The sequence below is a fragment of the Rheinheimera sp. A13L genome (assembly GCF_000217935.1).
Taxonomy (GTDB): Bacteria; Pseudomonadota; Gammaproteobacteria; order Enterobacterales; family Alteromonadaceae; genus Pararheinheimera.
This window is the reverse complement of the sequence record NZ_AFHI01000071.1, coordinates 1-57,671: the sequence shown is the minus strand read 5'-3', so window position 1 is coordinate 57,671 and position 57,671 is coordinate 1. Positions and strand designations below refer to the sequence as shown.

52 protein-coding genes and 1 other RNA gene (1 of these 53 running past the window's edge) are annotated in these 57,671 nt (G+C 46.1%); 35 read left to right on the top strand and 18 right to left on the bottom strand.

Translation table 11 applies throughout. From position 1 onward, the window contains the following. From fabZ to tilS, 7 genes are all read left to right on the top strand, one after another. Positions 1-154: the 3' portion of a 3-hydroxyacyl-ACP dehydratase FabZ gene (fabZ, locus tag RHEIN_RS19070; protein ID WP_008900620.1), read on the top strand. The gene continues 299 nt to the left of window position 1, outside the view; the window shows 154 of its 453 coding nt (coding positions 300-453); its start codon lies off the left edge, out of view; it ends in the stop codon at positions 152-154. Position 155: 1 nt separating this feature from the next. After that, positions 156-926, top strand: a complete 771-nt coding sequence (lpxA, locus tag RHEIN_RS19065; protein WP_008900619.1) for an acyl-ACP--UDP-N-acetylglucosamine O-acyltransferase — start codon at positions 156-158, stop codon at positions 924-926. Beyond that, positions 926-2,086, top strand: a complete 1,161-nt coding sequence (gene lpxB / locus RHEIN_RS19060) for a lipid-A-disaccharide synthase (protein WP_008900618.1) — start codon at positions 926-928, stop codon at positions 2,084-2,086. The genes lpxA and lpxB overlap by 1 nt, the downstream gene beginning before the upstream one ends. Then, the gene (gene rnhB / locus RHEIN_RS19055; RefSeq protein WP_008900617.1) at positions 2,083-2,718 is read left to right on the top strand and encodes a ribonuclease HII; all 636 of its coding nucleotides are present in this window, start codon (positions 2,083-2,085) and stop codon (positions 2,716-2,718) included. The genes lpxB and rnhB overlap by 4 nt, the downstream gene beginning before the upstream one ends. Continuing rightward, a complete protein-coding gene (gene dnaE, locus RHEIN_RS19050; RefSeq protein ID WP_008900616.1) occupies positions 2,711-6,181 on the top strand; it encodes a DNA polymerase III subunit alpha in 3,471 nt (1,156 codons plus the stop codon). Before rnhB ends, dnaE begins: the two co-directional genes overlap by 8 nt. Positions 6,182-6,198: 17 nt before the next feature. Then, positions 6,199-7,155: an acetyl-CoA carboxylase carboxyl transferase subunit alpha gene (gene accA / locus RHEIN_RS19045; protein ID WP_008900615.1), complete on the top strand. Its 957-nt coding sequence runs from the start codon at positions 6,199-6,201 to the stop codon at positions 7,153-7,155. A 111-nt stretch (positions 7,156-7,266) separates the two neighbouring features. Further along, on the top strand, positions 7,267-8,568 hold the full coding sequence (gene tilS / locus RHEIN_RS19040) for a tRNA lysidine(34) synthetase TilS (protein ID WP_008900614.1): 1,302 nt from the start codon (positions 7,267-7,269) through the stop codon (positions 8,566-8,568). 87 nt (positions 8,569-8,655) lie between these two features. On the opposite strand, the gene RHEIN_RS19035 is transcribed toward tilS, so the two are convergent. Beyond that, on the bottom strand, positions 8,656-9,564 hold the full coding sequence (locus RHEIN_RS19035; RefSeq protein ID WP_008900613.1) for a GGDEF domain-containing protein: 909 nt from the start codon (positions 9,562-9,564) through the stop codon (positions 8,656-8,658). A gap of 145 nt (positions 9,565-9,709) precedes the next feature. Beyond that, positions 9,710-10,858 (bottom strand): patatin-like phospholipase family protein, encoded by a 1,149-nt coding sequence (locus RHEIN_RS19030; protein ID WP_008900612.1) that lies wholly within the window; start codon positions 10,856-10,858, stop codon positions 9,710-9,712. 130 nt (positions 10,859-10,988) lie between these two features. Between RHEIN_RS19030 and RHEIN_RS19025 the strand changes: the two genes are divergently transcribed. The 4 genes from RHEIN_RS19025 (at position 10,989) to RHEIN_RS19015 (ending at position 14,696) form a co-directional block, all read left to right on the top strand. After that, a complete protein-coding gene (locus tag RHEIN_RS19025) occupies positions 10,989-11,861 on the top strand; it encodes a DUF3014 domain-containing protein (protein WP_008900611.1) in 873 nt (290 codons plus the stop codon). After that, complete coding sequence (locus RHEIN_RS19020) at positions 11,861-12,451, top strand: 1-acyl-sn-glycerol-3-phosphate acyltransferase (RefSeq protein WP_008900610.1); 591 nt, start codon at positions 11,861-11,863, stop codon at positions 12,449-12,451. Before RHEIN_RS19025 ends, RHEIN_RS19020 begins: the two co-directional genes overlap by 1 nt. A gap of 71 nt (positions 12,452-12,522) precedes the next feature. Further along, positions 12,523-12,620, top strand: an RNA gene (gene ffs, locus RHEIN_RS20570) — signal recognition particle sRNA small type. A 96-nt stretch (positions 12,621-12,716) separates the two neighbouring features. After that, entirely contained in the window at positions 12,717-14,696 is a 1,980-nt protein-coding gene (locus tag RHEIN_RS19015) for an alpha/beta hydrolase family protein (protein WP_008900609.1), read from the top strand. Between the two features lie 46 nt (positions 14,697-14,742). Here the strand turns inward: RHEIN_RS19015 and RHEIN_RS19010 are convergent, their stop codons facing one another. The 10 genes from RHEIN_RS19010 to hisG form a co-directional block, all read right to left on the bottom strand. Continuing rightward, a complete protein-coding gene (locus RHEIN_RS19010) occupies positions 14,743-15,243 on the bottom strand; it encodes an LURP-one-related/scramblase family protein (RefSeq protein ID WP_008900608.1) in 501 nt (166 codons plus the stop codon). A gap of 111 nt (positions 15,244-15,354) precedes the next feature. Next, positions 15,355-16,131: a substrate-binding periplasmic protein gene (locus tag RHEIN_RS19005; protein ID WP_008900607.1), complete on the bottom strand. Its 777-nt coding sequence runs from the start codon at positions 16,129-16,131 to the stop codon at positions 15,355-15,357. Positions 16,132-16,265: 134 nt separating this feature from the next. Further along, on the bottom strand, positions 16,266-16,898 hold the full coding sequence (gene hisIE, locus RHEIN_RS19000; RefSeq protein WP_008900606.1) for a bifunctional phosphoribosyl-AMP cyclohydrolase/phosphoribosyl-ATP diphosphatase HisIE: 633 nt from the start codon (positions 16,896-16,898) through the stop codon (positions 16,266-16,268). Next, positions 16,895-17,668 (bottom strand): imidazole glycerol phosphate synthase subunit HisF, encoded by a 774-nt coding sequence (hisF, locus tag RHEIN_RS18995; protein WP_008900605.1) that lies wholly within the window; start codon positions 17,666-17,668, stop codon positions 16,895-16,897. Before hisF ends, hisIE begins: the two co-directional genes overlap by 4 nt. Further along, positions 17,650-18,387, bottom strand: a complete 738-nt coding sequence (hisA, locus tag RHEIN_RS18990; RefSeq protein ID WP_008900604.1) for a 1-(5-phosphoribosyl)-5-[(5-phosphoribosylamino)methylideneamino]imidazole-4-carboxamide isomerase — start codon at positions 18,385-18,387, stop codon at positions 17,650-17,652. Before hisA ends, hisF begins: the two co-directional genes overlap by 19 nt. 36 nt (positions 18,388-18,423) lie before the next feature. Then, positions 18,424-19,026 carry an imidazole glycerol phosphate synthase subunit HisH gene (hisH, locus tag RHEIN_RS18985; protein ID WP_008900603.1) on the bottom strand — a complete coding sequence of 201 codons (603 nt, stop codon included), beginning with the start codon at positions 19,024-19,026 and terminating at the stop codon, positions 18,424-18,426. After that, positions 19,026-20,096, bottom strand: coding sequence for a bifunctional histidinol-phosphatase/imidazoleglycerol-phosphate dehydratase HisB (gene hisB, locus RHEIN_RS18980; RefSeq protein WP_008900602.1), 1,071 nt, complete (start codon positions 20,094-20,096; stop codon positions 19,026-19,028). The genes hisH and hisB overlap by 1 nt, the downstream gene beginning before the upstream one ends. After that, positions 20,093-21,184: a histidinol-phosphate transaminase gene (hisC, locus tag RHEIN_RS18975; RefSeq protein ID WP_008900601.1), complete on the bottom strand. Its 1,092-nt coding sequence runs from the start codon at positions 21,182-21,184 to the stop codon at positions 20,093-20,095. The genes hisB and hisC overlap by 4 nt, the downstream gene beginning before the upstream one ends. Further along, positions 21,181-22,524 carry a histidinol dehydrogenase gene (hisD, locus tag RHEIN_RS18970; RefSeq protein ID WP_008900600.1) on the bottom strand — a complete coding sequence of 448 codons (1,344 nt, stop codon included), beginning with the start codon at positions 22,522-22,524 and terminating at the stop codon, positions 21,181-21,183. Before hisD ends, hisC begins: the two co-directional genes overlap by 4 nt. Positions 22,525-22,527: 3 nt before the next feature. Beyond that, positions 22,528-23,430: an ATP phosphoribosyltransferase gene (gene hisG, locus RHEIN_RS18965; protein WP_008900599.1), complete on the bottom strand. Its 903-nt coding sequence runs from the start codon at positions 23,428-23,430 to the stop codon at positions 22,528-22,530. Positions 23,431-23,880: 450 nt separating this feature from the next. Between hisG and RHEIN_RS18960 the strand changes: the two genes are divergently transcribed. From RHEIN_RS18960 to RHEIN_RS18920, 9 genes are all read left to right on the top strand, one after another. Beyond that, positions 23,881-24,141 carry a hypothetical protein gene (locus RHEIN_RS18960; protein ID WP_008900598.1) on the top strand — a complete coding sequence of 87 codons (261 nt, stop codon included), beginning with the start codon at positions 23,881-23,883 and terminating at the stop codon, positions 24,139-24,141. A gap of 89 nt (positions 24,142-24,230) precedes the next feature. Further along, on the top strand, positions 24,231-26,150 hold the full coding sequence (locus RHEIN_RS18955; RefSeq protein WP_008900597.1) for an ATP-dependent DNA helicase: 1,920 nt from the start codon (positions 24,231-24,233) through the stop codon (positions 26,148-26,150). Positions 26,151-26,307: 157 nt separating this feature from the next. Further along, the gene (gene tsaB, locus RHEIN_RS18950) at positions 26,308-27,027 is read left to right on the top strand and encodes a tRNA (adenosine(37)-N6)-threonylcarbamoyltransferase complex dimerization subunit type 1 TsaB (protein WP_008900596.1); all 720 of its coding nucleotides are present in this window, start codon (positions 26,308-26,310) and stop codon (positions 27,025-27,027) included. A gap of 154 nt (positions 27,028-27,181) precedes the next feature. Next, complete coding sequence (locus tag RHEIN_RS18945) at positions 27,182-27,487, top strand: hypothetical protein (protein WP_008900595.1); 306 nt, start codon at positions 27,182-27,184, stop codon at positions 27,485-27,487. Positions 27,488-27,588: 101 nt separating this feature from the next. Next, complete coding sequence (locus RHEIN_RS18940; RefSeq protein ID WP_202797844.1) at positions 27,589-28,590, top strand: sulfite exporter TauE/SafE family protein; 1,002 nt, start codon at positions 27,589-27,591, stop codon at positions 28,588-28,590. 59 nt (positions 28,591-28,649) lie between these two features. After that, entirely contained in the window at positions 28,650-29,393 is a 744-nt protein-coding gene (locus RHEIN_RS18935; RefSeq protein WP_008900593.1) for an SDR family NAD(P)-dependent oxidoreductase, read from the top strand. 5 nt (positions 29,394-29,398) lie between these two features. Next, on the top strand, positions 29,399-29,869 hold the full coding sequence (locus tag RHEIN_RS18930) for a DUF2878 domain-containing protein (protein WP_158005500.1): 471 nt from the start codon (positions 29,399-29,401) through the stop codon (positions 29,867-29,869). Then, positions 29,862-30,359 (top strand): chalcone isomerase family protein, encoded by a 498-nt coding sequence (locus RHEIN_RS18925; RefSeq protein ID WP_008900591.1) that lies wholly within the window; start codon positions 29,862-29,864, stop codon positions 30,357-30,359. Before RHEIN_RS18930 ends, RHEIN_RS18925 begins: the two co-directional genes overlap by 8 nt. Before the next feature lie 556 nt (positions 30,360-30,915). Next, a complete protein-coding gene (locus RHEIN_RS18920; RefSeq protein WP_008900590.1) occupies positions 30,916-33,729 on the top strand; it encodes a TonB-dependent receptor in 2,814 nt (937 codons plus the stop codon). A gap of 122 nt (positions 33,730-33,851) precedes the next feature. Here the strand turns inward: RHEIN_RS18920 and RHEIN_RS18915 are convergent, their stop codons facing one another. Continuing rightward, the gene (locus tag RHEIN_RS18915; RefSeq protein ID WP_008900589.1) at positions 33,852-35,159 is read right to left on the bottom strand and encodes an alkaline phosphatase; all 1,308 of its coding nucleotides are present in this window, start codon (positions 35,157-35,159) and stop codon (positions 33,852-33,854) included. Between the two features lie 260 nt (positions 35,160-35,419). On the opposite strand from RHEIN_RS18915, the gene RHEIN_RS18910 reads away from it, so the two are divergent. From RHEIN_RS18910 to RHEIN_RS18885, 6 genes are all read left to right on the top strand, one after another. Then, entirely contained in the window at positions 35,420-36,016 is a 597-nt protein-coding gene (locus RHEIN_RS18910; protein WP_008900588.1) for a Slp family lipoprotein, read from the top strand. After that, complete coding sequence (locus RHEIN_RS18905; protein ID WP_008900587.1) at positions 35,979-36,839, top strand: class I SAM-dependent methyltransferase; 861 nt, start codon at positions 35,979-35,981, stop codon at positions 36,837-36,839. Before RHEIN_RS18910 ends, RHEIN_RS18905 begins: the two co-directional genes overlap by 38 nt. Then, a complete protein-coding gene (locus RHEIN_RS18900; RefSeq protein ID WP_008900586.1) occupies positions 36,839-37,678 on the top strand; it encodes an alpha/beta fold hydrolase in 840 nt (279 codons plus the stop codon). The genes RHEIN_RS18905 and RHEIN_RS18900 overlap by 1 nt, the downstream gene beginning before the upstream one ends. A gap of 419 nt (positions 37,679-38,097) precedes the next feature. Next, a complete protein-coding gene (gene fadD / locus RHEIN_RS18895) occupies positions 38,098-39,756 on the top strand; it encodes a long-chain-fatty-acid--CoA ligase FadD (protein WP_008900585.1) in 1,659 nt (552 codons plus the stop codon). Positions 39,757-39,833: 77 nt separating this feature from the next. Beyond that, positions 39,834-40,979: a ribonuclease D gene (gene rnd, locus RHEIN_RS18890; RefSeq protein WP_008900584.1), complete on the top strand. Its 1,146-nt coding sequence runs from the start codon at positions 39,834-39,836 to the stop codon at positions 40,977-40,979. Between the two features lie 156 nt (positions 40,980-41,135). Then, a complete protein-coding gene (locus tag RHEIN_RS18885; RefSeq protein WP_008900583.1) occupies positions 41,136-42,506 on the top strand; it encodes a DUF4397 domain-containing protein in 1,371 nt (456 codons plus the stop codon). A gap of 44 nt (positions 42,507-42,550) precedes the next feature. On the opposite strand, the gene minE is transcribed toward RHEIN_RS18885, so the two are convergent. Genes minE through minC form a run of 3 tightly spaced genes read right to left on the bottom strand, consistent with a single transcriptional unit; the run spans position 42,551 to position 44,339 of the window. Then, a complete protein-coding gene (gene minE / locus RHEIN_RS18880) occupies positions 42,551-42,811 on the bottom strand; it encodes a cell division topological specificity factor MinE (RefSeq protein WP_008900582.1) in 261 nt (86 codons plus the stop codon). 4 nt (positions 42,812-42,815) lie between these two features. Next, complete coding sequence (gene minD / locus RHEIN_RS18875) at positions 42,816-43,625, bottom strand: septum site-determining protein MinD (protein WP_008900581.1); 810 nt, start codon at positions 43,623-43,625, stop codon at positions 42,816-42,818. Between the two features lie 12 nt (positions 43,626-43,637). Further along, positions 43,638-44,339 (bottom strand): septum site-determining protein MinC, encoded by a 702-nt coding sequence (minC, locus tag RHEIN_RS18870; RefSeq protein WP_008900580.1) that lies wholly within the window; start codon positions 44,337-44,339, stop codon positions 43,638-43,640. Between the two features lie 141 nt (positions 44,340-44,480). Here minC and RHEIN_RS18865 point away from each other — a divergent pair, with 141 nt between their 5' ends. The 5 genes from RHEIN_RS18865 to RHEIN_RS18845 all read left to right on the top strand — a co-directional run bounded on the left by RHEIN_RS18865 (position 44,481) and on the right by RHEIN_RS18845 (position 47,757). Then, a complete protein-coding gene (locus tag RHEIN_RS18865) occupies positions 44,481-44,759 on the top strand; it encodes a YcgL domain-containing protein (RefSeq protein ID WP_008900579.1) in 279 nt (92 codons plus the stop codon). Between the two features lie 3 nt (positions 44,760-44,762). Continuing rightward, the gene (locus tag RHEIN_RS18860; RefSeq protein WP_008900578.1) at positions 44,763-45,911 is read left to right on the top strand and encodes a lytic murein transglycosylase; all 1,149 of its coding nucleotides are present in this window, start codon (positions 44,763-44,765) and stop codon (positions 45,909-45,911) included. A 2-nt stretch (positions 45,912-45,913) separates the two neighbouring features. Further along, a complete protein-coding gene (locus RHEIN_RS18855) occupies positions 45,914-46,576 on the top strand; it encodes a fumarylacetoacetate hydrolase family protein (RefSeq protein WP_008900577.1) in 663 nt (220 codons plus the stop codon). A 13-nt stretch (positions 46,577-46,589) separates the two neighbouring features. Next, entirely contained in the window at positions 46,590-47,087 is a 498-nt protein-coding gene (locus tag RHEIN_RS18850) for a YcgN family cysteine cluster protein (protein ID WP_008900576.1), read from the top strand. 64 nt (positions 47,088-47,151) lie between these two features. Then, positions 47,152-47,757 (top strand): mechanosensitive ion channel domain-containing protein, encoded by a 606-nt coding sequence (locus RHEIN_RS18845; RefSeq protein ID WP_237704464.1) that lies wholly within the window; start codon positions 47,152-47,154, stop codon positions 47,755-47,757. A 183-nt stretch (positions 47,758-47,940) separates the two neighbouring features. Here RHEIN_RS18845 and cysZ read toward each other — a convergent pair whose 3' ends face one another. After that, on the bottom strand, positions 47,941-48,657 hold the full coding sequence (gene cysZ, locus RHEIN_RS18840; protein WP_008900574.1) for a sulfate transporter CysZ: 717 nt from the start codon (positions 48,655-48,657) through the stop codon (positions 47,941-47,943). Between the two features lie 178 nt (positions 48,658-48,835). Between cysZ and RHEIN_RS18835 the strand changes: the two genes are divergently transcribed. The 4 genes from RHEIN_RS18835 to RHEIN_RS18820 all read left to right on the top strand — a co-directional run bounded on the left by RHEIN_RS18835 (position 48,836) and on the right by RHEIN_RS18820 (position 55,691). Next, the gene (locus RHEIN_RS18835) at positions 48,836-52,237 is read left to right on the top strand and encodes a chromosome segregation SMC family protein (protein ID WP_008900573.1); all 3,402 of its coding nucleotides are present in this window, start codon (positions 48,836-48,838) and stop codon (positions 52,235-52,237) included. Positions 52,238-52,256: 19 nt separating this feature from the next. Then, entirely contained in the window at positions 52,257-53,096 is an 840-nt protein-coding gene (gene zipA / locus RHEIN_RS18830) for a cell division protein ZipA (RefSeq protein ID WP_008900572.1), read from the top strand. A gap of 89 nt (positions 53,097-53,185) precedes the next feature. Further along, positions 53,186-55,216, top strand: a complete 2,031-nt coding sequence (gene ligA / locus RHEIN_RS18825) for an NAD-dependent DNA ligase LigA (protein ID WP_008900571.1) — start codon at positions 53,186-53,188, stop codon at positions 55,214-55,216. A gap of 1 nt (position 55,217) precedes the next feature. Further along, complete coding sequence (locus RHEIN_RS18820) at positions 55,218-55,691, top strand: DUF2919 family protein (RefSeq protein WP_008900570.1); 474 nt, start codon at positions 55,218-55,220, stop codon at positions 55,689-55,691. Here RHEIN_RS18820 and RHEIN_RS18815 read toward each other — a convergent pair. Beyond that, positions 55,684-57,300 (bottom strand): response regulator, encoded by a 1,617-nt coding sequence (locus RHEIN_RS18815; RefSeq protein ID WP_008900569.1) that lies wholly within the window; start codon positions 57,298-57,300, stop codon positions 55,684-55,686. The genes RHEIN_RS18820 and RHEIN_RS18815 overlap by 8 nt on opposite strands. Positions 57,301-57,671 lie beyond the last annotated feature (371 nt).

The following is a 57,671-nucleotide window of genomic DNA, read 5'->3' as shown; positions in this document are numbered from 1 at the left end:
TTTTAAAAAACCAGTGGTACCAGGTGATCAATTGGTGCTGGAAGTGAAGTTTTTAAAAGAACGTCGTAATTTGTGGAAGTTTTATGGTGAAGCCAAAGTGGATGGCCAGGTTGTGTGTTGTGCTGAACTGATGTGTGCCAGAAGAGAGCTCTAATATGATCCATGCTTCCGCTGTGATAGAAACAGGTGCCGTACTTGGCCAGAACGTAAAAGTTGGGCCATTTTGTTACATCGCCGCTAATGTGGTGATAGGGGACAATACGGTGTTGGAATCTCATGTGGTGCTCAAAGGCCCCACAGTCATTGGGAAAGGCAATCATTTTTACCAGTTCACCAGCATAGGCGAAGACTGTCAGGACAAAAAATACAATGGCGAGCCGACTGAACTGATCATCGGCGACAACAATGTGTTCCGTGAAAACTGCACAGTGCATCGTGGCACAGTGCAGGATAAAGGCATTACCCGTATTGGTTCAAACAACCTCTTTATGAATAATACCCATGTCGCACATGACTGCGTCATTGGTGACAATGTGATATTTGCCAGTGGCGCTCAATCCGCTGGTCACGTCCATATTGGTGACTGGGCTATCTTAGGTGGTATGAGTGGTATCCACCAATTCTGCCATATAGGTGCTCACGCCTTTATTGGTGGTGGTTCTATAGTGGTGAAAGACGTACCTCCTTATCTGATGGCTCACGGCTCTCATGCTGTACCTGCAGGTTTAAATGTAGAAGGCTTAAAGCGTCGTGGTTTTAGCAGCGATGCCATTTTAGAAGTGCGCCGCGCTTATAAAGAAGTCTATCGTAAAGGTTTAACAGTGCAGGAAGCGCTGGACGTTCTGGCCGATAAATCTGCCGAATTCCCGGAAGTGAAAGCCTTCACTGACTTTATCGCTAACTCAAGCCGGGGCATTATCCGCTGATGGCAGAATTGCAATCTAAAGTGAAAATCGCCTTAGTCGCCGGAGAACACTCCGGCGATATTTTAGGTGCTGATTTAATCCGTGCTTTAAAGCAGCTTTACCCACATGCTGAATTTTACGGCATAGGGGGCGAACGCATGAAAGCGCAAGGACTTAACGCTTTGTTTGATATGGAAGAGCTGGCGGTGATGGGTATAGTGGAAGTGTTAGGCCGCTTGCCACGTTTGCTGCAAGTTCGTAAAGAGCTTCTGCAGCATCTTACTGCCAATCAGCCTGATGTTTTTATTGGGATAGATGCCCCGGATTTTAATATTCCGGTGGAGTTAAAACTCAAAGCTGCTGGTATTAAAACTGTGCATTATGTCAGCCCATCCGTTTGGGCCTGGCGACAAAAACGTATTTTTAAAATAGCCAAAGCCACCAACATGGTGCTGGCGTTATTGCCTTTTGAAAAAGCCTTTTACGACACATTTGCTGTGCCTTGCAGTTTTGTCGGCCATACGCTGGCAGACCAAATGCCACTACAACCTAATAAAGCCGCTGCTAAAATTGAACTTGGTTTAAAACCACAAGCACCAGTGCTGGCGATAATGCCGGGTAGCAGAACCAATGAAATCAAATTATTAGCGGCAGATTACCTGCTTGCCGCACAGGAACTACAACGTCAGCAGCCTGATTTACAGCTGATTTGTAATATGGTGACAGAGCAAAAAGCAGAGTTGTTTCGCCAGATTAAGCAGCAAGTCGCGCCAGATTTAGCCGTGCAGCTGGAAATCGGCAAAGCCCGTACTACCTTAACTGCGGCTGATGCGGTGTTTATTGCCTCAGGTACTGCCACCTTAGAAGCCATGCTGGCCAAAACTGCCATGGTGGTGGGCTATAAGATGAACTGGCTGACGCATCAGATTGCCAAACGTTTAGTGAAACTGAAGTTTTTCAGCCTGCCGAATTTATTGGCGGATCAAGCTTTAGTCACTGAACTGCTGCAAGAGCAGGTCACAGTAGATAATTTAGTCAAAGCTATGGCGCCTTTGCTGCAAAACCCGGTGGCGCAAGAAGCTTGTATCAGGCGATTCACTGAACTGCATCAGTTAATCCGCTGTAATGCCAGTGAACAAGCTGCTGCAGCTATAGCAAAAGTGATGGATGCACCCGTATGAGTTCTCAAGTCCTTAATGCACAGACGTATCAAAGGCCAGCAGTAGCATTGATTTGTGGCGTGGACGAAGTAGGGCGTGGCCCTTTAGTTGGCGCTGTGGTCACGGCTGCTGTGATCCTTGACCCAAATAATCCTATTGTTGGCTTAAATGATTCTAAAAAACTGTCGGAAAAAAAGCGTTTGCAGCTTGCTGAAGAAATTAAAGCCAAAGCATTGAGCTGGAGCTTAGGCCGTGCTGAAGTGCACGAAATTGATAGTTTAAATATTTTACACGCCACTATGCTGGCCATGACCCGTGCTGTGCAGGGGCTACATATTCAACCAGAATGGGCCTTAATAGACGGCAATCGTGTACCTAAAGATATTGGTGTTCAGGCCAGTGCTGTGGTGAAAGGTGATGCCCTGGTGCCGGAAATCAGTGCAGCTTCTATTCTTGCCAAAGTGGCGCGGGATGAAGAGATGCAGCAACTGGCAGAGTTATATCCGCACTACGGTTTTGCTGGTCACAAAGGGTATCCAACGGCCGAGCACTTAGCCGCTATTAAAACTCATGGTGTGATTAACGAGCACAGACGCAGTTTTAAACCTGTCCGGGATGTGTTGGAATCTGTTGCAGGGGCAGCTCATGGCTGATCCGGGTTTTATTCATTTAAGGGTGCACAGCGATTTTTCGATGATCGATGGCATCAAAAAAATAAAGCCTATAGTCAAAGCGGCGAAAGAGCTGAATATGCCTGCGCTTGCTTTAACAGATCAAATGAATATGTGTGGTCTGGTGCGTTTTTACAGCACTGCACATGACGCAGGTATTAAGCCGATAGTAGGCGCTGATTTGTGGGTGCAACATCCACTGTTTCCGGGCGATGCCTGTCGTTTATTGATTTTGGCAGCCGACAATGTGGGTTACCAGAACCTGACGATGTTGCTCTCTAAGGCTTATTTACGCGGCCATGTGCAGCATAAACCTCAGATTGACCACGACTGGCTGGTTGAATACAAAGAAGGCCTGATTGTATTGTCAGGTGCTAAAGACGGCCCTTTAGGCAAAGCCTTAATTAAAGGCAATGTGCCCAGTGCTTTGGCTTTGGTGGAATTTTATCAGCAACATTTCCCTGGCCGGTTTTTTATTGAATTGACCCGCACTGGCCGTCCTGACGAAGAAACTTATATTCAGGCTGCAATAGAGCTGGCAGAACGTGAACAGTTGCCTGTGGTTGCGACCAACGAAGTGGTGATGTTAAGCCCGGACGATTTTCCGGCCCATGAAATCCGCGTAGCTATTCATGATGGTTTCACCTTAGAAGATAAAAGACGGCCAAAAAACTACAGCGAACAACAGTATCTGCGTTCTGCAGAAGAGATGATCGAACTGTTTTCCGATATTCCGGAAGCGCTGCAAAACTCAGTTGAAATCGCCAAACGTTGTAATGTCACCATACGTTTAGGTGAATACTTCCTGCCGGCTTTTCCGACTGGTGGTTTGTCCGACGCAGACTTTTTAGTCTTAAAATCCAAAGAAGGTCTGGAAAAACGCTTGCTGCAGTTATTTCCTGATCCAGAAGTACGCAAAGTAAAACGGGTTGAATACGACGAACGTTTAGATATTGAACTGGGTGTAATCAACCAGATGGGTTTCCCGGGCTACTTCCTGGTGGTTATGGAGTTTATCCAGTGGAGTAAAGACAACGATATTCCGGTCGGCCCTGGCCGGGGTTCGGGTGCTGGTTCTTTAGTGGCCTATGCGCTGAGTATTACCGACCTCGACCCCTTAGAATTTGACTTACTGTTCGAACGTTTCTTAAACCCTGAGCGGGTCTCCATGCCTGACTTTGACGTCGATTTCTGTATGGACAGACGCGACGAGGTGATAGAACACGTATCTGACATGTATGGTCGCGAAGCTGTATCGCAAATTATTACCTTCGGTACTATGGCAGCTAAGGCTGTGATCCGCGACGTAGGACGGGTGCTGGGCCATCCTTACGGTTTTGTTGACCGTATATCCAAACTGATCCCGCCCACACCTGGTATGACGCTGGAGCAGGCTTTTAAAGAAGAGCCACGTTTACCTGAATTGTATGCCGCTGATCAGGAAGTAAAAGATCTGATCGACATGGCGCGTCAACTGGAAGGTGTAACCCGAAACGCAGGTAAACATGCCGGTGGTGTGGTGATAGCACCGACTAAAATTACCGATTTCGCACCTGTGTATTGTGACGCTGAAGGCAATAACCCCGTCACCCAGTTTGATAAAAACGACGTGGAATACGCAGGTCTGGTGAAGTTCGACTTCCTGGGGTTACGCACACTGACTATATTGCAGTGGGCTGTGAATATGACCAATGAGCGTCTGGCCCGTGAAGGCAAGCCGCTGGTAGACATCAATACTATTCCGCTGACCGACCGCAAGAGTTTTGACGTGCTGATGAAGGCCGATACCACAGCGGTATTCCAGCTTGAATCCCGCGGTATGAAAGACTTAATCCGTCGTCTGCAACCTGACTGCTTCGAAGATATGATAGCCCTGGTGGCGCTGTTCCGGCCTGGTCCTTTGCAGTCAGGCATGGTAGATAACTTTATCGACCGTAAACGCGGTCGTGAAGAAATATCCTATCCGGATTCTACCTGGCAACATGACTCGTTAATCCCTATTCTGGAGCCTACTTACGGCATTATCCTGTACCAGGAACAGGTGATGCAAATCGCCCAGGTCTTGTCTGGTTATTCACTGGGCGGTGCTGACTTATTACGCCGTGCTATGGGTAAAAAGAAACCAGAAGAGATGGCCAAACAGCGCGATACTTTCCGTGATGGCGCTGTCGAAAACGGGGTTGACGCCGAATTGTCGATGAAAATCTTCGATTTGGTAGAGAAGTTCGCAGGCTACGGTTTTAACAAATCTCACTCCGCCGCTTATGCGCTGGTGTCGTACCAGACCTTGTGGATGAAAGCACATTATCCGGCTGAATTTATGGCGGCAGTTATGTCTGCCGATATGGATAACACCGACAAAATAGTGATTTTGGTGGATGAATGTGAGCATATGAAGCTCAAACTTATTCCGCCTGATGTCAATTCTGGTGAATATAAATTTACGGTGAACCGTCAAGGCCATATTGTTTATGGCATAGGTGCGATTAAAGGCGTGGGTGAAGGCCCGGTTGAAGCGATTTTAGCGGCGCGTGCTAAACACGGAACATTCACAGACTTGTTCGACTTCTGTAATAAAGTTGATTTAAAACAGCTGAACCGCCGCGTTATTGAAAAGCTGATTCTATCCGGTGCTATGGACCAGTTAGGCCCGCACCGTGCTGCAATGATGGCAACTTTAGAAGAAGCGATGAAAGGCGCAGAGCAGCAAGCCAAAGCCGAAGCTATGGGCCAGTCTGATTTATTTGGTTTAATGGCACCAGAGCCTGAACACGCCGCCAGTGCCTTTAAACAAGTGCCGATTTGGCCGGATGAAGTGTGGTTGGAAGGCGAAAGGGAAACCTTAGGTTTATACCTGACAGGCCATCCAATTAACCGATATCTGGTGGAGTTACCGCATTACAGTTCGGGCCGTTTAGTGGATATGCAACCTGGCCGTCGTGATCAGGTGGTGCATGCTGCAGGTTTAGTCTTAGCAGTGCGCACTATGATCAATAAAAAGGGCAGACGTTGGGCTATTGTCACTTTAGATGACAAATCTGCGCGCTTAGATGTTCGTTTTTTCCCCGAACAGTTCGAAAACTTCGAGCATTTGCTGCAAAAAGACAAAATATTGGTGGTGTCGGGACAGGTCAGCTTTGATGATTTCAGTGGTGGCCTTACAATGTCCGGCCGCGAAGTGGTAGACATTATAGCTGCGCGGGAAAAATGCTTAAAATCCTTGACCTTAACTGTACATCAGCAGCAAATGGGGCTGGATTATCTGCAAAAACTGCAGCAAGCTATGCACGAATTTAAATTAGGCACAGTGCCTGTGAAGCTGGTGTACCAGCGCGACGAAGGTCAAATCACAGTGGCATTGGGCACCGAGTGGTGGGTAACACCTACCGATGCTTTGTTGCATCAACTGCGACAATTAGCAACAATACAACTGGATTTTCATTAATTAGGTAGTGACAGTCGATGATGCTGAATTATTTAGAGTTTGAGCAACCGATTGCGGAACTTGAAGCCAAAATAGAAGAACTTCGCAAAGTAAGCCGCAATGGCGAGTTTGATCTCGGCCTTGAAGAAGAAGTAAACAAGCTGAAGGAAAAAAGCTTAACTCTGACAAAAAAGATCTTTGCAGAATTAGGTGCCTGGCAGGTTGCTCAGTTAGCCCGTCATCCGCTGCGTCCTTACACGCTGGATTACATCAACCATATTTTCACTGACTTTGACGAGTTTGCCGGTGACCGTACTTTTGCCAACGATCCTGCTATTGTCTGCGGTACAGCCCGTTTAGGTGACAAAACTGTGATGGTGATTGGTCATCAGAAAGGCCGTGACACTTCAGAAAAAATTAAACGTAACTTTGGTATGCCAAAACCTGAAGGCTACCGCAAAGCTTTACGTATGATGGAAATGGCTGAACGTTTTAATTTGCCTATTATCACCTTTATCGACACGCCTGGTGCTTATCCTGGTGTTGGCGCTGAAGAACGTGGTCAAAGTGAAGCTATTGCCCGTAACCTCAAAGTGATGGCTGGTCTGAAAGTGCCAGTGCTTTGTACTGTGATAGGCGAGGGTGGTTCTGGTGGTGCTTTAGCCATAGGTGTGGGCGACCAGGTCAACATGCTGCAATACAGCACCTATTCGGTGATTTCACCTGAAGGTTGTGCTTCTATATTGTGGAAAAGTGCTGATAAAGCGCCTATAGCTGCTGATGCTATGGGTATTACAGCGCCACGTTTAAAAGAGCTGAACCTGATTGACGACATAGTCAGCGAGCCTTTAGGTGGCGCACACCGCAATCATGAACAAATGGCACAAAGCTTAAAGCAAGCCTTGTTACGTGATTTAACCAAGCTGGAAAAACTCAGCATTGAAGAGTTGCTGGACAGACGCTATAAACGCTTAATGTCTTTTGGCTACTGCTAACAGAAAAGTCCTGTGTAAAGCTGTATAAAATCAGCGTGCATATTGGGTAACGGGCGGGGATAAACCCCGCCCCTACAAGCCGCCGCAAGGCGGCTTTGTTATTGAGGAACTATGGTTTTTAAGCGTTCAGAGTTCACAGCTTCCCTGCGTCAGCATATCCAACAGCTTGGTTTAAACCAACTGGTGCTGGGGTTATCCGGTGGGCTGGATTCTATGGTGTTGCTGGAGTTATGCCATCAGCATGCCCAGGACACAGGCATCAAGCTTAAAGCCGTTTATATCCATCATGGCTTAAGTGCCAATGCCGATCTGTGGGCTGATTTTTGTCAGCAGCAGTGCCTTAAACGCCACATTGCTTTTGAAGTGCAAAAAGTACAATTGAACCCTGCAGCAAATATTGAAGCCCAAGCCAGGGCTGCCCGTTATTCGGCTTTAGCTGCTTTTGTGACCACACCTCAGACTGCGTTATTAACAGCTCATCATGCAGACGATCAGCTGGAAACTTTACTGCTGGCGTTAAAACGTGGTGCAGGTCCTGCCGGTTTATCCGGTATTGCAGCTTTGCAGTCTTTTGCTGCGGGTTGGTTGTTACGACCTTTGCTGGATTTTAGCCGCGAGCAGATGGAAGCTTTTGCCAAAGAGCAACAGTTAGAGTGGATTGAAGATGAAAGTAATAGCGACAGCAGGTTTGACCGTAATTTTTTACGACTGCAGATCATGCCGTTGTTGCAGCAGCGCTGGCCGGCATTCCGGCAAAATGCGCTCAGGTCTGTCACTCATATCCAGCAACAACAGCAGTTTGTCGAAAAACAGTTGCAGCAGTTATTACCTGCTGTAATGCACGGAGCTGAATTAGATTTAAAACTATTGGCAGAGCAAGACTTCACTACTCAAAAGCTGCTGGTGCGCAGCTGGCTGGCTTTAAGCACGCTTAATCCATCGACGGACTGGCTGGAACGATTTTTTGCCGAGCTGATTGGCGCCAAAGCCGATGCTCAGCCTTTATTGGAACTCGATGGCAAACAGATCCGTCGTTTTGCCGACAAAGCTTATATCACCCACAGTACTGAGATCCCTGCAGCCGGAGTTTTTGTTGAACTAAAACCAGGACAGGCAGTGAATACCGCTTCAGGTCTGTTTTGTTTGAACCAGCAAAATAAAGGGATGGCACTGCTGGTTACAAACGAACCTCTGTATCTGGTATTTGGGCTTTTTAGTTTGCCTTTTAAACCGGCTGGTCAGAAGCAAAGCAAAGCGCTGAAACAATGGCTGAAGTTATGGGCTGTACCGCCATGGCAACGTCTGCAGTTACCCCTGCTGGTGCAAAATAATCAGGTGGTGGCGGTGCTTGGTTTAGCGTCAAATGCCGGATCAGAACAGGCGAATGCCTTTGTCGACTGGCAAAAAAGTTAAACTGCAATTGCAGGCAAAAAAAAGGGCTTTTGGATCTTCTGTCCTTTAGCCCCAATGTACGACGACTAAAACCTGTGCCTGTTTACGTCAGGCCTGATTAAGCAGCGCCACTTTCACCGCGTTTTTACCTGCCTGTTTAGCTTGTGATAAAGCTTCATCAGCACGGCTGAATAACAAAGCAGATTTTTGGTTAGGTGCCAGATGAGCCAGACCAGCGCTTGCGGTTACGCCAAACTGGCTGCAGATATGATGCTGGTTAATAGCTTTAACCAGACGATGAGCGACCAGCTCAGCTGCCAGCGCATCTTCTGCCGTCAGCAATACAGCAAATTCATCACCACCGAAACGGAATAAACAATCGCTTGCTCTTAAAGTCTGGCGCATAGCATCAGCCACAGCAATCAACACATCATCACCGGCTGGATGGCCAAAGTTATCGTTGGTGTGTTTAAAATTATCCAAATCCAACAAAATTAAAGCGCAGGCTTCCTGACGTCTGTTGGCAAGCTGCACGGCCCGTTCAAACTGATCGTCAAAATTCCGTCTGTTGCCAAGGTCTGTCAGGCTGTCTTTTAACGCTAATTGCTGTAAACGAACCACCACCAGCGTATTACGCAGCGGATACAACCATTGCCGTTCCAATTGCCACAGCTGATGCTGGATCATAGGAGTAAAGGCTTGTTCTGACTGATAACTTAACTCAGCCAAACATTGATCGTTCAGCATCAACACACTGCGATGCTCAAAACTGCCATCTTCCGAACCCGGCGCCAGGTATTTACCTACTGCGGTTTGTAACTGAATGGAACGCAGAGGCAAAACTTTGCCAGCGGCCATTGAATAAATTTGTAGTTGGGAAGCCAAATCCAGACTGGTTTGTAGCTGTTCGGGCAGAGTTGCCGGATCTGCAGACAAACCAGACCAATGTGGCTGACTGGTGATACCAGCGTAACTGGTCCCACTTAATGCCATATCTTGTAAGCCAAATAATTCCACTGCCGATACTCCAGACAAGATCTAAGATGACTGGAATTTGCAGGTATTGTGCCAGTTTAATAAGTGGATGATCTTATTGATTTTTTCAATTATTCAGTTTGAACTGACGCTTTTTTGACGGCAATAGCTGGCTAAAAATTGCCTTTCACTCAGAACGCAGAAAATCCAAAAGCTCCGGCATCTGTTGCATCGCATCCTGATAGCCAATGTCTATCAGACGTTTGGTGTAGGATTTTTCAAACAACAGGTAGCTGGTTAAGCTGGATTCCGAATGTTGAGTAATGCCAATTAACCGCAATAAACTGCGAACAGCCATGGGCAGTTTTAAAAAGTGCTGGCTGGCAATTTCGTTAAAATTAACGCTGGGGTTGATTAAAAAGCTGTCAACTTTTTTCAGATCCGTAGGAATATTGTTAGCTTTTAAGGTATCAATGGTTTTATTGATCCTGGTCATGCGCTCTAAATCAGCATTTAAAGTGTCCGAAAAAATGGTGTCCAGCAAGTGGCCAGCCACAGTGGCTAAACCCGGATGATGCGGCATCGAATGACTTAAATCATGAGAGCGGGGTTGTTCTAAACCTATGATCAGTATTTTATCCGCACCTAAATGAATAGGCGCACTGAGCGGTGACAACTGATTGACGGAACCATCACCGTAATAATGCTGGTGAATGCGAACTGAGGGAAATACCAGGGGTATAGAAGCTGAAGCCAATAAATGGTGAATACCCAATAAAGTTTTTTGACCACAACGTTTTGCTCTGCGCCATTCTTTGGCGTCATTACCCTGGAAAAAGGTGATTGAGTCACCTGTGTTATAACTGGACGCTGTGACAGATACACTGGATAAATAGCCGCCCTGAATATTGCGGTCTATGCGCTGCAAATCAAGAATGTTGTGCAGCAGTAAACGCAGAGGTTTATTGTCCAGTAAGCTGACAGGTTTTTTATTGGCGTAGTCAGCCTGAAAGGCAGTTAAAAAACCACGTAATAAATGCCAGCCTAAACGCAGATAATCCGAATAATACACATGATGGGTATGGAAATTGCGCCAGACCCACTCGATTTTTCTGACTCCTAAGTGAAAACATGAAGCATAGCAGGCAATACCTGTGGCATTGATGGCTCCTGCTGAAGTGCCACAAATGATTTCAAATGGAATTTTACTGTTGCGTGGGTAATGTAAAGCCAAAGCTTTGAGTACGCCAACCTGATAAGCGGCTCTGGCGCCACCCCCTGTTAGCAGCAAGGCAACTTTTTTAGTGGTGTTTTCATCTTTTTTACTATCAGTCACTGAAACTTCTTAACTCTTTACAGACTCTCTGTTTATATATTGCTGAAAAGCAAAATAAATGCAACGCTATAGCCAGTTTTTCAACGGCTTAAATATCAGTTATCCGAATTAGTGAAAGGAAAAAACAGAAATGACCGAGAAGGCTCCTGGCACAGGCCAGCAACAGTATTACATAGGTTTAGCTGTAGTGGCGGTGACCCTGATTGCTATTGTCTGGTTTTTCTTCCGATCCGATGATGCAGTAGTGCCGGAAGCTGAACCAACTCCGGTACCGACATTACAGCAACCAGCTCCTGCTGATGTATTAACAGCGGATCAGGAACCTGTAGACAGTTTAACAGTGCAGGCCCAGGATGAAACTCCTTTGCAGGAAACGTCACTGGATGATGCGGTGGCTGTTGAGCCTACAGTCAAATTACCCAGTCTGGATGAATCAGATACAGAAGTGAAAACCGGTTTGTTGGGATTACGCTGGAAGGCTGGTTTGGCATCACTTTTTGTGACTGAAGATATGATCCGCCGTTTTGTGGTGAATGTAGACAATATAGCCCAGGGCACTTTGCCAAAAGGTCAGCCACTGTTTCAGCCCATCACAGTCAAATTTGCCACTTTAGCTGCACAAGATGGAGCAGTGCAGCTTGATCCTGCTAATTTCGAACGTTATGAGCCCTATCTGCAATTGCTGGAAAGTGTCTCTGTGACTGAAGTGAAACGTTTATTTGAATACTATTATCCGTTGATGCAAGAAGCTTATGCAGAGTTAGGTTACACCGATGCTCAGTTCCGTGTGCGTTTGCAGGATGCGATTAAAGTGCTGTTGGCCACACCAGAAATTGCGCCTCCTTTGACACTGGCCCGGCCTAACGTCTATTACACTTATGCCGATCCGGAACTTGAAGCTTTACCATTGGCGCAACGCCAGATGATCCGCTTAGGTCCTGACAATCAAAAACGCCTGAAACGGGTATTAGAAGCCCATCAATTGGTACTGGCTCAGCCTTAATGTCAGCTTTACCCGCTGTTCCTGCTACTTTGCCACGGCGTCACAGTAACCTGGGCCAAAAACTTGGCCTCTGGTTGCTGAAACTACTTGGAGGCTGGAGCATTCAGGGTGAGCTGCCCGCACATAAAAAGATGGTGATAGCTGTAGCCCCTCATACCTCAAATCAGGATTTTTTTGTTGGCATAGCCGCAGCTCTGGCGCTGGATCTTAAAATTCGGTTTTTAGGTAAACACAGTATTTTTGTCTGGCCCTTCAAAGGGCTTTTGTTGTCTTTAGGCGGAATAGCTGTAGACCGCAGCCATCCCCATGGGGTAGTGGGGCAAGTAGTGGCAGAGTTTGAGCAAAGTGATTCGTTGTTATTAGGTTTATCACCTGAAGGTAGTCGTAAAAAGGTGGAACACTGGCGCTCAGGTTTTTGGTTTATAGCCAGGCAAGCCAAGGTGCCAGTGTGTTTAGTCGGACTGGATTACCAGCACAAGCAACTGGTGTTTGGCCCATGCTTTACTACGGGCGAAAATTTCGCCGACGATCTACAACAAATGTGCATGTTTTTTCAGCAAATGACCGCAAAGTATCCGGAAAACGCTTAAGTTCTTGCACAGAGAAAAGCTTTTCAGCATAATGCGCGCACCAGTTCTGCTGGTACCTTCAATGGTGGCCTCATCGGTCCTCCCGCAATACTAATTCGTTCACCTGGTCAGATCCGGAAGGAAGCAGCCAAAGCGGATAACGTATGTGCCGGGATGTCGGCTGGTGAGGTCGCCACCCAATTTTCCTGTCTGGATTGTCACCCGCTTTGTATTTAGTTACATTGCTGCATAACGCTAATTTTTTGTGTCATGGAATGGATTCTGTATGAATAACTTTCTTTCCGGTTTAATACTGGCCTGTTGTGTTTTACCTTTTTCTTTTGCTGTTGCCGCAGAGAGTCAGTCCGCTGTTTTACCGCTGAAAATGTTTTATCAGGGTGAACGTCTGAAAATGTTTTATCAGGGTGAACGTATTGAACAGTTGCGTTTATCGCCTAATGGCAAACGTCTGGTCGCGTTAAAAAACATTGAAGAAAATACACTAATCCAACTGATTGATTTAACCTCAGGTGAGTCCTTTTATCTGGGTAAAACAGACAATAAGAAATTTAAATTTTCCTGGGTGCGTTGGGCTAACGATACCCATTTGTTGGCTAGCTTCCGCTATGGCGATGTTCGTGGCATGGGGACTAAAACTACTGAAACCCGTTTGTTTTCCATTGAAGCCAAGGCGGGTTCCGAGTTGGTTCCTATGGTGAAAGCTGCAAGGGAAGATGAGTATCAAAGTCAGTTTCAGGACGATGTTATTAAATTACGTTATCCGGATGACGATCATTTTTTACTTGGACTGGACAGAGAAATGCCAGGTCATGACAGTTTATTTCAGGTGAATGTAAAAACCGGCAAAGCCACACTGATCCAAAGACACAGATCCAATGTTGGTTCCTGGCTGGTGGACAGGCAAGGCCAGATCAGAGCCAGCAGAGACTATAACGAAAAAACGACGGAAACCTCTGTGCGTGTATTACGCCCCGGTCAGACAGAGTGGATTGAAGCATGGCGTTGGCAGGCATTTTCTGAAGAAGCCATTGCTATTCTTGGCTTTGGTAAAGATCCTAAAGATTTATATATATCAGCCAATCACGAAGGACGTTCTGCTGTATTTAAAGTGGATTTGAGTCAGGCTGATTTACCCCGCCAGTTGATCATCAGCCATCCGGTTTACGACATCGAGGGTTCATTGATTTATTCGGCGGCCCGTGATGAACCTGTGGGTATTTATTTCAGTGACGAAGCCTCTGGCAGTTTATTCTGGGACGAGGAATTTAAAGCCTTTCAGGCAGGTTTGGATAAAGTGTTGCCTGATACAGTGAACTACATCACGAATTTAAGCTCGGACGACAGAACCTATCTGGTGTATGCAACCAATACCACAACGCCGGGTACTTATCTGCTTGGCGACCGGAATGAGAAGTCTCTGTTGCCGCTGGCCGAAACCTATCCGGGTTTAAACGAAGATCATCTGGTACAAAAGAAAAAAGTCAGCTACAAAGCCCGGGACGGTCTGGTTATTGAAGGTTATGTCTCAATACCCAAAGGCAAAGATGGACCAGGTGCTATGGTGGTATTGCCGCATGGAGGTCCTTTTTCTCAGGATTCCAATAGCTTTGATATCTTCTCAGCTTATCTGGTCAACAAAGGTTATGTGGTATTTCAACCCAACTTTCGGGGTTCAACTGGCTATGGCCACCAATTTCTGACTCAGGCCGTTGGTCAGTATGGAATGGCGATGCAGGATGACATTACCGACGGTACAGAATATCTGATCGAACAAAAAATCGCCGACCCTAAGCGTATTTGTATTATGGGGGCCAGTTATGGTGGATATGCAGCATTGTTAGGAGCAGCCCGCACGCCGGATTTGTATCAGTGTTCAGTTAGTTTTGCTGGCGTTTCCGATTTACCTGAGCAACGTTACAGCTACCGAAATTACACCAGTTACAATCTGGCGAAAAAACAGATGGGCAAAGACAATGATTTGCTGGAGCAGAATTCGCCTTTAAATATGGTCGAAAACATTAAGATCCCTGTTTTGCTGTTGCATGGTACTGAAGATCGCAGCGTCAATGTAAAACAAAGCCGCATGATGGCGGACGAGCTGGCAGATGAAAAGAAAGTCTTTACCTATGTCGAAATTGAGGATGGTACCCATCACCTGGATTATCTGCCACACCGAAAACAGACTTTTGAAGCTATAGATAAGTTTTTGAATCAGTATTTGCCACTGACATCTTCCTCTGACTAGCCAAGAATTCAACACAGTAGTGCGCCTTCCAGAGCGCGCTGCTGCGTTAATCAGTATCTAGTGTCGAATTGGTACCTGAATGCTGCATGCGGTCTATTACAATCACAGCTGCGAGCAATTGAGCTGTCAGCTTAGGTTCAAAAATGTCCACACCATAAGTATCTGACCAACTGAACCATGACTTCGACACTTCAGCCACTACTTTGCCTTTTTGGCTAATTTTGTATTCGTGTTGCCATAAATTACCCTGCATTTCCAGTTCACCTGCAGGGCCTGTCACAGTAAAACGGCTAGTCCAGAAGGGCCAAAATCTTTTTTGAACAAGCCATTCACTGCCATCAGCACAAAGCAGTCGACAGGCTGGCAAAATGGTCAGGTATTTACGTTTAATTTTTAAAAGCTCAACATCATTGCTGTCAAACAGGCTTTGGCTGCTGGATATACTGAAAAACTTCCCTTTAACGCTAAAAGCCGCCTTGCCGTTTTCATCTTCAATAATAAAGCTGTCGGTCAGGCTGAATATTTTTTGTTTAATTTTATATTTCATCAGAAAAACTCAGAGCAGAAGTGTTCATAACATACTGTATTTTTGGATGATTTTTCCTGGTTTCGTTAGTTAAACCCAGACGTGACCGCATGTATTCAGATCGGACTGTATTTACTCCAGTTGCAAAGACCAGCCATATTTAGCCAATATAGCCATATGGGCTTCGCTGCCATAGACTTTGGCCCAACTTTGACGTAAATGATCGCGCTGCTGTTGCGTCATGCCACTGCGACTGGCGGCAAAATACACCGGATTGCGGTTGACCACTAAATGCTCGCTGTACAACCTGGCTATATCCGGATGCTTTTTCGCCCATTCCTGATACTGAGCTCTGTCTTCAATCACGCCCAGCACTCTGTTGCGCTCCAGAAAACCCAGTTTATGTGAAATGGTTTTGGCATCCAGCAGCTTCTTGGCGAAATCAGGGTTTTGTTGTAGTCGTTGATACTCTTCACCATAAAAGGCTTCCCGCAACACCCCAATTTGGCCCGGCAGCCACATGACGTCGGCGAGCGTCTGGGTTCTGGTTTGATAATCTTTGTGCAGCACTAATACGGCGTCTTCCACATAATGACTGCCAATAAAATCTGCAAACAGCTCCCGTTCCGGGCTTTTTGACATAGTCATCATTAAATCGAGCTGGCCTTCCTGCAACATACTCAGTCCTCTGGACCAGGGCACTTTTACTAACTGCAGTTTGCAGTCGGCTGTGTTGGCTAACAACTCCAACAGCTCCAGATGCAAAAAATGCCATAAACCTGGTTCTTTGCTGTTTTGATAATGTTGTTCGGTAATTTGCGCTGATAAAAAGCAGTCTGTGGCTTTTTCTGTAGCGAAGATGGCCGAACTGAAAAGGCTACAAAAAACAATAAGACAACTGAATTTCATGCCCGAACGGCTCCAACAAAAATTTGTCTCCAGAGCATAGCTGTAAATGACGGTAAATTGCGAGCAGGAAAAAGGGCATTGTCAAAATGCCCTTGTATAGATGCCCTTGTAAAAAACTGATCTGAGACTTAGCTTCAGCTTTTTTTCTGATGCCGTTGTTTTAATACCTCGAGTACATCATGCAAAGCCAAATCCTGGCTTTTTAGTAAGACTAACAAGTGATAGATCAGATCTGCAGCTTCGTTTTTCAGCTCTTCTCTGTCGCCTACAGTAGCGGCCAGGGCTGTTTCTACCCCTTCTTCACCTACTTTTTGCGCTATACGTTTGACGCCTTTGGCAAATAAAGAGGCGGTGTAGCTGCTGCTTGGGTCAGCGCCGTATCTGCTGTGGATCACTTGTTCTAATTGATCTAAAAAGGCTAAATCGGGTTGGTTGGCATCTTCAGCGTGCCAGCAACTTTCGGTACCAACATGACAAGTGGGGCCTATCGGCAATACCAAAGCCAGAATACTGTCCTGGTCGCAATCCGCTGCCATGCTTTGTAATTTCAGCGTATGGCCTGAGCTTTCGCCTTTGGTCCATAAGCGGCTTTTACTGCGGCTAAAAAAAGTGACATCGCCCGTTTCCAGGCTTTTTTGCAGCGCTTCTTTAGTAGCAAAACCCTGCATCAGTACTTTGCCAGAGCGGGCGTGCTGCACTATGACGGGTAACAAGCCATCGCCTTTGCTGAAATCCAGCTGGTCCAGGTTGGTTAAATTCAGTTTCATGGCCTGATCTCCAGCTTACGTTCTAATAAAAATGCTTTTAGCTCTGGTATAGGAATAATGCCTTTGTGGAACACCGAAGCGGCTAAAGCGCCATCTACATCGGCTTGTTCAAATACATCTGCAAAATGCTGCATAGCCCCTGCGCCACCACTGGCTATCAGTGGCACTTTGCACGCATTTCGCATCAGTTGTAACTGAGTTAAATCATAACCCTGGCGCACACCGTCCTGATTCATACAGTTCAGCACTATTTCACCAGCACCCAGCTCTTGCACCCGCTTTAACCAGTCCAGCGTCAACCAGCGGGTTTTTTGGGTACGGCTTTCATCACCAGTGAACTGGTAGACCTGATATAGACCTGTTTCTTTATCAAAAAAGCTGTCGATGCCGATGACGACACATTGCTGACCAAAGCTGTGCTCCAGCTCGCTAATCAGTTCTGGTCGCGCCAGGGCAGGGCTATTCACTGAAATTTTATCTGCACCCATTTCCAGAATTAATCCTGCGTCAGCGACAGATTTAATACCACCAGCCACACAAAACGGAATATCTATCACCTCAGCAATACGGCGCACCCAGCTTTTATCGACCACACGGCCATCGCTGGAGGCGGTGATATCGTAAAACACCAGCTCGTCTGCGCCTTGTTCGGCATAGGCTTTGGCCAGCGGCACTATATCGCCAATAATTTCGTGGTTACGAAACTGCACACCTTTAACCACTTTGCCATCGCGCACGTCTAAACAAGGAATTATGCGTCTTGCCAGCATTGGATTGCCTCCTGTGCCGTGAACTTACCTTCCAGCAAGGCCCGGCCTAAAATAACTCCAGCCACGCCAGTGGGTTTTAAAGCTTTGATATCAGCCAGAGAGCCAACACCACCAGAGGCTTGCCACTGAATTTGTGGGTAGTTCTGTACCAGCTCAGCGTACAAAGCGACATTAGGGCCCTGCAAAGTGCCGTCTTTACTGATGTCTGTGCAAAGCACATGCTTAGCGCCAGCTGCAATAAAACCATCCAGCACCTGTTCAAGCGTAATAGTCGACTCTTCAATCCAGCCGTGGCTTGGCAGAGTTTTGTCGCCTTTGGCATTAATAGATACATCAAGCGCCAGAACTATCTTGTCGCCGCCATAAGTGCGTAACCAGCCTTGCACTGTTTCGGGCTCACGAATAGCCACACTGCCCACAACAACACGGCTGGCACCAGCTGCCAGTAACTGTTCAACATCTGCTGCAGTACGCACACCACCGCCCACTTGTACTGGCAAAGGCGCGTTTTTCATTAAGCTGGTTAACAGCTCAAGCTGGCGGTCAGCGGCATTTTTTGCCCCTGTTAAATCCACCAGATGCAAAATGCCTGCGCCCGCTTCAGCGTATAAGTCGCGCAGCTGCAGTGGCGTTTGTTGATATTCAGTGGTTTTATCGTAGCTGCCCTGATAAAGCCGCACTGTTTTACCTTGTATCAAATCTATAGCTGGAATAATCACGTTTAATCCTGTAACGGCAGAGCCGGATGAGAAAAATTAACCATTAAAAGCCAGAAAATTCTGTAATAAACGAGCACCGACAGCACCAGAACGTTCAGGGTGGAACTGTGCGCCCAGCTTATTGCCTTTGCCAATGACTGCGGCAAAATCACTGCCGTAGTTACAGCGGGCTAAGGTGCTGTCAGACGGTGCTACCGCAAAACTATGGACAAAATACAGATAATCTTTTTCACCTATGCCTTTAAGCAGAGGGTGATTTTGTGCACTCTCTTCCACTTGCAAAGTATTCCAGCCCATATGAGGCAAACGTAAATCACCGACTTGCATGCGTTTGACCTGACCTGGTATTAAACCTAAGCAGTCGACATCCCCTTCTTCACTGCGGTCGGTCAGCAACTGCATACCCAAGCAAATGCCCAAAAGCGGCTGCTCTGCCTGTTGTAAGGTGGCAATTAAATCGCGATCCCGTAAGTTCGCCATCGCCTGACGGGCAGCGCCCACACCCGGCACTAACAAACGGCTGGCGTTTTTAATCACGCTTAGATCGCGGCTGACTTTGGCATCCACACCCAGGCGCTGAAAGGCACAATACACAGAGCTGATATTGGCGCAGCCAGTATCTACAATCACTAGCGACATTAAAGCACTCCTTTACTGCTCGGCAGTGCTTCACCTGATACTTTAATGGCCTGACCTAAAGCTCTGCCAAAGGCTTTAAATAAACCTTCCACCATATGGTGTTTATTGCCAGGGCTGACCGATAAGTGCAGCGTCATCAGCATGGCATCACTTAAAGAGCGGAAGAAGTGGTGCACCATCTCAAGGTTCATGGTGCCAACAGCACCCTGGCCTAAATCGGCATCAAACTTCAGCAGCGGCCGGCCGGATAAATCCAGCACACATTCAGCGCGGCATTCATCCATAGGCAAGACAAAACCAAAGCGGGTAATACCTTTTTTATTGCCCAGCGCTTGTTTTAACGCCTGCCCTAAAGCCAGGGCTGTATCTTCCACGCTGTGGTGATCGTCAATGTGTAAGTCGCCTTTCACTTTTAACTGCAGGCTAAAACCACCGTGGGTGGCAATTTGATCCAGCATATGGTCAAAAAAGCCGACGCCGGTTTCAATGACATTGCCGCCTTGCTGGTCTAAATCGACGTTCACCTGAATATCAGTTTCGCGGGTCACACGATTGACGCTGCCTTTACGACCTTTGCTTAACAGCTGTTTAGTGATTTCTTTCCAGCCTAAGGTATCGCGGTCGTAACGGAAGGACGGCAGGCCCATATTTTCAGCCAGTTGCACGTCTGTTAAACGGTCGCCAATGACAAAAGAGTTGGTGAAATCCACTTTACCTTGTTGTAGATAATCCTTCACTAAACCCAGCTTTGGCTTGCGGCAGCTACAGTTGTCTTGATCAAAATGTGGACAAATTAAAATATCGTCAAAACGAATGCCCTGTGAATTCAGCAGTTGCATCATTTTTTCCTGCGGCGCATCAAAAGTATCACGCGGGAAACTGTTGGTGCCCAGGCCATCCTGATTGGTGACCATCACCAATGAATAACCAGCGGCCTGCAGCTTTAATAATGAAGGCACCAGATCAGGCTCGTACGCCAGTTTTTCCAGTGAATCCAGTTGTTTATCTACCGGAGGTTCTTCCACCATAGTGCCGTCACGGTCAATAAATAAAATAGCTTTGGCACTCATAAAGACTCCTGTTTTTCTGTAGTTGTTGTGGTGGAATAAGACGACATAATCTGTTGTAACTGCGCCATTTCATCTGGCGAACCTATCGATACCCGCACCACCTGACCTAAACCCAACTGACTGGATTGGTTACGGATAAGTACACCTTGCTCTGCAATAAAATTCACCAGTGCAGCTGCATCAGGCACGGCCAAGAGCACATAGTTGGCCTTCGATGGATAGACACGGCTTACATAACTCAGAGTCCTGGCAAAAGCGCTGAAGTTGTCGCGTAAGCTATTGATTTGCTCAACAGTGGTGCGCATTTTTTGCTGGCCTTGGCTTGATAACGCCAACACTGCAATTTCAGCCACAGGAGCTGGCACAGGGTAGGGCGCAATCATCTGGCGCAGTGCTGCAATGATTGAGGGTTCAGCCAAAGTAAAACCACAACGCAAACCTGCCAACGCAAAAGCTTTAGATAAAGTACGCAGCACCACTAAGTTGCTGTATTGATTTAATAAACCAGCCACAGAGGCTTCTGGCGCAAACTCAATATAAGCTTCGTCAACCACTACTAAGGCTTTGTCTTTATAAAACTCCAGCACATCGACAATTTGCTGGCGAGGTATTAAATCGCCTGTTGGGTTATTAGGGCTACAAATAAACACCAGTTTTACATTGGCTTTTTGCGCAAATAAGGTCGGCAGATCCAAGGTCAACTCTTGGGTTAAAGGCACTATATTGACATCCACCAGCTGGCTTTCAGCGCTGATTTTGTACATGCCATAAGTTGGCGGGCAAATGCTGATGGCATCCTGACCTGGTTCACAGAAGCTACGAATAAGAAGCTCAATGCCTTCGTCCGCACCACGGCTGGTCAGTACCTGATTGGTTTCTACGCCAGCATAAGCTGCATAAGCGCTGATTAAATCTTTTGGCTGACAATCCGGGTATCTGTTGTATTGGCCTGACAGTGTATAGTCTGTTGCCATAGAGTTTTCGTTGGCATTCAGCCAGACCGAACCGCCACTCATACTTAAGCGGGCTGAAGCATAAGGCACCAGTTGTTGCACTTTTTGCCTGGCTAAAGAACTGATACGGCTCATTGACGATTTTCCTCTGAAATTTGTGCTGAAAGCTCTAACTCTGCTAAACGAAATGAAACCGCATTGGCGTGTGCATCCAAACCTTCGGCTTTAGCCAGCTTGACAATAGTGGGGCCTAAATCCCGCATGCCAGCTGCTGTTAAGGTTTGCACTGTGTAACGGCGATAAAAATCGGCCAGGCTTAAACTGCTGTGATTACGGCTGTAGCCATAAGTGGGCAGTACGTGGTTAGTACCACTGGCATAATCCCCTGCCGATTCAGGCGTGTAAGGGCCAACAAAAATACTGGCAGCGTTAGTCAGTTTGCCAAGCAAAGCCTGATCATCAGCCGTCTGAATAATTAAGTGTTCAGGCGCGTATTGATTGCTCACTTGTGCCGCTGTCGCTAAATCCGGCGTTAAAATCAGTCTGCTGTTGGCAAGCGCCTTTTTAGCAATTTCAGCTCGTGGTAATAAAGCAGTCTGACGTTTTAACTCACTAATAGTATTAACCAGTAAAGCTTCAGAAGGGCTTACCAACACCACTTGTGAGTCTGGGCCGTGTTCGGCCTGGGATAATAAATCTGCTGCCACAAAGACTGGATTGGCGTTGTCGTCGGCAATCACCAGCACTTCAGAAGGGCCTGCAGGCATATCAATAGCGGCACCTCGGGCATCCTGACTGACTTGCTGTTTAGCTTCGGTGACAAATCGGTTGCCTGGGCCAAAAATTTTATCCACTTTGCCGATGCTTTCAGTGCCATAGGCCAAAGCAGCCACAGCTTGAGCGCCACCTAAGGTATAAATTTCAGTGATGCCACAGAGTGATGCTGCATACACAATTTCAGCAGCAATATCACCTGCTTCAGGCTGACCCGGAGGTGTGACTAACACCACTCGGCGACAACCGGCCAGTTGAGCAGGTACACCTAACATCAATACAGTCGAAGGCAAAGGTGCGCTGCCGCCAGGTACATACAAACCCACCTGATCCAAAGCGCTGTAATTAAGCTCACAGATCACACCGGGCTGAGTTTCAATGCGGATATTTTGTGGCAACTGAGCCGCATGAAAGGTGCGGATATTACGATACGCAATCTGAATGGCGGTTTTTAGCTCATCGGATAAAGAGGCGATTAAGTTTTGTTGCAGATCCTCTGCCAAGCGCAAAGGGTTGCTTTGCAGCTTGTCGAATTCGCGGCTAAAACGCAGTAAAGCGGCATCGCCTTCAGTGCGCACAGCACGGATAATGTCCCGCACTTTTTGTTTTAAGCTGTCGGATTCCTGCTGCAGCGGGCGCTCTAGTAAAGCCTGCTGCGCAGTTTTATCCAGTTGTTGCCAGTTGCTGATCTGAAACTGCATGCCTTACTCCATCATCTTTTCAATGGGTAATACAAGAATAGAGCTGGCACCTAAGCCTTTGAGTTGCTCCATGGTTTCCCAGAACAAAGTTTCGCTGCTGACCACATGCAAAGCCACTAAATCGTCATTGCCAGCCAGTGGCAATAAAGTTGGATTTTCGGCACCTGGCAGCAGAGCTATCACTTCCTGTAAACGAGCTCGTGGCGCGTGCAACATAATGTATTTGCTTTCATTGGCCTGCATCACGCCCTGAATTCGTGGCATCAGTTTTTTAATCAGTTTCAGCTGTTTCTCATCTGCTAAATCACGACGCTGAATAAGTACTGCTTTGGATCGGTAGATCACTTCCACTTCTTTTAAACCATTGGCTTCCAGGGTGGCACCAGTGGAGACTAAATCACAAATGGCGTCGGCTAAACCGGCGCGTGGTGCCACTTCGACTGAGCCTTTTAAATTGACGATACGGCAATTGACACCCTTTTGTTTTAAATAGCGATTCAGTAAACGTGGGTAAGTGGTGGCAATAGTGCGGCCTTCTAAATCTTTGATGGATTTATAGTCTTCTTCTTGCGGCACAGCGATAGATAAGCGGCAGCCACCAAAGTCCAGACGGGCCAACACAGTGTAATCGTAAGTTTCGTTGTCCATTTGGCGCTGCAGTGATACTTCTTCCAGTACGTTTTCGCCAACAAAACCTAAATCACAAACACCGTCCATCACTAAACCCGGAATATCGTCATCACGTACCCGCAGCAAATCGACATCCATATTTTCTACATGGGCGATCAGGCGCTGTTCACGTAAGTTGATCTTTAAACCGCAGCTGGTTAACAGGGCCTGAGAGTCTTGCGACAAGCGGCCTGATTTCTGAATGGCGATACGTAATCTGTCTGTATTTACTGTCATGTTATTTATTACCTTGTAAAATCGTAAAACAAAAACCCCGGGATTTTAGCCCCGGGGTTCAGTTGGAATTTGTTTTCACTTTTCCACCAGAGGCTGGTTATAACCTAGCCTCCAATGTCAACACGGACCGGCTAGTCGGATAAATGATGGTGATGATGCCAGTGGATGTTGATAATCATGGAAAGTGACTCCTCGTTAAGATGTATACAAGCTAACGGCTTTTTGTCATTCAGGCAACTGAAATTTTTGTTTCTCTGCTCTTTTATTAAATGCGTGGAGTGTTGTTAAGTTGTTGTATTTAGTTGCTTATTTGTTTTTATGTACAGTTTTTAACGATAAAAAATGAATAAATTATAAGAATAAGACTCTAACCGTTGGGTTGAAAATTAATCAGGTTGTATAGATAAAGTTATTTGTTTCACTGCCGATAACAGGGCAGAGGAGGGGTTTATGGACGTATTGTTTCCCTATTTGTACCGACCACCAGGCACGCCGGCTGAACAAGCCAGGCCTATGATCGCGCCTGTGTTTAAAGATGCCAAAATCAGTGCTTATGAAAAAGAAGAAAAACGTTTTCTGATTTTACTCAAAGATCAGCAAAAAAAACGTCAGGACAGACGCCGCTCTGACGATTATCCGGCTGCACCTGAAACCACACCTGAAGAAGAGCAGCATGTGGATGATGAAGGACACTTAGATATTTTTGTCTAGCCAAGGCATAATAGCGCAAATTCTTGCCAGGTCTTGTTTATGCTTTTGTCTGCTGTTTCATCTTTCATCTCTTTCTTGTTTTTTTGCTTATGTTAAAACAAGTGCAGCAGGCTTTTGCCGAACAAGGCGCTTTATCTAAAGCTATTGACGGTTTTAAGGCCCGTGAACCACAAAAGCTGATGGCAGCTTCTGTGACTAAGTCTATTGAAAACGGCAATGCGTTATTGGTAGAGGCTGGTACTGGTACAGGTAAAACTTACGCCTATTTAGTACCGGCTTTGTTATCAGGTAAAAAAGTTATTTTATCCACTGGTACTAAAAACCTGCAGGAACAGCTGTATTTCCGTGATTTACCTACAGTACTCAAAGCCCTCGCCTTGCCGGTCGATACGTCTTTACTCAAAGGCCGTTCCAACTATTTATGTTTATTTCGTTTAGATCAGCATTACCAGCATGTGCCAACCGCAGATGCGGCTGTGATTAACGATTTAAGCCTGATCAAAAAGTGGTCCAACGAAACCCAAAGTGGCGATATAGGCGAGCTGACTTATATAGCGGAAGACTCCAAAGCTTTACCTCTGGTTACCAGCACCACAGATAACTGTCTCGGCAAAGACTGTCCTTCTTACGAAGACTGTTATCTGCTAAAAGCCCGTAAAAAGGCGATGCAGGCCGATTTAGTGGTAGTGAACCACCATCTGTTTTTTGCCGATATGGCGCTGAAAGACACAGGTTTTGGTGAGCTGCTGCCCAATATGGATGTGGTGATCTTTGATGAAGCCCACCAAATTCCGGATATCGCCAGTGAATATTTTGGCGAAACCTTATCCAGCCGCACTTTGCTGGAACTCTGTAAAGAGCTGGAACTGATTTGTAAAACTGAACTGCGTGATCATCCGCAGCTAAGCAAAACAGCAGACAAGCTGGCGACTTTGGTGCGGGACTGGCGACTGTTATGGTCAGACGAACCTGAACGGGGTAACTGGCGTGACAGCAGCAAAAGGCCTGATGTACAACTGGCGTTAACCCGGGTGTCTGAAGCTATGGGCATGTTGTATCAGGTGCTTAAAGGCAGTTTAGGCCGCAACGAAGTGGTAGATCACTGTTTTGAGCGGCTGGCTTTAGCTAAAACTCAGCTGGAGAAGCTACAGGATGTCAGTAAAACCGGTGTCAGTTTTTGGTATGAAACCACCAGGCAACATATCAGTCTGCATTTAACACCTTTAAGTATCGCTGATAAATTCCGTGAACTGGTATTTGCAGAAAAACGCAGCTGGATTTTTACCTCAGCGACTTTGTCAGTGGATCAGGGCTTTGCCCACTATATTGAGCAAATGGGTTTGCAACAGGCTGACACCTTGTTACTCGACAGCCCTTTTGATTATGAACAACAGGCCATGTTGCTGGTGCCTCGTTATTTACCTGAGCCCAATGATGCCCGTATGGGCAAAGCATTGCTAAAATTGGCAGTGCCTTTAATTGAAGCCAATCAGGGCCGCTGTTTTTTCCTCTTTACCAGTCACAGAATGCTGCAATGGATGGCGAACGAGTTGCCACAGCATTTGTCTTTGCCTGTGCTGGTGCAGGGCACCACCAGTAAACGATTATTGCTGGAACAATTTGTTGAAACCAAACATGCGGTATTGCTTGGAACCGGCAGCTTTTGGGAAGGTGTTGATGTACGGGGCGATACCCTAAGCTGCGTTATTATCGACAAACTGCCTTTTGCATCACCTGACGACCCTTTGTTGCAGGCCCGTAATGAAGATTGTCAGATGAAAGGGTTGGACCCTTTTGCTTTAGTGCAATTGCCACAAGCCGTTATCACCTTAAAGCAGGGGGTTGGCCGTTTAATCCGCGACGTGTCTGATCGGGGTGTTTTAGTTATTTGTGATAACAGATTAGTCACCCGGCCTTATGGGGCGGTATTCTTAAAAAGCTTACCCCCTATGCGCCGTAGCCGCGATTTGCAGGCTGCGGTAAAGTTTTTAGAAGATTTACCTAAGTAATATACTCTTCGTACTTGAAGCTGCAGCTTTGTTGCCTGCGTGCTCTCGCCCCAGTCACATAGGACTACTATGCTCCTGGGGTCTCACGCACTTGTCGCCTCCCTGCAATTCCAATTACTTTGAGTAGATAACCAAAAATGTAAAAAGGAGTAGCCTGTTGAAATTACTGGCATTAGATACCTCAACCGAAGCATGTTCAGTGGCTTTAACTGTCGATGGCAACATTTGGACTTTGGACGAGGTTTGCCCACAGCAACACAGCAAACGCATTTTGCCTATGGTGCAACAGCTATTGTCTGAAGCTGGTTTAACTTTGCAGCAACTGGATGGTCTGGTATTTGGCAAAGGCCCAGGCAGTTTCACCGGTGTGCGTATAGGGGTTGGCGTATGTCAGGGCCTGGCTTTTGGCGCTGATTTACCCGTTTATGGTGTATCGACGCTTGCTGCTATGGCGCAAGCCGCGCACAGATTACATCAGGCCCATCAGGTGGTTGCTGCCATAGATGCACGGATGAATGAAGTCTATCTGGCCAGTTTTCAGCTGGGTGAGCAGGGTTTAATGCAGGCGCTAAGCACTGAGGTTGCAGCTAAACCAACCGCCTTACCTGGCCCTGTATTGAAAGGCCATATTTGTGCTGTTGGGACTGGCTGGCAAACCTATCCACAACAGTTGGAAGACTGGCACAAAACTGGCAATACTGGATCTGAAGATCTTGCTGTGGTTCATCATAGTCCTGTGATTCTGTACCCTTCAGCGCAGGATATGTTGAGTCTGGCGGCAATTCCGTTCCGGCAGGGGCAGTTTATTGCCGCCGAACTGGCAGAACCGACTTATGTGCGCGATGAGGTCACCTGGCAGAAGTTGCCCGGGAGGTAAACCCGGCGATATTGACTTTGAATTCAGGACGGGCGGGGGAAAGCCCAGCCCCTACCCTATTAAAATGGTAGGGTATGAAGATTAATAAAAGCGACTTGGCGAAATTTTTTGCTAAGTTATACTGGCACTAAAGCAAGGCGAACTTTGAGCAGTTATGACAATAGCCGTAAGTCGTGATGTACCCCAAAGCCCTAATGTTGGGCTGGTATTTCAGGGCAATAAAACCAAAGCCGTTGAGGCTGAACAGCAAAGCAAAACCACACTGGCGCCATCGGGTTCCGGTGTGCGTGTTGACGCTGAAGCTTTGTCTGTGCTGGACGAGCAGGAAGCACAAAAACGCACTATGTACGACCAGCCAAAACAACGTAATCAACAGGCCTTAGATGCCTACGAAATGTTTGCCAATCAGGATAAACGCGAAAAAGTTCAGCAAATGTTTAGTCTGGACCTGTACGCTTAAGTCTAAATTCCTCTCTGAAGAAATTAGTTCAAAATTCATAACCACAAAACCGATGAAAGTATTTTCATTGTGCTTTATGCTGTCTTTCTAATGAAAAATGGATGGCGCTGATGTTTGACAGCAAAGTATTTCGATTGTGGTTTATTGCTGCTTTAGTGGTTTGGGTTGTGCTTTTTAGCCAGTTTAATCAACTCAATTTTTTAATTGAACATTGGTATTATCCGGCCATTATGGTTGCCGGTGCTTTTGTGGCAGGTGTAACTCCCGAAGGCGGAGGAGCTGTCGCTTTCCCGGTGCTGAATATTTTCCTCAATATAGACCGCACTATGGCGCGGGATTTTAGCCTGATGATCCAAAGTATTGGCATGACCAGCGCCAGTATTTTTATCTTAAGTCATAAGGCAAATCAGCTTAAAACCTATAAACTTTTATTGCTGTTTATCCCTGTTGCTTTTGTTGGTTTCGTTTTGGGCATGCAACTGCTGCAACAACTGCCAGTGTATATAATGCAAGCGCTGTTTTTAAGCCTGATCACCAGCTTTGCTGTGGTTTACAGCTTTGGCAAACACAGGGGCAGCAAAGCCACTTTAGATCTGAATAAACCGCTGGATTTTGTGTTGTTGCTGCTGATGCTACTGGCAGGTGGTATGTGTGCCAGTTTGTTTGGCACGGGCGCCGATATCATTTTGTACACTTTGCTGGTCACCCGTTTTCGGATGCAGGAAAAAGTGGCCACTCATATGAGTATTATGCTGATGGCTGCTATCAGTGTGTTGGGCTACGCCTACAGGCATTTTGTTGATCAGGGTATAACCGGCTATCAGGTGCAAACCTGGTTATGTGCTTACCCTGTGGTATTACTGATGGCGCCTTTGGGGGCTTATGTGCTGCATCGTATTAATAAAGAAATTATGTTGTATTCCATAGCTGTACTAAATATTGCTCAGTTGCTGTATTTCCTCTGTTATAACCCTTCGGTGGACAAGCTGATTTGGGCTTCCGTATTTACATTGTTACTCTCTACTGGCTTTGTGCTGTTGATCCGTAGCCTGAGCCGTCAGACACAAATGGTTGATCAGTCGCAGCTTGCTGTGTCGCACTAAAGGATCCAAAAACAGCTTCTGCGCGTATAAACAAGCATCCAATTCAGGAGTTTGTGTATATGGCTCGTTATTGTTTAATTACAGGTGCCAGTTCAGGCTTAGGTCGCGAGCTTGCTATCCAATATGCTGATGCTGGCTGGCAAGTGATAGCTGTGGCCCGTTCAGTCAATGCCTTGAACGAGTTGCATCAACAACACAAGGGTATTCATGCTTTTCCGCTAGATTTAACCGACACACAGTTGTTGTCTGCTGCTATAGATCAGCTTGCACAACAAATTCCGGCGCTGGATTTAGTGATCCTCAACGCAGGCAGCTGCGATTATGTGGATGTCTCCAATCTTCCTTTGGATGTATTTGACCGGACTATGGCGCTGAATTTTCAGTCTGTGGTTGCAGCGGTCAAATTACTCATGCCTTTATTGCAGAAATCAACAGAAGGTACTTTGGCTGTGGTCAGCAGCCTTGCCCATCTGTTTCCTTTTACCAAAGCCCAGGCTTACGGAGCCAGTAAAGCAGCCTTAAGCTATTTTGCTGACAGCTTAAGAGTGGATTTAACTGATTCCGGCATTCGGGTATGTCTGATTGAACCTGGTTTTGTTGATACGCCTTTAACGCAAAAAAATGATTTTAAAATGCCTTTTCTGTTGCAGGTATCAGATGCGGCAGGCCGTATTCGCAAAGGGCTTGATACACATCAGCTGCGCATTCGTTTCCCGAAACGTTTGGTATTTAGCCTGCATTTACTGAATCTGCTGCCTTATTCGTTGCGCTGTAAAGTTGCAGCCGGGATGCGTCAACCATGAAGGCAATGAACTGGCCAGTTTTAATAGGCTTTAAATTAAGTTGGTTTGCTTTGGTATTGTTCCAGAACCTATTGGTGATCCCGGTATTGTTGTTTGTGTTCTGGTCTTTGTGGCGTTGCAGCCAATCTGAGCGGTTAATCTGGTTAGTTCTTGCCGCTGTGGGTATAAGCCTCGATTCTGTATTGCAGTACAGCGGTGTTTTGAGTTTTAACGGTGCTGCCTGGTTGCCACTCTGGATGTTGGTACTTTGGCTGGTGTTTAGTCTGGTGGTGGTGAAGGTGTTTTCTGTTTATTTGCAAAAGTACTGGTTAGCGGCACTTATTGCTGCTGTCTCTGGTCCAATGGCTTATCTGGGCGGGGCTGCATTAAGTGGTCAGATGCAGGTCAGCCATACAACTGAAGCTTACATAGCGCTGGCGTTGTGTTGGGCCTGTTTTGGTGTGTTATCCGGATGGAGCAGAAGATTTTATGCGTAAGATTTTATTGATGACTGCCTTTTTTTGCAGTTTAAGTGCACAGGCTATTCCTGGTGATGTCAAATTGCTGGGGCAGGGCCAGTTCAGTTATTTATTCTGGGATTTGTACCAGGCTCAACTTTATACTGCAGATGGCAGCTGGAATGGTTATCAACAAAGCTCACCTATGGTATTAAAACTGACCTATCAGCGCAAAATAAGCAAAGATGACTTTATAGAGGCTACTATGGATCAGTGGGCGCATTTGCAAGGCAAGCTTTCTGCACAACACAAAGAGTGGGCCGGCCAGTTAGATACTCTCTGGACCGATGTGAAAAAAGGTGACCAGTTAAGTTGTGTGTTATTGCCAGATGGCACAGTGCAGTTTTACTTTAACGAAAAGCTATTGGGTGATGTCACAGATCCTGCTTTTGGTCCGGCCTTTTTAGATATCTGGTTGTCCGATAAAACATCGGCGCCTAAATTAAGAAAGCAATTGCTGCAGCTTTAACATCAAGCCGGAGCCTGTGTCGACAAATATCCTGAAAAAAAACGCCAACCACAGCTTGTTACAGCCTGGATGCTCCGTCATGAAAGTTGGTTCAGGCATTAACTCTTATCTGCTAATTTAGTTTATGTTGTTTTTCATTTTGTTTACATCTGGTTTCGGTCCCGGAACTCTATCTTATTGTTTTTGTTTATTTATTGATCTCCCTGTACGCAGCTATGTAAATGGTTTTTTTTAGATTGTCATTAATAAACAATGAGATAGGTTTTATTTATTCTTTTTTTATCGCCCTGTGCACTACGGACTGAACGTATGTTTTATGCACACCCCCCTATGGTGTTGATTTTTATCATAAATTTAACACTTGTGTTTTTTGCGGCAGACGCCAATTAACCTGAGCTTTTGTTCTATAAAAGCGGTTGACCCCGGCAAAATATAACCATTATTATCCGCCGCCGTTTTGGGATAGCCCCAAATCAGGCGTGTTGTAACTTCAGTCAACGCCAATGTTGATTGCCGTAAAAAACAGAGTCACTACGCAGTGGCCCAGGGAGAAAAAATGTTTGTAAGTAGTAAGTTGTCAAAAGCAGTTAGTTTAGCAGTAGCTTTTGGCGCTGTGTCAGGCGTCACTTTTTCCGGTTCGGTACAGGCTCAGGAAACTGATAGTGTTGAACGTATTCAGGTTACAGGTTCAAGTATCAAACGTACTGATTTTGAGGGAGCATTGCCAGTTCAGACTATTGACCGTGCAGCGATAGACCGTTCAGGTCTGGCGACAGCGGGTGATTTAATTCAGTCTATTCCGTCTATGCAAGGTTTCACTACAGATGGCGATTCTGTAGGTGGCGGTGGTGGTGGTATGAAAACCGCTTCTTTACGTGGTCTGGGTGCTGAGTACACGCTAGTTTTAATTAATGGTCGCAGAATGGCACCTCGTGGTTCAGGTTCAACTATCGATCTGAACTCTATTCCTTTAGCTGCTATTGAGCGTGTTGAAGTACTGACAGACGGCGCATCTGCTCTGTACGGCTCTGACGCTATTGCCGGTGTTGTTAACTTCATTACCAAAGACGATGCTCAGGGTGTGAATCTTTCTGCCCGTTACAACAAGCCACAAGAGAAAAACGGTACCAGCGATAATTTCTCAATCACTGGTGGTTTAGGTGACTTTGACGCTGATGGTTACAATGTATTGTTATCCTACAGCCGCGATTCTCAGGAACAGCTGAAAGCTACAGACCGTGATTTTTCTAAATCAGGTATTATCCCGTTCAGCCTGAATAACAAAGACTATTACTACGTTTCAGGTTCAGCGAATGCTATCCCAGGAAATGCCCGTTATTACTATACGGATGCTGCGACTGGCACCACTAAAGACGTTACTTTTAACCCTTATGAGAAACAAAACGGCACTTGTGCACCTGACAACTTTAAATCTTCAACTGTGTGTCAGTACGACTTCACAACTACTATAGAAATTTTGCCAGAAAGCAAACGTGATTCACTGATGTTGGGCACTGATATTGCAATTAACGATGATACAAAGTTTTTTGCAGATGTGATGTACTCTGATTTCTCTCAGACCACCCGTATAGCACCAAATGCTACAGGTTTCTTTCCTATTGCTATCGACTCAGCTTTAGCTCAGCAATATGTAGTGCCTTACATTGATCCTGCTCATTTAGATTCAGTCACTACAGTGCAGGCGCAATGGCGTGCATTACCACTGGGTGGCCGTGCAACTGAGTGGAACACCAAGTCAACTCATATAGTAACTGGTGTTGAAGGTGTGGTTGATACTATTGACTACTCAGCCGCTTTTACCTATTCAAAAAATGATACGGATGAAAACGTTGCTGGTGGCTATCCGGATCGTCAGAAGTTCATGACGGCAGTACGCTCAGGACTGGTGAACGTGTTTGAAACTCCGGATAAGATCAGTGCAGAAGGCCTGAAAGCATTGCAGGACTCTCAATACTTTGGTAACTGGAGCAACGATACCACTGAAGTGAAAGGCTTTGATATCAAAGCTTCAACACCGGTGTATGAATTACCAGCAGGTGATGTATACATTGGTACAGGCGTTGAGTTCCGTAATACAGAGTTTGTCAGTACTTTGGCTGATGCGAACAGAAACAATCTGTTATTAGGCGGAAATCCAAGTGCAGAATATGACTTAAGCCGTGATAACTACGGTGGTTTTGTTGAGGTCATAGTTCCGGCTCTTGAAAATCTGGAACTGACAGGTGCTGTTCGTTATGACAACATAGGTGAAGTGACTTCTGATTTTGTCTACAACGCCAATGGCGTTGCTGCTCCTGGCAGTTACAAAGTAAACGATTCAATGAATGACACTACCTATAAGCTGGCGCTGCGTTACAACGCCACAGAAGACTTGTTACTGCGTGCTTCAACAGGCACAGGTTTCAAGGCTCCTTCTATGCTTGCTCTGGCTGAACCTAAAGTTGAATTCGGTGTAACAAGCAGCCCTTATGTATGTCCATTTGCCGGTACTACAGATCCATTGGCAGCTTTATGCAGTGCTTCCCCTCAGCAGTTGCAGGCCTTTCGTCAGGGCAATGCCGCATTAAAACCTGAAGAATCTAAGCAATACACTGTAGGTTTTGTCTACGCACCTGACAATAACTTCAGCTTCAGTATGGATTACTGGAATATTGAACTGACCAACCTGGTGACTTCAGTCACTGAGTCTCAGATCGTGAATAACCCGGTGCGTTACCGTGATCTGTTCACTACTAAAGTGAATCAGGCTACTGGTCAGGAAGAGCTGGCTGTTATTTTTGCCAGCGTTAACGTAGGTCAGTCTAAAAATTCTGGTATCGATTGGGATTTAACGGTAGGCAACGACTTATCTTTTGGTCGTTTAAGCACTACTTTAGCTGGTACTTATGTGCTGGATAGCGAATACACTCGTCCTGGTACTACAGACGATTGGATCAGCAGCTTAGGCCGTTTTGGAGATGACAATGCAGTTGTATTCAGAACTGTAGCTAAATTCATCAATACTTTAACTCATGGTGATTTTGCTCACAGTGCAACGCTGAGCTATCGCAGTGGTTATCAGGATCAGGCACAGTATGCCTCCAGCGACTATGTTCGTTTAGGTTCTGTGAACGGTGAAGGTGTGGATATTCAACTGAGTGTTCCTTCATACGCCACTATTAACTACCAGACGAAGTATCAGGCTATGGATGCTCTGGGTGTGACTTTTGGTATCAATAACCTGGCAGATCGTGCACCTCCATTATCTTTACGTTCAGGTGGTGCTGGTCACCAGGTGGGTTTCGACCCTCGTTATACTGACGTTTATGGCCGTACTTTCTATTTAGGTCTGGACTACAAGTTCATGTAATCTGAAGAAATGTGAAGGGAACAGAGCGAAAGTACCAGTTCTGTTTCCCTGACAAACTAAAAACCCCACTGCACGCAGTGGGGTTTTGTTTTTGAGTTTCATTTACCAGAGTGAAGTGTGGTTTACTTTTTCTGTTGAATAAACTCAATCAGCTTTGCTGCTATTTCAGTATTGTCCTGAAAGCCAGCGAATTTTAGTTTGTCTGCGCCATAAGCCAATACTGGCACATCTGCTGCTGTATGACCGCTGCTGGTCCAGCCTGTGGAAGAATGGCGGTCTATACGCTGTTTTACGGCAACAGCTAAGGTTTTTTGCCCTTCAGCACGGGCTTTGCTCAAGAGTTGCTGTTCGTCTGAATTCAGCTCCAGACCCGTTAAACCTAACCAGGCCTGATAAAACACCTTGTCATCTTTTAATGCAAGCAACTGACCTGCGATGTATTCACCTGTGTGTTTTACCTTTTTAACTACATCCCTTTTCCAGCTGTAGTTGCCATTGGCACCTAAAGATAAACCACCGGTTTCATGGTCAGCTGTGATCACTAATAAAGTATCAGGGTGAGCGTCGACATAAGCTTTTGCTACCTTAATGGCTTCGGCAAAGTCGTGCATTTCAGCCATAGCACAGGCGATATCATTGGCATGACCACACCAGTCAATCTGACTGCCTTCAATCATCACCACAAAACCTTTTTCAGCAGGGGACAATAGCTCCAGTGCTTTTTCTGTCATTTGTTTTAATGGCAGAGGTTCCGGATTATCTAAAGCACTGACAAAACCTTTAGGTGCAAACAAACCTAAAGCGGGCAGCTTATTAAGTGATTTTAACTCTGTCCAGTTGTCTGTGTACTGGTAACCTGCTTGTTTAAACTCTTCCACCAAATTGCGGTCTTCACGGATAAAATAGCTGGTACCGCCACCAAGCATTAAGTCAGCCACAATGCGTCCATCTACTTTATTGTCGATGTAGTCATCTGCAATCTGGTTGTAGTTGTTTCGGCTGGGATCATGCGCCAAAAAACCGGCAGGTGTAGCGTGATTAATCTGGGCTGTCACGACGACACCAGTTTGCATGCCCTTGGCTTTGGCTATTTCCATCATAGTAGTCAGCGACTTATGGTCGTGGTCTACCGCTATAGCGCCGTTGTAGGTTTTATGTGTGCTGGATAAAGCGGTAGCAGCGGCTGCTGAGTCCGTCACTACTGTGTCGTCGTCAGGATAAGTGCTGGCGTTACCCACCCATAGCTCATCAAATACGGTAGATTCCACGGCTTTGGTGTCCGGGTTATCCATGTAATAGCGATAAGCAGCTAAATAAGCTGGGCCCATACCGTCACCAATCATATAAATAATGTTTTTTGGTGCGGCAATTGCAGTAGTCGAAGCACAAGCAAGACAAGCGATACTGATTAAACTAAGTTTTTTTAACATAAGAAGGCTCTGTAGATGGCAGGAATCAGGTATTACCAAAGTCTGTAGGTAAGGTTATCTTACGTCAGTGACCAATTTATGACAAAACTGTAAATGCAAAAAGTGCGACCAACAGCCGTAAAAGCAGGACTGACAGGTGTTAAAACAAAACTTCGGATATAAGTGTTGCAGAGCTGATCACCCATGGCTTAGAGTAAGAATGGAACTAAAGCTGCTACACCTTATCTAACAGGCCGTGTAGTTAACGAGGTTAAGAAGTCATGAGTAAGAAGTTTGTTGCTGTTGCTTTGAGTCTGATGATTCTGGCAGGGTGCGCCAGTTATCCCGAACAAGTCCGCATAGCGGATAATGTAGCATTAACCAGCTATGAAAATGCTGCCCAACAAAATGTCGACTTTGGCACGGCCAGATGGAGTGGTGTGATTGCGCAAGTGAGCAATAAAGCCGATAAAACCCGCCTTGAAGTAGTGTATTTCCCATCCGGAACCAACGGACGTCCTGCGGTTTCCGATCAAACCAAAGGCCGTTTTGTCGCCTATATCAAAGGTTTCTTAGATCCTATGGTGTATCAGCCAGGAAAGTCAGTCACAGTGCTGGGTGAGTTGAGCCGTTCTGAAACCGGAAAAGTGGACGAATATGAATACCGTTATCCTGTAATCAAAGACGCAACAGTATATGTGTGGCCTAAACAGGAAGAGCGGATTGAAGTGATTGAAACCTGGCCTATGATGCGCCCTTACCCTTACTACTGGGGCTATGGCCCGGGGATACGTGTCCGTACTATTACAAAACAACAATCGACAACACAAGGCCCAGTTCATGTTGACAATAATAAACAGAATAAAGTGCAACCTTAATCTAGTGCTGCTTGGTGCGGCGTTTTGTAGCGTCGCAGCTGTAGCTGAAACACCTTCTGCTCCTGACTTAACGGCTTTAGTAGAGCACTCATTTCGTAGTGAAGAAGATAAAGCCAGAAATCAGTACCGACATCCGGTAGAAACACTGACCTTTTTTGGCATAAAGCCAAGCATGTCTGTGCTGGAAATCTGGCCAGCCCGTGGTTGGTATACAGATATTCTGGCGCCCTACTTAAAAGATCAGGGGAAGCTGACTATTGCTAACTTTCGGGTTGATGACGGCACCATGCAGGATGACAGAAAAATTTTCTGGAGTCGTATCAGTGAAAAATTTAGCCAGCGTATTCTGAAACACAAAGAGCACTTTGGTTCAGTAGAACAAACGGAATTTGACCCACCAGGTTATATGTTTCTGGGTTTAACCCAGCAATACGATATGGTACTGAGTTTCCGCAATGCTCACATCTGGAATGAGCAGGGGTATTTGCTGGACGTGTTTCGTGCTGTATTTGATGTACTCAAACCAGGTGGTGTATTTGGTATAGTCGAGCACAGAGCCAGTCGGGTGTCTGAAATCTCCAGCTCAGCTGTTGAAGGCTATCTGGATGAATCTTATGTGATTGCAGTGGCAGAACATGCTGGTTTTAAACTGCAGGCTAAATCTGAAGTGAATGCGAATCCAAAAGACACCAAAGATTATCCTAAAGGTGTGTACGCTTTACCTCCCACTTTAGCTATGGGCACAGTGGATCGCGAAAAATACCTGGCCATTGGTGAAAGTGATCGAATGACCTTAAAGTTTGTGAAGGCCACCAGCGAATAATGTCAGCGCTGATTTTTTCCTTGCCAGCTATGTCTTTAGCTGGCTGGCAGCAAGGCCCGGCATCAGCACGAGTGACTTTATGCCTGCATGGCTGGCTGGATAATGCCGACAGTTTTTTACCCCTCTCTGTTTTTCTGCCAGAACTGAATCTGGTAGCTATAGATTTACCCGGGCATGGCAAGTCACAGCACCGCAGCCTGGATGCTCATTATCATTTTCTGGATTGGATCTATGATGTGGCTACTTTGATTAAAACTCAGGGCTGGCAACAGGTTGATGTCATAGGCCATTCGATGGGCGGCATGATAGGTTCGGTGCTCGCTGCTGTGATGCCACAGATGGTACACAAGCTTGTGCTGATTGACAGTATAGGCCTGGTCACAGGTGAAGCCAGCAACACGGCACAACAAGTACGAACCGCTATAAATCACAGATGGCAAAGCCCACATAAACAAAAACCTGTGTATACCGATCTGCAAAGTGCGGCAGTGGCCAGACAAAATCAAAGTGATTTTGATATCAACTGTGCATTAGTTCTTGCTAAGCGGGGTACAGAAGCCTGCACTGGCGGGTTGACCTGGTCTGCAGATATGCGTTTACGTGAATCTTCTGCTTATCGTTTAGTGCAAAGTCAGGCTAAAGAATTGCTAAAGGATATTCAATGCCCTGTGTTGGCTGTTCTGGCTAAAGATGGTTTGGATATGATGCAAAAGGCCAGGCAAGAGTATCAGCATTGTTATCCGAAGCTGGAGCTGATTGAGCTGCAAGGGGGCCACCATTGCCATATGATGCAACCAAAAACAACAGCGGACGCAATTCGTCAATTTTTACTGTCCTGATCGTTTTTTATGCTCTGCAATCCTGCAGAGCACCCTTACGGGCCAGCTAAAGCTGTTAAAAATCGTTCCTGACGATTTTTTATGCTCTGCAATCCTGCAGAGCACCCTTAGGGGCCAGCTAAAGCTGTTAAAAATCGTTCCTGACGATTTTTTATGCTCTGCAATCCTGCAGAGCACCCTTACGGGCCAGCTAAAGCTGTTAAAAATCGTTCCTGACGATTTTTTATGCTGTTATAGTCATGGCAAGAACCGTGGTTCTGCAGACAATTGTTAAATCTGAACAATTGTGGGATGATGCTGTATTAGAGTAAAAACTCAGTGCCGTTTGTATCAGAATCAAACTATGTCTGTACAAAGGGCCGAAGCACTAACTATAACTACTATAACTAAAAAATAATAAATACCGCGAGGAGAGGACAGTGGATCGAGTCTGGTCAAAAAATTACCCTGAAGGCGTTCCGGTTGATATTAATGCCGACCATTACGCATCATTACTGGAAGTCTTTGATGAAAGCATCAGAGATTACGCCGACAGAACCGCCTTTATCAATATGGGCAAAAGCATTACCTATGCAGAGCTGGACAAGCTGAGCTTACAGTTTGCCGCTTATTTGCAACAACAATTAGGTATGAAACAAGGCGACGCCGTCGCTGTGATGATGCCAAACTTGCTGCAATACCCGGTTTGTATTTTAGGTATTTTACGTGCCGGTTGTGTGGTGGTGAACGTCAATCCATTGTACACACCACGTGAACTGCAGCATCAGCTGCTCGACTCAAAAGCTAAAGCTATAGTGATTGTCGAGAATTTCGCCCATACCTTGTCTGATGTACAGGACAAAGTGCAGCTGGACCATGTGATCCTGACGCATATGGGTGATATGTTAGGTCTGGTGAAGGGTACTATCGTCAATCTGGTGGTCAAGCATGTCAAAAAGCTGATCCCTGCACATAATCTGAAAAAATACGTAACTTATAAGCAAGTGATTGCTTCAGGTGATGCCTCTGCTTATAAAAAGCCAGTGGTTGCAGGAGGCGATTTAGCCTTTCTGCAATACACAGGCGGCACTACTGGTGTTTCGAAAGGCGCTATGCTGACTCACCGTAATATGATTGCTAACCTTGAACAGGCGGATGGTTGTATTGGTCCTGTACTGACTAGAGGTGAGGAGTTTATTGTTACAGCCTTGCCGCTTTATCATATCTTCGCTTTAACCGCTAATTTCCTGATGTTTATGAAATATGGTGGTACTAACCTTTTGATCACCAACCCAAGAGACATGCCCAATTTTGTTAAAGAGCTGTCGAACTATCCTTTCACCGCTTTAACAGGCGTCAATACCTTGTTTAATGGTTTATTGAATACAGCTGGTTTTGCCCAGTTGGATTTCAGCAAGGTGAAGCTGGCTTTAGGTGGTGGTATGGCTGTACAGCGTCCTGTGGCAGAGCGTTGGCAGAAAGTAACCAATACCAGATTAGTGGAAGGTTATGGTTTAACTGAATGTGCACCTTTGGTCACTGTCAGTCCTTACAACCTGCCAGCCTACAACGGTAGTATAGGTTTTCCTGCGCCTTCTACAGACATCAAACTGGTCAATGATGATGGCGTTGAAGTGGCTGCTGGCGAACCTGGTGAAATGTGGGTTAAAGGCCCGCAAGTGATGAAAGGCTATTTCAACAGACCTGAAGAGACGGCTAAAGTATTAAACGAAGAAGGCTGGTTGGCAACGGGCGACATTGCCCGTATGGATGACGATGGTTTCTTTTATATAGTAGACCGTAAAAAAGACATGATTTTAGTCTCTGGTTTTAACGTTTATCCGAACGAAATTGAAGAAGTAGTGGCGATGAACGACAAGGTGCTTGAAGTGGCCGCTGTGGGTGTGCCAAACGAAGCCACTGGTGAAGCTGTGAAGATTTTCGTGGTGAAAAAAGACCAGAGCCTGACAGATGCTGAATTAATTCAACACTGTAAGGAACGTTTGACGGGCTATAAAGTGCCGAAGCTGGTAGAATTCCGCACTGAATTGCCAAAAACCAATGTGGGTAAAATCTTAAGGCGAGAGCTCAAAGGTTGATCCAGAAAAAACCGGCGCATGCCGGTTTTTTTTTGTTAAAAGTCAGCGACAGAAATAAAGAAAATCAAGGACATCAAATGACGTATCAGCTTATTACCACTTCATCTGCTTTAGCTGCTTTTTGTGCGCAAGCCGCCCGTGCTGAGGTGTTAGCTGTGGATACTGAATTTGTCCGCCAAACTACCTTATACCCAAAACTTGGTTTAATTCAGTTGTTTGATGGCAAGCAACTGGTGCTGGTTGATCCTTTAGCTATTGATGACTGGAGTTCATTGCAGCAACTGTTTGCTAATCCGTCGGTTTGTAAGGTAGTGCATTCCTGTAATGAAGATTTAGAAGCTTTGGCTACTCAAGATTTGTTACCTATATTGCCTTTGATTGATACTCAACTGGCGGCGGAACTGGCAGGTTGGGGTGGCAGTCAGGGCTACGCTAAGCTGGTGCAAAGAGTCTGTGCTATAGAGCTGGATAAAAGTGAGTCCCGCACTGACTGGATAGCCCGGCCTTTGTCTGCTTTACAACTGGACTATGCCGCCAAAGATGTAGAGCATTTATTGGATGTCTATCAGGCGCTGAAAGCTGAACTGGTCGCAAAAAACCAATATGATTTACTGCTCGCTGAAGGCGAACATTTAATAGCACGCCGTTCTTTTGCATTACCTTTATCATTTCGTCACCTGGAACTAAAAAATAGTAATTTGCTGACGCCACGCGAGCTGGCCATTTTGCGTGAATTAGTGATCTGGCGGCAAGAGTATGCGCAGCAACATGATATGGCGCTGGGTTTTATCTTTAAAGATCATCATTTATTAGATATAGCCAAACGTCGGCCAGGCAGTCTGGAGTCGATGTTTAATATTCCTGAGTTACCAGGCCGGGAAGTCCGCCGCCACGGTAAGGCAGTATTAGCCTTAATTGAACAAGCCAAAGCTTTACCGCTGGAAGAGTGTCCTCAGCCGTTTTATCACGCTGATGTATTTGCTGGTTTTAAAGAAGAACTGCAGCGTATTACCCATGGGATTAAAGCTGCCGCCGCAGCCTCTGGCATTGCTGCTGAATTTATTGCGGTTCGACGCCAAAGCACAGAATATTTTAACTGGTGCTGGCGGGTTAGTGATGAAGACAGAGCTCAATTGCCTGTTCCGGAGTTTTTGCGAGGCTGGCGCAGGAATATTTTGCTTCAACACTTACCTGTTCCTGCCCACGTCCAGTCGCTGATCTAAATCTATTTGTTTTACGTAATACAGCCCTTTTTACATTATGGTTTAGCGCATTTTTTCGGCTAAACCCTTCTGCTTTTTGCAAAAAACTGCGCTGATCCTGTCAAAAAAACATGTCGTAACTCTTTTGCTACATCAACAATCAAAAGGGTAAATACAATGAAATGGATTAATAAACTAGCTGCTTTAGCTATTGCACTTCTGGCTGTCGGCGGATGTAATGATTCAGACCCGGCACCAGAAATCGTGGTGCCGCCTCCTGTAAACGCTACTATTAAAGTTGTTCACGCTGTGTCAGATGCTCCTGATGTTGCTATAAACGCAAACGGTAATGTGGCGATAGCAAATCTAGCCTTTGGCAAGGCTGCTGGACCACTCTCTTTAGCCGCAGGCAATTTCAGCACTTCTGTTGATGCAAAACTGCCTGACGGTACTCTGGCAACAGTGATCCCTGCAACAAGCCTTTCACTTGGTCAGGCAACAGATTATGTAATTTTTGCTGCGGGTAAAGCTGCGGACAGCAGTATTGAACCTTTGGTCGTTAATTTCCCCCAAACAGCGGTAAGTAGTGGCAATGTGCGCCTTCGCGTAGTGCATGCAGCTGCATCTGCTCCAACAGTCGATGTGCATTTAACTGCTCCTGCTGACGTGCTTTCTGCAGGCACTGTAGCTGCAACTCTTGAGTTCAGTGACGCAACAGGTGATGTCACAGTACCGGCAGGGGATTACAGAGTACGTATTACTCCTGCTGGCAACTTAACCACTGTGGTTTACGATTCAGGCTCTGTGGCTTTGGCTTCAGGTACTGACTTAACTATTGCGGCTTTAGACAGCCGCTTTGCCGGACCTTCACCTGTCTCTCTGTTAGCTTTGGTGCAGGGCACAGACACCAGCCTTGAGCTGCTGGACACAGGCTCAGTCTCTGCAGTACGTGTGGTGCATGATGTATCTGATGCACCAGCTGTGGATGTATTAGTCAATGACACCGAAGCTATTGACGCTTTAGCTTTCCCGGATTTTACCGATTACGCAGAACTTGCACCTGACACTTACAATGTAAAAGTGGCGGCAGATGCTGATAACTCAGTGGTGGTGATTGACGCCGATCTGGAACTGGAAGCCGGCGTGTATTACACAGTGCATGCTGTAGGTTCGTTGACAGAAGGCAGTATCGAACCTTTAGTGGTGATGGATAATCCACGTCGTATCGCCACAGCGGCACAAATTCGCGTGATCCACGGCTCAAGTTTGGCAGGTCCGGTTGATGTTTATCTGACGGCAAATTCAGATATTTCTGCGGCTACAGCAGCACTGAGTAATGTGCCTTTTAAAGCAGATTCGGGTTACATTCAAGTCGCAGCAGGAGATTATTTTGTCACAGTGACACCAACAGGCAGCAAAACAGCAGCCATAGGTCCTGTTGCCGTGACATTAGATGCAAATGCTATTTACACAGCGGTGGCGCGGGATGGTGAAGGTTTAACAGCGGATCTGGGATTGATCCTGATGGATAACTTTAATAACCAGTAGTAAAAGAATACAGGCAGAGTTTCTGACTCTGCCTGCTTTCGTTATTACTTCTTATCGTCAGGGAAAGTGACGTTTAATTCCAGCACAGAGAGTTCATCCGAGCTCTTTTCCAGTGATACCGAAACCTGATCGTCAGCAATATCCACATACTTGCGGATCACGGCCAGAATATCGCGTTCCAGCTGCGGTAAATAATCCGGACTGTTGCGTCTGTTGCGTTCATGGGCAACGATGATCTGTAACCGCTCTTTGGCAGTTGAAGCTGTATTTTTTTTCGTTGAACGGAAATAATCCAATAACGACATTCGCTTAGCCTCCAAATATACGTTTCAGCAAGCCTTTTTTCTCCACGTTCAGGAAACGGAAAGGCACTTCTTCGCCAAGCAAGCGGGCGACCGTATCTAAATAGGCCTGGCCAGCATCACTGTCCTGATCCAGAATAACAGGCTGACCTGAGTTCGATGCATTTAACACGGCCTGAGATTCAGGGATCACGCCCAGCAGTTTAATCGCCAGAATTTCGCCCACGTCTTCCACACTCAGCATTTCACCTTTAACAACACGCTCAGGGTTGTAGCGGGTTAACAACAAGTGTTCTTTAATGCCTGGTAAGCCTTGCTCGGCGCGACGTGACTTGCTGCTCAGCATGCCTAAAATACGGTCTGAGTCACGCACTGAAGAGACTTCAGGGTTAGTCACAACCACAGCTTCGTCGGCGAAATACAACGCCATCATAGCGCCAGATTCAATACCGGCCGGAGAGTCACAGATGATGTAATCAAATTCCTGTGCCAGCTCATTCAGAATGCGTTCTACGCCTTCCTTACTCAGTGCATCTTTATCACGGGTTTGTGAGGCAGGCAGAATAAACAGGGTGTCGATACGTTTATCTTTGATCATCGCCTGTTTTAAATTCGCTTCACCGTTAATCACATTCACGAAGTCGTATACAACACGACGCTCGCAGCCCATGATTAAATCGAGGTTTCTTAAACCTATATCGAAATCGATAATGACGGTTTTAAAACCGCGCATGGCGATGCCTGTACCAATAGCAGCGCTTGACGTAGTTTTGCCTACGCCACCTTTACCTGATGTAACAACAATGATTTTTGCCATCGCAAAATATCCTTAAAGCAAATCTGCTAAAACCAACTTATCGTCCTGCAACCCAATGCAAGCCGACTTACCCCAATATTCGCCTTGCAGACTGTCACTGAGCCAGTAACTTCCGGCTATGGAGATCAGTTCAGCTTCCAGCTTGTGACAAAACACGCGTTTTTGATTATCTCCGGCTGCGCCCGCTATGGCTTTACCACGCAGCGTACCGTAAATATGTATATTTCCATCGGCAATCACTTCAGCCCCGGCACCTACAGTACCACGGATCACTAAATCAGCACCTTTGGCATAAATTTGCTGGCCAGAGCGAATATTCTGCTCCACCACTTTGGTTTCCATCACAGCAGCTGCAACAACAGCTTCAGTTTTGGTTTCTGGTTCTTTAGTTTCTTTAGCCGGTGTTTTACTTTTACTCAGCTGCAGAGCAGCTAAGCCAGCAGCCTGAGCTGCTTTTTTAAGTTCAGCTGAAGCACCACATACACCCACTAATACCAACTCAAGCTCTTTGAATACTTCAGCAATAGCTTCAAAATCAGGGGCTTGAGTAGCAGACTCGACATTAATCACCACAGGTGCGCGGTAGAAAAAGGCAGGAGCTTGGGCCAGTTTTTGTTGCAGCTGAGTTTTTACAGCAGCAGCAGACAGGTCCTGACAATACAACACAGACAGTGGAAACAAACTGCCTTTTAATTCAAAGGAATGATCAGACATAGCTCAAAATGCGCACTTTTTTATTTGTTTAATGACGGCAAAAATTCGTGTCAGCCTTTATTCGCTTGGTACGCTTGGCTGGTGCTTCATGTTATAGTTTGCGCCCCTGTTAGGCAAGTTAGTCAGAGTAGTTTTTGTCCTATGTTATGTGTTGTTTATAAAAGTCCGAAGCTGGACCAAACCTATTTATACGTATTGCGCCGTGACGACTTTAGCGCTGTACCTGAAGCCTTACTTAAAACCTTTGGTAAACCTATGCTGGTCACGCTGATTAATCTGGCGACCAAAAGCAAACTAGCCCATGCCGATATCGATAAAGTCAGACAACAGCTGACGGATCAGGGCTTTTATTTGCAATTACCTCCGCCGCCGGAAGATTTACTCAAAGCGCATAAAGAGAGCCAGCAAAACAAGGAGTAGTAGATGAAGTTCACTCAAATTGCAGTTATAGTCGCCAGCAGCTTATTATTGGCTTGCACCACTACTGTATCTGGCAAAGCTCAGACTACAGCTGAAGTCGTAAAGACACAACCTGCTGCCACCACAGCAACTGCAACACCAGTGCAGTCCCAGGCTAAAGCAGCTACTGCAGTTGCAGCTGTGCCTGCTCAGGGGGCAGCTACCAAAGGCAGTTTTGAAAGTTATGTAGCTTCTTTAAAACAGGAAGCTTTAGAAAAAGGCTATTCCAAAGCTTTAGTCGACGAGGTTTTTGCCAGTTTAAAACATTACCAGTCGGCTGTGGTCGCTGATAAAAAACAGCCTGAATTTACTGAAACTTTAGATACTTATTTGCCTAAACGTATCAGTAAACAACGTATAGCGCTGGCTCGCAAATACTACAAAGAACATCAGAAAGAGCTGGAAACTATAGGCCAGAAATATGGTGTGCAACCACGTTTCATCGTCGCTTTGTGGGGACTGGAAAGCAGCTTTGGCAAAATTATGGGCAACTATTCAGTGCCTTCGGCTTTAGCCACTATGGCGTATGACGGTCGCCGTGAAACTTTTTTTAAATCAGAGTTTTTTCTGGCTCTGGATATTCTTCAGCAAGGCCATGTCAAATTAGCCGATATGAAAGGCTCATGGGCAGGAGCTATGGGCCAAAGTCAGTTTATGCCCAGTGCTTTTATGTCCTATGCTCAGGATGGCGACGGTGATGGTCTGATCAATATCTGGCAAAGCCGTACCGACGCTTTTGCTTCTATTGCCAATTACTTAAAAACACGGGGTTGGGATAATAGCCAAACCTGGGGCAGGGAAGTAAAAGTACCCAAAAACTTTGATTTCTCCTATGTGATCCCAACCGGCAGCAAAGACAGAACTCAGTGGTTAGAATGGTGGGCTAAGTCAGAGCGTTCTTTGGCGGCATGGCAAACTTTAGGGGTTCGCACTACGGAAGGCAAAGCATTACCGGCGCGTGATTTAAAAGCTGCCTTAGTGATGCCGGATGACAAAAAGGGCCGGGTTTATCTGGCGTACAGCAACTATCAAACGCTGATGCACTGGAACCGATCTTATTATTTTGTCACCAGTGTAGGTTATCTGGCCGATTTAATAGTGGCTGAGGATTAAGCATGAGTTATCAGCATAAAGATCAACAAGGCAATCTTATTGATTTGCCCTCAGGAAAAGTGCTGTGTATAGGTCAGAATTATCAGGACCATATTGCTGAGATGAACAGCAAAACAGCACCAGAGGCGTTGTTTTTTATTAAACCCAACACAGCTGTAGTTGATATCAATCAGCCTTTTCCTATCCCACATCACTTAGGTGCTGTGCATAATGAAACAGAGCTGGCTGTACTGATTAAAGCGCCTTTAACTAAAGTAACAGCAGATCAAGTGCTGGATGCGGTGTGGGGTTATGGCTTGGCACTGGATTTAACCTTAAGAGAGCAGCAAAAGAAGTTAAAAGAGCTGGGACGCCCCTGGGAAATCGCCAAAGGTTTTGATGGCGCTTGTCCTGTTTCGGCTTTTGTTGCTGCTGATGAACTGGGTGATGCACAGCAGTTGCAGTTTAGCCTGAAGGTCAATGGTGAGCTTCGTCAGCAAGGCGATACCCGCCTGATGATCCGTTCTGTGACTCAAATCATCAGTGAGATGTCGCAGTTTTTCACCTTGTTACCAGGTGATTTGGTGCTGACTGGCACACCTGCTGGTGTGGGGCCGCTAAACACTGGTGATCAGTTAGAATTAGCTTTAGCTAACAAGCTACATATTAAGACGTCAGTGCGCTGACAGAGAGGTTGAAGTGTTAACAGCAAAATTCTGGGAAACAAAAAGCCTGGAACAAATGACAATAGAAGAGTGGGAAGCTGTCTGTGATGGCTGTGCAAAATGTTGTCTGAATAAATTTATTGATGATGAAGACGAAGAAGCTGAAGGCCCAACAGACTTCATCAAGCCAGACGAACAAATCCATTTTACCAATATCGCCTGCCGTTATCTGGACAGTCACAAATGTGCCTGTACTGTGTATGAGAAACGTACAGTGCTGGTGCCTGATTGTGTGAAGCTGACACAGGATAATTTAAAAGACATCTTTTTTATGCCAAACAGCTGCAGCTATCGTCGTTTGCATGAAGGCCGTGGTTTGCCATCCTGGCATCCGCTGTTGAACAACGGTAAAAAAAGTCTGATGCATAAAAAACAGATGTCGGTTCGCAATAAAACCATTTCTGAAGATCTGGTCGATATGGAAAAATTTGAAGACTATATTGTGACCTGGGCTATTAACGATCTGGATTAGCCATTTTCAGTATCTGTTCAGCTCAACAAGGAAAAATAGCGTTTTTTGATCAAGGGTGGTGGTTGTGCAAGAAGCCATGCAAATTTTGCATCATTTTAAAGAGTTAATGGCCAGTTTTAGCCCGGCCATAGTGCAGATGGTGATCACTGCTGTTGTCATCCTGATCTACATTATTTTGAGCCGCAGAATAGCGCCATTTTTATACCGCACTATAGCGGCCAGTGTATTAAAAGATGAAATGAACCGCCGCGCTTTGGTGGTGTTTCATATACTGCTGTTTTTATTGTTAGTCGTGATCCTGAGTGTGATCTGGGGGATCGACATCAAAGGCTTGCTGGTTCTTGCATCCTCGATGATTGCGGTTATAGGTGTGGCTTTATTTGCGGCCTGGTCGCTGTTGAGCAACATCACCGCCTTTTTTATCATGTTAGGCCAGCGTAACTTTGCGCCTGGCGCTGAAGTGAAAATTCTTGACGGGGCTAACCATGTTGAAGGCAAAGTGGTGGAAATTAATTTATTCAGCACTGTATTGCTGACTAAAAATAACGAGCAAATTGTTTATCCCAATAATCTGATTGTGTCCCGTCCTGTCATAGTGCAACACCAGTTCAGAGCAGATAAAAATAAAACAGTGAACAGATGGCGGCGTAAATTCCCGGACCATAGGTAACTTGCGGAGCATCATTAAAAAAGGGCCTTTTCGGCCCTTTTTCATATCTGGTTTTGCTTAAACCCAAATTAATTGGAGTTGCAGGGAGGCGACAAGGGCGTGAGACCCCAGGAGCATAGTTTACCTATGTGACAGGGGCGAGGGCGTGAGGTCAACAAAGCTGCGGCTTCAAGTACGAAGGGGTTAGTCTGGTAAGCGCAAGGCTTCGCGGAACTTATCTACCCACATGGCTGTGGCGCCACAAACTGCCACCGGCATAATCAATAAGTTAATCAGCGGTACTAAGCTCAATACGTACACTGTGATGCCAAAGGCATAACTGTGCTTCCACTGCAGTTTTAAAGCTTTGCGCATGGTATCAAAAGGTACTTTGTGGTTATCAAATGGATAGTCACAGTACTGAATAGCCAGCATCCAGCTACAGAATAAAAACCATAACAACTGGCCTATGCCCGGCAGGATAAAAAACAGCAGTAAAAAGCCAATAGCGCGGGGCAGGCAATAAACAAACTTTTGCCATTCACGACCCAGCATACGGGGTACATCTTTTAAAAAGGAGGCTAAGCCCTGATCCGGCAAGGGTTGGCCTGTTAAATACAGTTCGGTTTTTTCTGCCAGTAAGGCATTAAAAGGTGCTGCAATAAAGTTGGCGACCATGGTAAAGGTTAAGGCCAAACCCATCACAATAGAAAACAACGCCAGCGGCCAGACTAAAAAACCGATAAAACTCAGCCAGTCCGGTAAGGTTGCAACCACCTGTTCAACCCAGCCACCTAACTGGCTGAATAAATAACCAAAAGCCAAAGCAAACAGCACTAAATTGATGCAAAGTGGCACTACCACATAACGTTTTAAGCCTTTGACCCTGATTAAATCCAGGCCCTTCATCAGATAATGCATAGATCCAGCTCCTTTACCGCGAATGGGCTGAGCATATAAGCCATCTGATTGAGCCGCAAGATAAAATCCGTAAGCAACTTTTTCAGTCACTTGACACAAAGCGACAGTGACAGCGGCCCTGCTGTTCTGTTACATTCACTTTTGTTAACAAAACCTCGGCCTTATTGTTCAGGGACAGATGCGTCTTAAGCAAATTAAATTAGCGGGTTTTAAATCCTTCGTTGATCCTACCCAGGTGGCTTTTCCTGCTCAGATGACTGCTGTAGTGGGGCCAAACGGCTGTGGTAAATCCAATGTGATTGACGCTGTACGCTGGGTGCTGGGCGAAAGCTCGGCGAAGAATCTGCGTGGCGATGCGATGACAGACGTTATTTTTAACGGCTCCACGCAGCGTAAACCTGTGTCCCAGGCTTCTGTTGAACTGATGTTCGAAAACACTCAAGGCCGTTTGCAAGGCACGCTTGCTGATCGCAGCGAAATATCCATCAAACGTTTAGTCACGCGGGATGGCCAGTCGAATTATTTCCTCAATGGCACTAAATGCCGCCGCCGTGATATCACAGATATCTTCCTTGGCACAGGCTTAGGCCCACGCAGTTACGCCATTATCGAACAAGGCATGATTTCGCGGCTGATTGAATCCAAGCCAGCCGACTTACGTATTTTTATCGAAGAAGCGGCCGGTATTTCCAAATACAAAGAACGGCGGCGCGAAACCGAAAACCGCATTAAACATACCCGAGAAAACCTGGACCGTTTATCCGACGTGCGTGAAGAGCTGGGCAAAAACCTGGATAAACTCAAACGTCAGGCGGCAGCTGCGGCACGTTTTAAAGAACTCAAAGCACAGGAGCGTAAGCTCAAGGCCGAACTGGCCTGTGTAAAATGGTTACACTTTCACGGCCTGCTGCAAAAAACAGAACTGGATATTCAGCACAAACTGACCGAAATAGAACAGTTTCAGGCTGCTCAGTCTGGCGATCAATTGCTGGTGCTGCAACTGAAAGAACAGCAGCAGGATTTACGCACTGAACAGCAACAAGTGCAGCAGCAGTATTATCAGGTCGGCAATCAAATCACCCGCTTAGAGCAGCAGCAACTGCATCAACGTCAACGCCGTCAAAGCCTGACGGATGAGTTGCGTTCATTACAGCTGACTTTGCAGGAAGCTGATTCCTATATGGCGCAGCAGCAGGAACAACTGGCTGAACTCGAATTCCAGCTTGAAAACGCTGCACCGGATAGCGAACTGAAACAAGAGCAATTTGAAAGCCTGACCGAACAGGCCGAACAGGCGCAGGAAGAGTTAGCCAGCGCTCAGCATGCGTTACAGCAGTGGCAGCAGCAGTTTTTTGCGCTGCAGCAACAGCAGCAACAAAACAAGCTGAAAACCGAACACAGCCAGCAGCAGCAACAGCAATTACTCAACCGCATCAATCAGTTGCAACAGGAGCTGGCACAACTGGATCTTGTGGCCGATTCGAAAGCGACAGAGCCATTACTTGCCAAACAGCAAGAAGCACAGCAGCAACTTGAATTACTGCAACAGCAAAGCACTGAAGCTGAACAGCACTATCAAGCTTTGCAGCAAAGCCAGCAAGAGCGCAAACAACAGCAGTTGGTGCAACAAAGCGAGCTGAAACAGCTGAAACATCAGCAGGACAAACTGAACCAAATTCAGTTGCAGGTTAATCAGCAGCAACAGCAGTTGTTAAAGCAGCTTCAGATTGAACCTAAATGGGCCAAAGCTGTGAGTCTGGTCTTGGGGGAATTGCAGCATGCCACAGCAGAGCAAGGTCTTGACCAAAGTTATGTGTCACCCAGCCAGTTGCATACCCAAGCCGGTACTTTAGCTGCTGTGATACGTGCAGGTTTGTATCCGGACTCTTTTCATAGCGTTTTGCTGGCCGATAACATAGAACAAGCCAAAACCAAACAACAGCAGTTACAACCACAACAATCCGTGATTTGTCCTGAAGGTATTTGGTTTGGCAGCAATTGGCAGCTTGTGCCGGGCCAGGCTGCTTCGGATAATTTTTTAACCCGTCAGCAGCAATTGCTGGAGCTGACAGAACAGATCCGGCAGCTTGAACAGCAGGTATCGGCACAGCAGCAACAAGAACAACAATCTGATGCTGAACTTGCAAAGAGCAAACTAGAGTGGCAGCAGAGCCAGCTTTTGCTGCAGCAACACAAAGATCAGCTGCAAAAAATCAGCACCGACATTTTATTACTGCAACAACAGCAGCAATTACAGCAGCAAAGACGTTTACAGGCATCTTCAGAACTGACAACGCAGCAGCAGGACTTTGAGTTGTTAAGCTTGCAGCTTGATGAGCTGGAACAACAATCCGAAGCACTGGACGAGCAGTATCAGAGCCAAAAAGCCAAAGAATGGCAATTGCAGCAACAACTCAACCAGAGTCAGCAGCAGCATCAGTACCTGAAGCAGCAGCAGGATTTAATACGTCAGCAACTGCAGCAATTGCAACTGGAACAACAAAGTGCCCAAAAGCAGTTAAGTTTCAGTCAGCAGAATTTACAGCGAAGCCAGCAGCAACAGCAACAACTGCAACAGCGCCATCAATTAGTGCAGGAACAGCTGGCTGAAGTGTCAGAACCCGATGGCGAGCAACACGAAACCCTGCAGTTATTGCTGGAACAGCGTGCTGAAGTTGAACTTTTAGTGCAGCAAAAAGCCGAAGCTTTACATTCTTTGGATGAAAAGCTGCGCCAGGCCGAACAGGGCCATCAGGGCGTTGCTCATTTATTAACGCAAAAGCAAAAAGAATTAGCCGATTTACAACTGTCAGCCGAAGGCTACAGAGTGCGCGCCAACAACATGCTGGAGCAGTTAACAGAGTTGCAGGTGAACTTTAAAGAGTTGAGTGAAACCCTGCCACCTGAAGCCAATGAGCAGGAATGGCAACAACAGCTTGAAAAAACACAGGATTCTGTCAGTCGGTTAGGCCCTATTAACCTGGCAGCTATTGAAGAATTTGAACAGCAGGATGAACGCAAACAGTATCTGGATGCGCAGCATCAGGATTTAGTGTCAGCGCTGGAGACACTGGAAACTGCGATTCGTAAAATTGACCGGGAAACCCGGCAGAAATTTAAAGAAACTTTTGAGCAGGTGAATGACGGCTTGCAAACTTTATTTCCAAAAGTCTTTGGTGGAGGCAGTGCCTATCTTGATTTAACTGAAGAAGATCTGTTAGAAACTGGTGTAACTATCATGGCGAGACCGCCAGGGAAAAAAAACAGCACAATTCACTTACTCTCGGGTGGTGAAAAAGCGCTAACCGCTTTATCATTGGTGTTTTCGATTTTTCGATTAAATCCGGCACCTTTTTGCATGCTGGATGAGGTTGATGCACCTTTAGATGATGCAAACGTGGGCAGATTTTGTAATCTGGTACGGGAAATGTCTGAAACTGTGCAATTTATTTATATCAGTCACAATAAAATTGCCATGGAAATGGCGGCACAATTAATGGGGGTGACTATGCAGGAACCCGGTGTGTCCAGAGTTGTGGCTGTAGATGTGGAAGATGCCGTGAAAATGGCACAAGCCTAAAAACTAAAAGGTAAAAGAGATGGCTGAGGAATTACGTTTAGTCCTGATTGTTTTGGGTGTATTAGGTATCAGTGCTTTAGCTTTACATGGCTGGTGGACTGTCAGGAAAAATAATAAAGACAACGGTAAATACGATGTAGACCCTTCTGCAAGCTCCGGTGCCAGAGGCGATGGCTTTGATGAGCTGGGTATAGGCCGTAAGCGGGTATTGCAACCTGGCGAAAAGCCACAACCTAAACCTGCGCCAACAGTGGCACCAAAAGCCAATAAATTGCGTGAGCCGGTCAAAGTACGTCGTGAACCAGAGTTAAACGAGCCATCTTTAGATATGGGCAGCTTTTCTGCCACAGATGAGCCTTATGCTGAAGCTGTAGCTGAAGAGCAACAAGCAGCTTACGAAGCCGAAAAAGATCAATCCGCTCAGGCTCCGGCTAACGAAGTACTGATCCTTTATGTATTGCTGCCGGAAGGCGAAGAAATTAACGGTTCCTTGTTATTGCCTTCATTGCTGACGCTTGGCTTTAAATACGGCGAAATGAATATTTTCCACAGGTTTCAGGACAATGCAGGCTCAGGTGAAGTGTTATTTTCACTGGCCAATATGTTTAATCCTGGCACCTTCGATTTAGAAGAGATGGAAAAAATGAATACCCGTGGTTTAAGTTTGTTTATGACCTTGCCAGGGCCTGGCGAAGCTTTACAAAACTTCAACCTGATGCACAGCGCTGCGAAAAAACTGGCTGATGAATTTGGTGGTCAGGTACTGGATGGTCAGCGTTCAGTACTGACAGTTCAAACAGTGCGGCATTATGTAGAAAAAATCCGTGAGTTCCAGCGTCAGCGCCTGATCCACGGTTAATGCAATAATCAAATTAAAGAGGCCCCGTCATCGGGGCTTCTCTATTTTAGAATTTAAGATTTTAGACTTTAAGTGCCTGAGTAAACCAAATGAACCAAGCTATCCAACAACGTCTGCAGCAGCTCAAAGATCAACTGGCTTTTCATAATCACCAGTATTATGTGCTGGATAATCCAAGCATACCGGATGCTGATTACGACCTGTTGTTTCAGGAACTTCAGCAGATAGAACAACAAAATCCGGAACTGGTGACTGCTGATTCTCCTACGCAGCGGGTTGGTGCAGCGCCCTTAAGTAAATTTGGTCAAATCAGCCATCAGGTGGCTATGTTGTCGCTGGATAATGCTTTTGATGCCGACGACTTTGCCGCCTTTTACAAACGTATGGCAGACAGAATAGATGCGAGCCGTGACTTCGAATTTTGCGCCGAACCTAAACTGGATGGCTTAGCTGTCAGTATTCGTTATGAGCAAGGCCTGCTGGTGCAAGCCGCCACCCGTGGTGATGGTTTTACCGGTGAAGATATTACCAGTAACGTGAAAACCATCAGGGCTGTGCCATTAAAACTGCAGGGCGAAGTACCGGCCGTGCTGGAAGTTCGGGGTGAAGTGTTTATGCCTTTGGCAGGTTTTGAAGCGATGAACGACAAAGCCAGAGCCGCAGGAGATAAAGTCTTTGCCAACCCACGTAATGCGGCTGCTGGCAGCTTACGACAACTGGACCCGAAGATCACCGCCAGCCGTCCTCTGATGTTTTATGCATATGCAGTGGGGGCAATGGAGGATCCGGCACAACAGCTCAACAGCAAAAGCCATTATGCGCGTTTGCAGCAACTCAAAGGCTGGGGTTTGCCGGTTTGTCCTGAAATTCGGCATGTCACAGGCTTGCAGGCCGCTTTAGATTATCAGCAGAGTATTCTGACTAAACGTTCAGCTTTACCTTATGAAATAGATGGAGTGGTGCTGAAAGTCGACGATTTAGCACAACAGCAAGCTTTAGGTTTTGTTGCACGGGCACCACGTTGGGCTATAGCTTTTAAATTTCCGGCTCAGGAAAAAACCACCACTTTAGTGGATGTGGAATTTCAGGTCGGCCGCACTGGTTCTATTACGCCCGTTGCGCGTTTAGAGCCTGTCATAGTGGGCGGTGTCACTGTCAGTAATGCCACTTTGCATAATCAGGACGAAATTAACCGTCTGGGTGTCAAAGTGGGCGATACCGTGATAGTGCGCCGGGCTGGGGACGTGATCCCACAGATTGTTTCTGTAGTACTGGAACAACGTCCGCTGGATGCTCGTGACATCCTGTTTCCGACGCTTTGTCCTGTTTGCCAGTCCAGCATAGAGCGGGTGGAAGGCGAAGCCGTAGCGCGCTGTACAGGAGGTTTATTTTGTGCGGCGCAGCGAAAAGAAGCGCTCAAGCATTTTGTTTCGCGTAAAGCCATGGATATTGAAGGCCTGGGTGACAAGATCATTGAGCAATTAGTGGATCAGCAACTGGTGAAAACACCAGCTGATATTTTCCGCCTGGATATGCCGGCTTTAGTAGGCCTTGAGCGTATGGGCGAAAAACTGGCACTTAAGTTGTTGAAATCCATAGCTGACTCTAAACAAACCACCTTGCCGCGTTTTATTTATTCTTTAGGCATTCGGGAAGTTGGCGAAGCCACAGCCCTTAATTTAGCCAGCCATTTTGCCGCTTTGGATGCTGTGCAAAAAGCCAGCCTGGAACAGCTGTTGGAAGTGCAGGATGTGGGTACTGTTGTCGCAGACAATATTCTGCACTTTATGGCAGAAGAGCACAACGCGGCTGTGATCCAGCAATTGATTGACGCTGGTATTCATTGGCCTGTGATTGAAAAACAGCAACAAGGTGAACAACCTTTAGCGGGTTTAACTGTGGTGTTAACCGGCACCTTAACCAGCATGGGGCGGGATGATGCCAAAGAGAAACTTCAGCGTTTAGGGGCTAAAGTATCGGGTTCTGTCTCAGCTAAAACCTATGCAGTCATAGCTGGGGATAATGCTGGCTCCAAACTTGCTAAGGCTACTGAGCTGTCCGTGCCGGTCTGGACTGAACAACAAATGTTAGATTTGTTTCAACAACATGAGCTGAATTAATATGTCAGAGTTTTATCCTTTATTAGATAAAAACGGTTTGCTGCGTATTCCTCTGCGTTTTTACGCCGTTTTGCTGCTGCTAATGCGACCTTTTATTGTCTGGATCATAGCGCTGACTATGCCGGAAGGAGGTGACAGATTTTTGGCGGCCATTTATCCAAAAACCAATGATTTTGCCACAGCCTGTCTTATTGCTTGTCCTTTGTTACTGGTGGTGATGGCTTTGAGTCAGCGTAAAGAAAAAAGCCACAACGCCTGGTTCAAAATTTGGCAATATGGTCGTTGGATCATGCTGATGGTGGCTTGCGCTGATTTAGTACATACCGTCAGCAACTGGCCAAACTATATGATTCTGAAATCCCCTCAGATGCTGGCGGTACCTATGTTCTTGCTCTCCAGCATTATGTGGCTGTACAGCAGTGAACAATTGAAGCTTATCAGTAAAGAATGGCCTGAGACTAAGAAGGTTAAATAGCAATTTTCTGCTGGCTTTGTAACTGTTGCCAGCGTTTTTGCTGTTCTTCATTTAATTTGGCTTTGGACAGCATCACTTCGCATTGCAGACGCAATTGTTCGGTTTGAATCGAAGGGTCGATGTTGTCTGTTGAACGCAGCGATTGTAGCAAGTTAAGCGCTATACCCACATTGCCCGGCATAATACGAAAAGCCTGAATAAAGGCCGTCAGAGCCTGCTGCCACAGGCCTTTTTCATAAAGTTGTACGGCGTTGTTGTTAAACTCGCGTGGACCCATAGGTAAGCTCTCACGCTCCTGCTGCTCTTGTTGCAGGTAGGTAATAAACACAGGGTCGGCATTTTTCAGCTGCTTGGCATCTTGTGTCAATTGGCGTAACAGCTCACGGGAGCTGCTGATCAAGCCTACTTCATGCAAAGCTTTGGCTTTATCCAGAATATCTTCAGGCCCCTGAGTCACAGGGCTTTTTTCCAAAGCCAATAACAGCTGTTTGGCTTTTTCTATCTGATCTTTTAAATAATAAATTCGCGCCTGAACCACCACTTGCTGCTCTTCTTTATGCTGCTCAGGAAACAACTGCCGCATATTGGTTAAGGTGTCATTCGCCATTTTAGACAGCCGGCTGGTTTGCTCTTCTTCATTCACACTTAAAGCATAATCGATGGAAGCACGCGCCAGATTCAGATACAGATCCGGTTGTTCATACACAGAAAAACGGGCAAAACGTAGTAAGTCTTTAGCGGCTTTAAACTGATGTTCATAATCGTGGGTTAAACGCGATAAGTGCATCAGCTTTTGCTGGCGCAATAAATTGCGAGGCGCCATATCTGCAGCTTGCAGTAGTTCAGACTGAGCCTTTTTATACATTTGCTGGCGCAGATGAATGTCGGCCAGTAAATCCAAAGCAGCCAGTTTCATGTCTGCTTTATGCAGCAGAGGCTGCAGCAAGGCAGTGGCTTCAGAGTAACGCTCACGCTGAATTAAGCAACGTGCCAGCCCCAGTTTTGCCCACTGTGAATTTTCATTGTGCACCATGCCGCTATAAAACTGCTCAGCTTCAGTCCAGCGGCCTGCTTGCTGCAGTATCTCGCCTTTGATTTTAAGCAGCATCAGGTTGTATTTGCTCTGATAACCCTGTTCCAACCATTGATCCAATAACTTCAGGGCTGGCTCGGTTTTTTTCTGATCCATAAGGCTATACAGAGGGCGGAATAAGTTCTTGCGTTGCACAGTGCGGTCAATACGGGATTTTAAATCTTTAATGGCGTAAGGTTTCACCATAAATTCATCAGGCTGCAACTCTAAAACGCTGTGCACCAGACTGGGGTCTGTCTCAGCGCTGATAAAAATAAAGCCAGTGCTGTGGCGGAATAAATTGCGGGCTTTGAGTTCCTGATACAGCTGATAGCCATCTTTGCCATTTAAATTAAAGGAGCAAATGATTAAATCAAAAGCTTTGTCCTGACACAAAGTCAAAGCAACAGCAGAGTTTTCTGCATAGTGGAAACTGGAGTAGCCCAGAGTTTCCAGCGCATAGCGCAGATAATTCTGAGTTAAAGGTTGTTCATCTACAACCAGTATCTGGATGTCCTTATTAAGTTTTACTGCCATAAATGCATCAGACACCTATTATCATTTCTATCAAATATAGCCATTAAATATGTAAAAAGCTCCACTATTTTTAAATGAATTCAACAGGTAGTATTTTTCTGATTTAGGAAAATCATAAATAAGTGAAAAAATGGTAAAAATATAATATTCAAGGTGATACGAAACAATAGGTTAGGGATTTTGGTGTTCTAAAGAAGGAGCGGCGGGTTTATCCAAGAAGTGGTGGATGCTACTGGGATCGAACCATCGAGCCTATTCTTTGTGAAGAGTGGCGATGCTTTTCTTTAAAGGGGGATGGTGAATGCTACTGGGATCAAATTAGCGAGTCTTGGCTTGTGTAAAGAGTGCGATGCTTTTTTATCGAAGAAATT

What these genes read in the sequence shown, in the direction of transcription:
- hisB (WP_008900602.1), bottom strand. Translation starts at nt 20,096, where the DNA reads ATGAGTGCCAAAGCTATTTTATTTATTGACCGTGACGGCACTATGGTG.
- minC (WP_008900580.1), bottom strand. Translation starts at nt 44,339, where the DNA reads ATGTCTGATCATTCCTTTGAATTAAAAGGCAGTTTGTTTCCACTGTCT.
- RHEIN_RS18910 (WP_008900588.1), top strand. Translation starts at nt 35,420, where the DNA reads ATGAGTAAGAAGTTTGTTGCTGTTGCTTTGAGTCTGATGATTCTGGCA.
- accA (WP_008900615.1), top strand. Translation starts at nt 6,199, where the DNA reads ATGATGCTGAATTATTTAGAGTTTGAGCAACCGATTGCGGAACTTGAA.
- dnaE (WP_008900616.1), top strand. Translation starts at nt 2,711, where the DNA reads ATGGCTGATCCGGGTTTTATTCATTTAAGGGTGCACAGCGATTTTTCG.
- RHEIN_RS18930 (WP_158005500.1), top strand. Translation starts at nt 29,399, where the DNA reads ATGAACTGGCCAGTTTTAATAGGCTTTAAATTAAGTTGGTTTGCTTTG.
- tilS (WP_008900614.1), top strand. Translation starts at nt 7,267, where the DNA reads ATGGTTTTTAAGCGTTCAGAGTTCACAGCTTCCCTGCGTCAGCATATC.
- RHEIN_RS18835 (WP_008900573.1), top strand. Translation starts at nt 48,836, where the DNA reads ATGCGTCTTAAGCAAATTAAATTAGCGGGTTTTAAATCCTTCGTTGAT.
- hisG (WP_008900599.1), bottom strand. Translation starts at nt 23,430, where the DNA reads ATGACAGTAAATACAGACAGATTACGTATCGCCATTCAGAAATCAGGC.
- RHEIN_RS18920 (WP_008900590.1), top strand. Translation starts at nt 30,916, where the DNA reads ATGTTTGTAAGTAGTAAGTTGTCAAAAGCAGTTAGTTTAGCAGTAGCT.
- RHEIN_RS19025 (WP_008900611.1), top strand. Translation starts at nt 10,989, where the DNA reads ATGACCGAGAAGGCTCCTGGCACAGGCCAGCAACAGTATTACATAGGT.
- lpxA (WP_008900619.1), top strand. Translation starts at nt 156, where the DNA reads ATGATCCATGCTTCCGCTGTGATAGAAACAGGTGCCGTACTTGGCCAG.
- RHEIN_RS19005 (WP_008900607.1), bottom strand. Translation starts at nt 16,131, where the DNA reads ATGAAATTCAGTTGTCTTATTGTTTTTTGTAGCCTTTTCAGTTCGGCC.
- zipA (WP_008900572.1), top strand. Translation starts at nt 52,257, where the DNA reads ATGGCTGAGGAATTACGTTTAGTCCTGATTGTTTTGGGTGTATTAGGT.
- RHEIN_RS18885 (WP_008900583.1), top strand. Translation starts at nt 41,136, where the DNA reads ATGAAATGGATTAATAAACTAGCTGCTTTAGCTATTGCACTTCTGGCT.
- RHEIN_RS18815 (WP_008900569.1), bottom strand. Translation starts at nt 57,300, where the DNA reads ATGGCAGTAAAACTTAATAAGGACATCCAGATACTGGTTGTAGATGAA.
- minD (WP_008900581.1), bottom strand. Translation starts at nt 43,625, where the DNA reads ATGGCAAAAATCATTGTTGTTACATCAGGTAAAGGTGGCGTAGGCAAA.
- RHEIN_RS18960 (WP_008900598.1), top strand. Translation starts at nt 23,881, where the DNA reads ATGGACGTATTGTTTCCCTATTTGTACCGACCACCAGGCACGCCGGCT.
- lpxB (WP_008900618.1), top strand. Translation starts at nt 926, where the DNA reads ATGGCAGAATTGCAATCTAAAGTGAAAATCGCCTTAGTCGCCGGAGAA.
- RHEIN_RS18935 (WP_008900593.1), top strand. Translation starts at nt 28,650, where the DNA reads ATGGCTCGTTATTGTTTAATTACAGGTGCCAGTTCAGGCTTAGGTCGC.
- RHEIN_RS18940 (WP_202797844.1), top strand. Translation starts at nt 27,589, where the DNA reads ATGGCGCTGATGTTTGACAGCAAAGTATTTCGATTGTGGTTTATTGCT.
- ligA (WP_008900571.1), top strand. Translation starts at nt 53,186, where the DNA reads ATGAACCAAGCTATCCAACAACGTCTGCAGCAGCTCAAAGATCAACTG.
- rnhB (WP_008900617.1), top strand. Translation starts at nt 2,083, where the DNA reads ATGAGTTCTCAAGTCCTTAATGCACAGACGTATCAAAGGCCAGCAGTA.
- RHEIN_RS18915 (WP_008900589.1), bottom strand. Translation starts at nt 35,159, where the DNA reads ATGTTAAAAAAACTTAGTTTAATCAGTATCGCTTGTCTTGCTTGTGCT.
- hisC (WP_008900601.1), bottom strand. Translation starts at nt 21,184, where the DNA reads ATGAGCCGTATCAGTTCTTTAGCCAGGCAAAAAGTGCAACAACTGGTG.
- hisD (WP_008900600.1), bottom strand. Translation starts at nt 22,524, where the DNA reads ATGCAGTTTCAGATCAGCAACTGGCAACAACTGGATAAAACTGCGCAG.
- RHEIN_RS18860 (WP_008900578.1), top strand. Translation starts at nt 44,763, where the DNA reads ATGAAGTTCACTCAAATTGCAGTTATAGTCGCCAGCAGCTTATTATTG.
- cysZ (WP_008900574.1), bottom strand. Translation starts at nt 48,657, where the DNA reads ATGCATTATCTGATGAAGGGCCTGGATTTAATCAGGGTCAAAGGCTTA.
- RHEIN_RS18900 (WP_008900586.1), top strand. Translation starts at nt 36,839, where the DNA reads ATGTCAGCGCTGATTTTTTCCTTGCCAGCTATGTCTTTAGCTGGCTGG.
- hisIE (WP_008900606.1), bottom strand. Translation starts at nt 16,898, where the DNA reads ATGAAACTGAATTTAACCAACCTGGACCAGCTGGATTTCAGCAAAGGC.
- RHEIN_RS18855 (WP_008900577.1), top strand. Translation starts at nt 45,914, where the DNA reads ATGAGTTATCAGCATAAAGATCAACAAGGCAATCTTATTGATTTGCCC.
- RHEIN_RS19010 (WP_008900608.1), bottom strand. Translation starts at nt 15,243, where the DNA reads ATGAAATATAAAATTAAACAAAAAATATTCAGCCTGACCGACAGCTTT.
- RHEIN_RS19020 (WP_008900610.1), top strand. Translation starts at nt 11,861, where the DNA reads ATGTCAGCTTTACCCGCTGTTCCTGCTACTTTGCCACGGCGTCACAGT.
- hisH (WP_008900603.1), bottom strand. Translation starts at nt 19,026, where the DNA reads ATGTCGCTAGTGATTGTAGATACTGGCTGCGCCAATATCAGCTCTGTG.
- RHEIN_RS18865 (WP_008900579.1), top strand. Translation starts at nt 44,481, where the DNA reads ATGTTATGTGTTGTTTATAAAAGTCCGAAGCTGGACCAAACCTATTTA.
- RHEIN_RS18925 (WP_008900591.1), top strand. Translation starts at nt 29,862, where the DNA reads ATGCGTAAGATTTTATTGATGACTGCCTTTTTTTGCAGTTTAAGTGCA.
- RHEIN_RS18905 (WP_008900587.1), top strand. Translation starts at nt 35,979, where the DNA reads ATGTTGACAATAATAAACAGAATAAAGTGCAACCTTAATCTAGTGCTG.
- RHEIN_RS19015 (WP_008900609.1), top strand. Translation starts at nt 12,717, where the DNA reads ATGAATAACTTTCTTTCCGGTTTAATACTGGCCTGTTGTGTTTTACCT.
- RHEIN_RS18820 (WP_008900570.1), top strand. Translation starts at nt 55,218, where the DNA reads ATGTCAGAGTTTTATCCTTTATTAGATAAAAACGGTTTGCTGCGTATT.
- hisF (WP_008900605.1), bottom strand. Translation starts at nt 17,668, where the DNA reads ATGCTGGCAAGACGCATAATTCCTTGTTTAGACGTGCGCGATGGCAAA.
- RHEIN_RS18945 (WP_008900595.1), top strand. Translation starts at nt 27,182, where the DNA reads ATGACAATAGCCGTAAGTCGTGATGTACCCCAAAGCCCTAATGTTGGG.
- rnd (WP_008900584.1), top strand. Translation starts at nt 39,834, where the DNA reads ATGACGTATCAGCTTATTACCACTTCATCTGCTTTAGCTGCTTTTTGT.
- minE (WP_008900582.1), bottom strand. Translation starts at nt 42,811, where the DNA reads ATGTCGTTATTGGATTATTTCCGTTCAACGAAAAAAAATACAGCTTCA.
- RHEIN_RS18955 (WP_008900597.1), top strand. Translation starts at nt 24,231, where the DNA reads ATGTTAAAACAAGTGCAGCAGGCTTTTGCCGAACAAGGCGCTTTATCT.